Genomic DNA, 55,684 nt, shown 5'->3' on the forward strand with positions numbered 1-55,684 from the left:
AGCGCGCGCCTCACTCCCCGCGCACGCGTCCCATATCCGGCACCGCCGCAATCAGCGCCTGGGTATAGGCATGCGCGGGCGCGGTCAGCACGCGCTCGGCCTGGCCCACTTCGACCAGCCGGCCCTGCTGCATCACGCCCACCGTGTCGCACATGTAGCGCACCACGGCCAGGTTGTGGCTGATCAGCAGATAGGTCAGGCCGAACTCGTCCTGCAAGTCCTTCATCAGATTGAGCACCTGGGCCTGCACCGACACGTCGAGCGATGACGTGGGTTCGTCGCAGACGATGAACTCGGGCCGGCTCACCAGCGCGCGCGCGATCGCGATGCGCTGGCGCTGGCCGCCCGAGAACTGGTGCGGATAGCGGCGCATGTCGTCGGGCGACAGCCGCACGCGGCGCAGCGCCTCCTGCACGCGTTCGGCGGTTTCCTCGGGCCCGCTGCTCAGGCCCAGCACTTCCAGCGGCTCGGCGATCAGCGCACCGACCTTCCAGCGCGGATTGAGGCTCGCATACGGGTCCTGGAAGATCATCTGAAAGCGCCGGCGCAGCGCGACCGCCGATGCGGGGTCGGCCCAGCGGTCCTTGCCGTCGATCACGATGCAGCCCTCGGTCGGCCGCGTGAGCCCGGCAATCATGCGCGCCACGGTGGACTTGCCAGAACCCGACTCGCCGACCAGGCCGAAGCTGCTGCCGCGCACAATCGAGAAGCCCACATCCTGCACAGCATGCAGCACGCGTTTCGGTTGGCGCGCAATGGTGCGCGCGAGCCAGCCGCCCGAAAGATCGAAATCGCGCGACAGGCCGCTGATCTGCACCAGCGGCGGCCCATCGATCACGGCCCTGGCCACGGCGCCGTGCGGCACCGCCTCGGCTGCGGCGGCACCGATCTCGGGAACCGGCAGCCGGTGCGTGGGCGCGCCCAGCGAAGGAATCGCCGCCATCAGCGCGCGCGTATAGGGCGCGGCCGGCGCATCGAGCACCTGGCGCACGGCGCCGGTCTCGAGCACCCGGCCCTGGTACATCACCATCACGCGGTCCGCGGCTTCGGCGATCACGCCCATGTCGTGCGTGATCAACATCGCCGCCGTGCCGCGCTCCTTGCAGACGCGGCGCAGCACGCGTATCACCTGGGCCTGGACCGAGACGTCGAGCGCGGTCGTGGGTTCGTCGGCGATCAGCAGCGCGGGCTCGGCGCTGAGCGCCAGCGCAATCGCCACACGCTGGCGCATGCCACCCGAGAACTGGTGCGGAAACTGGTGGAGCCGGGCCGCGGGCTCGGCGATCTCGACTTCGGCGAGCAGGTCGATCGCGCGCTGGCGCGCCTGGCGCTCGCTCAGCGGCAGATGCTGGCGTATCGTCTCGACCAGATGCTGGCCAATGGTCAGCACCGGGTTGAGGCTGGTCAGCGGGTCCTGGAACACCATCGCGATATGCTTGCCGCGCAGCCGGCGCAGGTCTTCGCCGCGCAGCGTGTCTATGCGTTCGTCGCGCAGGAAGATCTGCCCGCTGCTCATGCGCCCGGGCGGCGCGATCAGGCCGATGACGGCATTGCCGGTCATCGACTTGCCCGCACCCGACTCGCCGACCACGCCCAGGATCTCGCCGGGACGGATCTCGAACGTCACGTCATCGAGCACCGTGACCGGGCCGCGGTGGGTGTCGAAAGTCACTCCCAGGTGCTGCACGCGCAGCACGGGGTCGGACAGCAGATTCTCGGCCGAAGTCTGCAGAAAAGCGTCGCGGGCAGTCATTGCAGTTTGGGATTCAATGCGTCGCGCAGCCAGTCGCCGACCAGGTTGACGGAAAGTGCGAGGGCCAGCAGCACCAGGCCGGGGAACAGCAAAATCCACCACTCACCGGAAAACAGAAAGCCCTGGCCCACGCGTATCAGCGTGCCCAGCGAAGGCTGGGTCGGCGGCAGGCCCACGCCCAGATACGACAGCGTCGACTCGGCAACGATGGCCAGCGCGAAGCTGATGGTCGCGATCACCAGCACCGGCGCGAGCAGATTCGGCAGGATATGGCGCAGCAGGATGCTGGCGCGCGAACGGCCTATGACCTGGGCCGCGAGCACATAGTCCTTGTGCTTCTCGACCAGCACCGCGCCGCGCACGGTGCGCGCGTACTGCACCCACTCCGACAGGCCTATCGCCAGGATGATCACGTACAGCGCCATGTCGTCGCGGTAGCTCTCGGGCAGGATGCCGCGCGCGATGCCGAACACCAGCAGCGCCACCAGCAGCACCGGAAACGTCAGCTGCACGTCGGCAATGCGCATCACCAGCGTGTCGAACCAGCCGCCCGTGTAGCCCGCGATCAGGCCCAGCGGCACGCCGATGGCCAGCGACAGCGCGACCGAGGCGGCGCCGACGAACAGCGACATGCGCAGGCCGTAGAGAATCGCCGAGTAGACATCGCGGCCCTGCTCGTCTGCGCCCAGCGGATAGGTCGCGCCCGAGAGCCCGGCCTGGCCCGGTGCGGTGAACGCGTCGAGCAGTTCCAGCGCTGCCGGGTCGAAAGGGTTCTGCAGCGCCAGCCAGGGCGTGAACAGCGCCGCGCCGCACAGCAGCAGCAGTACGGCCACGGCAGCCTGCACCGTGAGCGAGCGCCCGAGCGCGCGCAGCACGGCGGATTCGCTGCGGCGCAGCTGCCACCAGCGCAGGCGCGCCGGAACAAGGGAAGAGGAGGTTTGAGCCATGGTCTTGAACGGATCTCTCAGCCGCGGCGCAGCCGCGGGTCGACCAGCAGATAGGCGCCGTCGACAAGGAAGTTGATGACGACGTACAGCGCGGCAATCAGCATCAGATAGGCGGCGATCACGGGCACGTCTACGCCCTGGATCGAGTTGATGAACAGCAGTCCCACGCCCGGCCACTGGAATACGGTTTCGGTGACGATGGCAAACGCGATCAGCGAGCCGATCTGCAGGCCGGTGATGGTCACGACCGGAATCAGCGTGTTGCGCAGCGCATGGCCGTAATGGATGCGCTTCTCGGGCAGGCCGCGCGCGCGCGCGAAACGCACATAGTCGGCACGCAGCGCCTCGAGCATCTCGGCGCGCACCAGGCGCATGATCAGCGTCAGCTTGAACATCGCCAGCGTGCACACCGGCAGCACCAGCGAGGCCCAGCCCGAGGCCGTGAGAAAACCCGTGGTCCAGCCGCCGAGCTGCACGGTGTCGCCGCGGCCGAACGACGGCAGCCATTGCAGCTCGACGGCAAACAGGTAGATCAGGCCTATGCCGATCAGGAACGTGGGCAGCGAGACGCCGACCAGCGACAGCGTCATCAGCGCGCGGCTGAGCCAGGTGTCGCGGCGTATCGCGGTGTAGACGCCGAGAATCACCCCGCCCGTGACGGCCAGCAGCGCCGCGATCAGCGCCAGCTCCAGCGTCGCCGGCAGGCGCTCGGCAATGACTTGGACCACCGGCCGCTTGAGCCGGTAGGAGACGCCGAACTCGCCCTGCAGCACATTGCCCATATAGCGCAGATACTGCACGGCCACGGGCTGGTCGAAGCCCAGCTCGGCAATCACCGCCTGGCGGTCGGCGAGCGAAGCGTCCTCGCCCAGCAGGCTGATCGTCGGGTCGCCGATATGGCGAAAGACCAGGAACGAAATGAAGGACACGGCCAGCAGCACCAGCAACGACTGGCCCAGGCGACGCGCAAACAACAGGGGCATGCAGTCTTCTCGTGGAGTATGGAAGAGTACCGGGCCGGGCGGACGCCGGCCTGGTCACCTGATGGCAGGCCTTATTTTTCGGCCAGCTTGAACAGCTTGAAGTACGGTGTGTTCGACGGATTCACGGGAATGTCGAAGCGGCGCTTCATCGCATAGGTCTGGATCTGGTCGTGCAGCGGCAGATAGATCAGCTCCTTCTGCACCGTGGTCCAGATGTTCCGGATCGTCGCATCGCGCTTCTTGCTGTCGCCTTCCGAGGCCAGCGACACGATCTGCCGGTCGACGGCGTCATTGCTGTAGCGCGTGGCATTGGTCGCGCCGCGCGCGTTCTTGCCGCGCGTGTGCACCAGGTAGTCGAAGATATAGGCCGAGTCATAGGTCGGCACGCCCCAGCCGTAGAGGTAGAAGTCGGTGTCCTGGTTGTTGATCGCGGCCGTCTGGATCGCCAGCGGACGCGACACCACGGTGGTCTTGACGCCCGCGCGGCCCAGGAAGCCGGCGACGGCCTGGCAGATCGCCTCGTCGTTGAGATAGCGGTCGTTGGTGCAGTGCAGCGTGATGCCGAAGCCGTTGGGGTAGCCGGCATCGGCCAGCAGCTTTTTCGCCTGTGCCACGTCGGCCTTGCCGACGGCGCCGAACGCCTTGTCGTAGCCGTGCACGAACGGCGGCGCGATGATGTTGGTCGGCACCGATAGCCCGCGCATCACGGCCTTCTGTATCGCCACGCGGTCGATCGCGAGCTGGAAGGCCTGGCGCACGCGCACATCGGCCAGCGGATTCTTGTCCTTGACGTCGGAGTAGGTCAGCGCCGCCGCGCCCACATTCAGGCCCAGGAAGATGGTGCGGTTTTCCGCGGCCTGGTTGACGCGCAGCTTGGCGTCGGCGCGCAGGCGCGCGATGTCCTGGATGGGCAGGTCCTGCACGAAGTCGACTTCACCCGACAGCAGCGCGGCGACGCGCGTCGCGGGCGACTTGATCGGCAGATAGACCAGTTCGTCTATGGGCAGCGGGAACAGGCCCGTGCCCCAGTAGCCGGGAAATTTCCTCAGCACCGTGCGCACATCGGGCTCGCGCGACACCAGCGTGTAGGGCCCCGTGCCGTTGACGTTGCGCGTGGCGTAGGTCTCTTCCTTGGCCGAAGCCTTCTGCGGCGTTTCCACGCCATGCTTCTTCGCCCAGGCGGCGCTCAGGATCTGGATGTTGATCAGGTTGTCGGGCAGCAGCGGCGTCGTGCCGTTGGTCTTGATGTGGATGGTGAACGGATCGATCTTCACCACGTCGGTGATCGCCACCAGCAGCGAGCGCATGTCCGACGAAGGCGAGCGCGCGCGCTCCAGCGAGAACAGCACGTCGTCGGCGGTGAACAGGCTGCCGTCGTGGAACTTCACGCCCTTGCGCAGCTTGAACTCCCAGACCGATGGGTCGCTGGTCAGCGCCCAGGACGTGGCCAGCGTGGGCTGCAGCTTGCCGTCGGCGGTGCGGATGATCAGCGGCTCGTAGACCTGGTGCAGCAGGTTGTGGTTGGGGCCGTTGTTGAGCGCATGCGGGTCCAGCGTGGAGGCGTCCGTGGAGCGCGCCCAGCGCAGCGTTTCGGCCTGTGCCGCGGCCGCGCCCATCAGGGCCGCCAGCAGAACGCAGGCCACGGCGCTGGCGCGCAGCGGGGCAGAAAAACGGGGGGCAAGGAGTCGTTGATTCATGGGACGAAAGCGCTGGACGCGAAGCGGGAAACAGGCGTGCGCGGCACGCGGTGAGCAGCCGATTCTCGGCAGCGCCGCGCCTGCGCACAACGCAGGAATCCGCATAACCAAATGCGCTTATTCGCCCGGGATGCGGCAGGTCAGGGCGCGAAGCGCTCGCTCAGCAGGCTGAACAGCGCGCGCAGGCCCTGGGCTTCGCCGCCCTTGGGCCGGCCCGGGCGGGCCTCGGTATTCCAGGCATACAGGTCCAGATGCAGCCAGGGAACCTGGGGTGCGACGAAGTCCTCGAGAAACAGCGCCGCGGTGATGGCGCCGCCCATGGGCGTGCTGGCCGCATTCATGGTGTCGGCGCTGTCGGACTTGAGCAGCCGGCGGTACGGCGCCCACAGCGGCAGGCGCCACAGCGGATCGTGCGTGCGCCGGGAATGGGCCAGCAGATCGTCGGCCCAGCCGTCGTGGTTGCTGAACAGCGCCGGCAGCTCCGGGCCCAGCGCCGTGCGCGCCGCGCCCGTGAGCGTCGCCAGATCGATGACCAGCGCCGGCGCCCGAGCGGGATCTTCCACGCCCGGCCGCAGCGCGTGGTGCAGCGCATCGGCCAGCACCAGCCGGCCCTCGGCATCGGTGTTCTCGATTTCCACCAGCCGGCCGCTGCCCGCGCGAATGACATCTCCGGGGCGCAGCGCCAGCGGCCCCACGCCGTTCTCCACCGCGGGCACCAGCAGCGTCAGATGCACGGGCAAGCGCGCCTGCATGATCAGCCCGGCCAGCGCCATTGCATGCGCCGCGCCGCCCATGTCCTTTTTCATCCAGCGCATGCCGGCCGCGGGCTTGAGGTCCAGCCCGCCGCTGTCGAAGCACACGCCCTTGCCTATCAGCACGATGCGCGGCGCCGCGGCATCGCCCCATTCCAGCTGGGCCACGCGCGGCGCCTGCGCGCCCGAGCGGCCCACCGCATGCACCAGCGCGAAGCCCGCGTCGGGCAAGGCCTCGCCGACCCACTCGGTGTACTGCGCGCCGTGTTCCGCGGCCAGCGCCTGCACGGCGGCGGCCAGGGCCTGCGGGCCCAGCTCGTTGGCCGGCAGATTGACCAGCCGGCGGACTTCGGCAACCGCTGCGGCCAGACATTCCATGGCCTGCAAGTCGCCGTCTTTCACCCGCAGCTGCACCGCCTGGCGTTCGGGCGCCAGCGCGCCCAGCGCCCAGCCCAGCTGGCGCAAGGCATCGCGTTCGGCATCTGCCGCCTCATCGCCCGCCGCCACGGCATACACGCCTGCGGGCAGCAGCGGCGGCAATGCGGCCAGCTGCCACAGCGGCTCCGACGGATCAATGCCCACCAGCACGCCGGCGAGGGCGCCATCGGCACCGGGCAGCAACAGAACGCGACCCGCAAGCGGCTCGAAGCCCGTGGTCGCTATCCATTGGCGCTGCAGCGGCGGCAGGCTGCCGAGCAGGCCCGGCCATTGCGCCGCCGAACTCAGATGCAAAGGGATTGCCTGCGCCGGCGCGAGCGCAAAGGCGCCGCGCGACCGCTGGAAAGAGTGATTCATGGTCAGGACCGCTTGGAACAAACCAGCCAAGGTAGCTGTTTTGGCGCCGGCGTCCAAGCGCGATTTTCGGCTAAGCATATGCCCAGCCCCGGGAACCCGTGATGCGTTGTGGTTACCAACAGGGCGCAGCTGCGCCCCACAACAGGATGCCCATGAGCACACCCATTCCCTTGACGCCCCACACCCATGTATCGCTGAGCAGTGCGCGCATAGCCAAGCTCATGGACAGCGACGCCGGGCAGGCCGCCAAGCTCAATGTCTTCGATCGTTTCATCGATCTTTTCCGGTCCCACAGCAAGGAAGTGGCGCTGAAAAATCTGCATGCCATGCTGCACGACGGCGGCACCAGCAACTTCGCGCGCTTCAACCTGCTGTCACAGCTGGCCGCGCCCCACAGCCAGTCGCTGTTCACGCTGAACATCGCCGCCCACCCCAGCGCGCCGCAGCACCACACAGTGGAGTACTGCATCAACGGCGAGCCCATCAAGACCGATACCGTCAATGCGCATGAAAAGGAGTTGATCTGCCTGCATCTGGGCAAGCCCCAGGACACGGCCGTGCAGCAACAGCAGGTCACCACCATAGACCGGCACTGCCTCGACACGCGCCGGCAGATGGCCCAGGTGCGGGACGCGGATTTCTCGGGCGGAGGCGTCAACAAGAAATTCCATGCCGCGAGCGGCTTGCTGCGGGCGGAAAACAGGACAGGCACCGAGGATTTCGACCGGGAACTCGCGCTCACCGCCTATGCCGAAGATCGGCCGGAGCTTGCCGGCTATATCTCCACGCAGAAGAAAGTCACCGATACGGCCCAGCTGCACCGCGCGCTGAGCGCACGCCACGCCTATGCCGTGGTCGACATCTATGACCCCGCGCATGTCGCGAGCCATGAAATGGACCGGTGCATCGACAGCCTGTCACGCGATCAGACCAAGAGCCTGCTGGCGCAACTCGTCGACATGGCGCGCGTGCTCTACAAGAACCAGGTGGCGCACCGCGATCTGCACATGCACAACCTGCTCGTGCACGAGATCAAGGACACCGGCAGCGTGCATCTCAAAGCGATCGACTTCGGTCGTGTGGCCATGGCCGAGGACTTCGAGGCCAGGAAGTTCGAGGACATCGACTACCTGTTCGGCAAGCAGGGCGCGACGCTGCTGGAGACCTTTGGCCGCAACCATCTGGCGCGCGCCGGCTCGGAAGTGGAGATGAAGCACTATCCCATCCACAAGCTCTGCGAGAAATTCAACGCCAAGGGCATTGCGCTGGCCCCTGTGCTGTCCCGCATAGGCGCGCACCTCAAGAGCGACCTTCTGCATGCGGGCGCGGACCAGGCCCTGGTGGATGCGGCATTCCATAAGGCATCGCAGTCGCTGCAGCTGTGCTTTGCCCAGCTGCAGCCGCGCACCGAAGGAATCCGCTTTGCCTAGGCTGGCGTGGCTTGCGGGTACGCGGCCACGGCCGAGATCATGCCCCCGCCCAGGCAGACATCGCCGTCATACAGCACGGCCGACTGGCCTGGCGTGACCGCCCATTGCGGCTCGGGGAAGTCAAGGCGGAAGGTCTCGCCCGCGGCCCCGCTGATGACCGCCGGTGAATCGGGCTGGCGATAGCGTGTCTTGGAGCCATAAAGGCCGGGCGCGGGCGGCTCGCCCGCGACCCAGCTCGCGTTGTCGGCGTCGAGCTGCAGCGACAGCAGCCAGGGATGGTCATGGCCTTGGACCACGCGCAGGATGTTCTTGTCGAGCTCCTTGCGCGCGACAAACCAGGGGTGGTGTTCACCGCCGCCGCGCTGCGCGCCTTTTTCCTTGATGCCGCCAATGCCCAGGCCCTGGCGCTGGCCCAGCGTGTAGAACGACAGGCCTTGGTGCCGGCCCAGCTTGCGGTCGCGGTCGTCGAGGATCCAGCCCGGTTCCTTGCTGATGTAGCGGTTGAGGAAGTCGCGGAACGGCCGCTCGCCGATGAAGCAGATTCCGGTCGAGTCCTTCTTCTTCGCGTTGGGCAGGCCGATTTCCTCGGCAATGCGCCGCACTTCGGTCTTGTGCAGCTCGCCCACGGGGAACAGCGTCTTGGACAGCTGGGCCTGGTTCAGGCGGTGCAGGAAATAGCTCTGGTCCTTGGCCGGGTCCAGGCCCTTGAGCAGCTCGAAGCGCTGCGTCTGCAGGTTCTGGCGCACGCGCGCATAGTGGCCGGTGGCGATCTTCTCTGCGCCCAGGCGCATCGCGTGGTCCAGAAACGCCTTGAACTTGATTTCGGCGTTGCACAGCACGTCGGGGTTGGGCGTGCGCCCGGCCTGGTACTCGCGCAGGAACTCGGCGAACACCCGGTCCTTGTACTCGGCCGCGAAGTTCACATGCTCGATCTCGATGCCGATTACGTCGGCCACGGCCGCGGCGTCGACGAAGTCGACGTTCGACGAACAGAATTCGCTGTCGTCGTCATCTTCCCAGTTCTTCATGAAGATGCCGACCACGTCATGGCCTTGCTGCTTGAGCAAATAGGCGGTCACCGCCGAATCCACGCCGCCTGAAAGGCCCACCACCACCCGATGCTTTGTCATAGGTGTGCGATTATCCCAGCGCGCCACCCGCAACGGTGTGGTGGGGACAAATACAGGACAAGCAATGGAATTGCGGCAGCTGCGCTACTTTGTGCGCATCGTGGAAATGGGCTCTATGAGCCGCGCGGCGCGCGAGCTCGACGTCGTGCAGTCGGCGCTGAGCCAGCAGATCACGCGGCTCGAGAGCGAGCTCGCCGTGCGCCTGCTGCAGCGCACGCCGCGCGGCGTCGTGCCCACCGAGGCCGGTGTCGCGTTCTTTCGCGAAGCCCAGCTCGCGCTGCGCCACGCCGACCAGGCCGTGCGCAGCGCCCAGCAGTCGCGGCTGTCTGGGTCGGTGAGCATGGGACTGGCGCCGACCACGGCCACCATCCTCGCGCTGCCGCTGATGCAGGCCATGCGCACGCGCTACCCCGACGTGCGCCTGCACATGGTCGAAAGCATGTCGGGCCATCTGGCCGAAATGCTCAATGCGCGCGCGCTCGACATGGCCGTGCTGTTCGATTCGCGCCTGCACGGCAGCGAGGCCGGCCCGGCCGGGTCGGGCCAGTCGCGCCCGGGCGGCAGGCGCTGGCAGGTGCATCCGCTGATCGAGGAGAGGCTGTTCCTGATACGCTCGCGCCGCCACCCGCAGATCGGCGTTCTGCCCGCGTCCATGGCGCTGGCCGATCTCGCGCTCGAGCCCCTGATTCTGCCCACGGGCCAGCACGGCCTGCGCAGCACGCTCGACACCGCGTTCGCCCAGGCGCGCTTCACGCCGCATGTGGTGCTCGAGGTCGATTCGCTGTCGATGGTGATGGCGGCTGTCGACGCAGGCCTGGGTTCTTCGCTGCAGCCCTGGGCGGCCATGGGTCGTTTCGAGGACGCGGCCCAGCGTTTCGAGTCGGCACTGATCACCGACAAGGACGCGCAGCGCACCAACCTGCTGTGCAGCCTGTCCGAGGACGAGCTGTCGCCGGCCGCGCTGGCGGCGCGCGTGGTGCTGGTCGACTGCGTGCGCGAACTCGTGCAGTCGGGCGCCTGGAGCGGTACCTCGCCCATCCATCACGATAACTGATACCCCCATGCACTGAGCCCCCTGCACCGGGGCCGGGTTGATTCCTACAGTTGAGCTCCCCACGAGAGAGACTGCAAGGAGAATTCCCATGGACACCGATGTTCTGGTCATCGGTGGTGGCAACGCCGCCCTTTGCGCCGCCCTGATGGCGCGCGAAGCAGGTGCGCGCGTGCTGCTGCTGGAGTCCGCACCCCGCGAATGGCGCGGCGGCAACTCCGCCCACACGCGCAACCTGCGCTGCATGCACGACGCGCCGCAGGACGTGCTCGTTGAAGCCTACCCCGAGGAAGAGTTCTGGCAGGACCTGCTCAAGGTCACGGGCGGCATCACCGACGAACACCTCGCGCGCCTGGTGATACGCGCCTCCTCCACCTGCCGCGACTGGATGCGCCGCCATGGCGTGCATTTCCAGCCGCCGCTGTCGGGCGCGCTGCATGTCGCGCGCACCAACGCTTTCTTCATGGGCGGCGGCAAGGCCCTGGTCAACGCCTACTTCCGCAGCGCCGAGGCGCTGGGCGTGGAGATCCGCTACGAGTCGCCCGTGGACCGGCTGGAGATAGACAACGGCCGCTTTGTCGCCGCCTGGTGCAATGGCCAGCGCATCACCGCCAAGAGCTGCGTGCTCGCGGCCGGCGGCTTCGAGTCCAACCGCGAATGGCTGCGCGAGGCCTGGGGCCAGAATGCGCGCGGCGAATGGCCTTCGGACAACTTCCTGATACGCGGCACGGCCTACAACAAGGGCGTGCTGCTGCGCCACCTGCTCGACGAGCACCAGGCCGACCGCATCGGCGACCCTACCCAGGCCCACATGGTGGCGATCGACGCGCGCGCGCCGCTGTATGACGGCGGCATCTGCACGCGCATCGACTGCGTCTCGCTGGGCGTGGTCGTCAACCGCGACGCCGAGCGCTTCTACGACGAAGGCGAGGATTTCTGGCCCAAGCGCTATGCGATCTGGGGCCGGCTCGTCGCCCAGCAGCCGGGCCAGGTCGCGTACTCGATCATCGACGCCAAGGCCATAGGCCGCTTCATGCCGCCGGTGTTCCCAGGCATCACCGCCAACAGCCTGCCCGAACTCGCCGAGAAGCTGGGTCTGGACCCCGCGACCTTCACGCGCACGCTGGACGCATACAACGCGGCCTGCCGCGTCGGCCGGTTCGACCACACGGCGCTCGACGACTGCCACACCGACGGCGTCGCGCCCGCCAAGACCCACTGGGCCAGGCCCATAGACACCGCGCCGTTCTACGGCTACGCGCTGCGCCCGGGCGTGACCTTTACCTACCTGGGGCTCAAGGTCGACGACACCACGGCCGTGCGCTTCGCGGGCCGGCCCAGCAGCAACCTGTTTGTCGCCGGCGAAATGATGGCCGGCAACGTGCTGGGCAAGGGCTACACGGCCGGCGTGGGCATGTCCATAGGCACGGCCTTCGGCCGCATCGCCGGACGCAACGCGGCCCTGGCCGCACAAGGCCAGCCAGCCGTCGCTGGCGCCGTCAAAGATTAGGAATCCGCCCCATGCAAACCCTGCAATCCCTGACCGAGGACGCCAAGGCGCTGGCCAACGGCCTGCCCGTGACCGCCGCCAAGTCGCCCGCCAAGGTCATTCCCATCCAGGTGATCTCCGCCGAAGCAGAAGTCGCGCGCGCGCTGCAGATCTGCAATGCCTGCCGCTACTGCGAAGGCTTTTGCGCGGTGTTTCCGGCGATGACGCGCCGGCTCGAATTCGGCACGGCCGACGTGCACTACCTCGCCAACCTGTGCCACAACTGCGGCGCCTGCCTGCACGCCTGCCAGTACGCGCCGCCGCACGAGTTCGCGGTCAACATCCCCAAGGCCATGGCCGAGGTGCGCGGCAAGACCTATGCCGACTACGCCTGGCCACCCGCGCTGGGCAGCCTCTACCAGCGCAACGGCCTGACGCTGTCGCTGGCCCTGGTCGCGGCGCTGACGCTGTTCCTGGTGCTGGCCGTGGTGCTGCAGGGCAATGGCCTGGCCGCGCTGTGGGGCGCCGATCTGGGCGGCAACTTCTACCGCCTGTTCCCGCACAACCTGCTGGTGGGCATGTTCGCGCCGGTGTTCCTGTTCGTGGTGTTCGCGCTGTTCATGGGCGTGCGCCGCTTCTGGAAAGAGGTCAAGCCCGCGACCGGCGGTGCCGATGTCGGCAGCGCCGCGGCCGCCGAGGCGACCTCGGACGTGCTGCGCCTCAAATACCTCGACGGCGGCCACGGCCAGGGCTGCAACAACGAAGACGACGCCTACACCCAGCAGCGCCGCCGCTGCCACCACCTGACGTTCTACGGCTTCATGCTGTGCTTTGCCGCGACCAGCCTGGCCACGGTCTACCACTATGTGTTCGGCTGGGCCGCGCCCTACGACCTGCCCAGCCTGCCCAAGATCCTGGGCGCGGTCGGCGGCCTGAGCCTGATGCTGGGAACGGCCGGCCTGTGGCGGCTGAACTTCAAGCGCCATCCCCAGCATGGCGATGCTCGGCAAAAACCCATGGACCTGGGCTTCATCGCGCTGCTGTTTGTCGTCAGCGCCAGCGGACTGGCGCTGTGGCTGGGACGCGGCACGCCTGCTCTGGCGCTGCTGCTGTGCCTGCACCTGGGCGCGGTGATGGCGCTGTTCGCCACGCTGCCCTACGGCAAGTTCGCGCACGGCGTGTTCCGCACTGCGGCGCTGCTGCGCCACAACACCGAAAAACGCCAGCCCAACCCCATAGGACTGGGCGCGGACTGAAGGTCCCGGCCCGGCCCTTCCTGTGTATTTCCACAATAACGACTACGAGACTCCCCACATGCAACGTCGCACGCTTCTTCATACCGCCATGCTTGCCTCCTCGGCACTGGCCTTTGGCGGCCTTTCCCAGGCCCAGGACTTCCCGCCCAAGAAGGCCGTCACCCTGGTCGTGGGCTTTGCGGCCGGCGGCGCCGCCGACGCGGCCGCGCGCCTGATCGCCAAGAAGCTCGGCGAGAACATAGGCCAGTCGGTGGTGGTGGAAAACAAGGGCGGCGCGGGCGGCAACATCGCCCATGGCCAGGTCGCGAATGCCGCGGCCGACGGCTCGGTGATCCTGTTCGGCTCGGTCGGCCCGCTGACCATCGCGCCGCACCTGATGAAGCTCAACTACGACCCGTTCAAGGACCTGGCGCCGATTTCGGGCGGCGTGAACTTCCCCAACGTGCTGGTGGTGCACAAGGGCGCGGGCGTGAAGACGCTCAAGGAGTTCGTTGCACTGGCCAGGAAAAGCCCGGGCAGCGTCGACTATGCGTCCTCGGGCGCGGCCTCGGCCTCGCATCTCGCGGGCGAGCTGTTCAACCAGCGCGCGGGCGTCGAAATGGTGCATGTGCCCTACAAGGGCGGCGCGCCCGCGCTGCAGGATCTCCTGGGCGAGCGCGTGACCAGCTACTTTGCGGCCCCGCCCACGGCCCTGCCCCATGTGGAAACCGGCAAGCTGATTCCCCTGGCCACGACCGGGCTCACGCGTCCGGCCTACATGCCCAACATTCCCACCGTGGCCGAAGCCGGCTACCCGGGCTTTGAAGCGCTCAACTGGTATGCGTTTGTCGGCCCGGCAAAGACGCCTACGGCCATCCTGGACCGCTGGAACCGCGAAATCGTCAAGGTGCTGGGCGACGACGAAGTCAAAAAAGCCCTGCAGGCGCACGGCCTCACGCCCCAGCCGACCACGCGCAAGGAACTCGCGGCCTTCATGCAGAAGGAATACGAGCAATGGGGCAAGGTGGTGCGCGAACGCAAGCTCACGATGAACTGAAACCGGGAGCGTCGCCGGCAAGCGCTGTGGATAACTTATCCACAGGCCGCTCTCCAGGCTTCAAAGGCTGGGATCGCCGGGCAACTGGTCCGCGGGCAGCAGGCCCGCGGGGCGCCGGCCGCCGGAGCGCGTGTCGGGGCCGCGGCCGGAGGGGCTGCGGCTGGTCGGCCCCGGCACCTCATAGACGCTGGCGTCCACATGCAGCAGCGACAGGTCGAAGCGCTGGCCCGCGAGATAGTCCTTCACCGACTGCAGCACCACCGGGCTGCGATGCCGCGCCGCGCTCGACTCGAGTTCGGCCAGCGTCATCCAGACCGTGCGCAGCACGCCATCGTCAAGCGGGCGCTCGGGATGGTGGGTGCCGAGCTCGCCGGTGAACGCAAAGCGCACATAGGTGATGTCGGCACCGGTGCGCGTGCGCGTGAAGCGGTTCATGTAGATGCCCACCAGCGCCGTGGGCGTGAAGCTGAAGGCGGTTTCTTCCAACACTTCGCGCGCGCAGGCATCGATGGGGGATTCGGCAGGATCGAGATGCCCCGCAGGGACATTGAGTTTCAGCCCGTCGGCCGTCTCTTCTTCGACCAATAGGAAGCGTCCATCTCTTTCGATGATGGCGGACACGGTGACATTGGGTTTCCAGCGATCAGGCATATCCAGCATTATCGCCAGACTCGCCGTGTACGGACTATGTGTGATCCGCAACAAACACCCGTTGCATATAGACAGCGTCTGCGCCATAGCTTGCCAGCCGCTGCAATTGGCCCTGCTCCTGCAGCGCCTGCGGGCGGTAGCCGTGGCGGCGCCAGTAATCCTGCGTGCCCTGCACCGACACCAGCGACGACTGCCGTATGCCGCGCTCGCGCGCCAGCGCCCACAGCGGCGCCAGCAGACGGTCGGCCAGGCGCTGGCCGGCATGGTCGGGGTGCACCGCCATGTCGTGCAGATACAGCACGTCGGGCGTGGCGCAGCGGTCGAAGTCGCCATGCAGGGGCGTGACCTTGCCAGCCAGCGACCAGTAGGCCGCTAGATAGGCCAGCAACTCCCCGCCGCGCTCGACCACCAGGGAACACTGGGCGGGACTGGCGAGCCGACGCGCATAAACGCTTTCGCTTTCGGCGTAGCCAACGCCGTAGCAGGCGTACTGGATCGCCATCAGCGCACCCAGGTCGCCAGACTGCAGCGGCCGCACCCGGCAAGGCAAAAGTTCGTTCAAAGCCGGCATCGGTTCACAAGCAACTGTATTCAAGGGGCAAAAACCCCGAAAACGGGGCAAATCCCGCCATTATCCGCGCGGCGCCGCAAACCTGCAGTGCCATGCAGATCGATCATGCGGCGTGGCTATGACGCCGTTGCAGGCAATCAATTGGACGACTCAATTGAGAATGAATATCATTTGATTCAATTCATCGCCAAGGAATCCGCATGACCCGTCTTCTCAACCTGTTCCACGCCCACCAACCGACGCTGTTGAAGACCGGCAGCTACTACCTGATCCATATTGCAGTCGCGGCCTGCGTGGCCTATGCGGTCACGCGCAACTTCTGGGCTTCGCTGACGCTGAGCCTGCTCGAGCCCACGGTGCAAGCCGTTGCGTACTTCTTCCACGAAAAGGCCTGGAACCGCGCCCAGGCGCGCAAGGCCTTGCAGCCTGCGCTGGGAGCGGCGCAATGAACGCCAGGCTTGGAACGCGCGCAACCTCATCGGGCTTCGCTGCCTGGGCCACGCAATGTCTCGCGGCCTGGGCGAGCGTCGCCTAGATCACTTCTTGCCGTCGAGCTCGTGCTTGCTGCCGTCGCCGCGCGCGTCGGTGATGCCGCTCGCATAGCCTGCGGCCGGGCTGGAACCGCCATCGGCCTGGCCGTCGTCCTTGGCGCCTTCCGGAGCGATCACCGCGCGCGGCGGCACGGGCACAGCCGCCGGCAGCGATTGCGCGGCGGCGATGCGTACCGGATAGTGCGGCGTGGGCTGGGGATTGGAATCGGCAAGCAGGGGCGCGCGTGGCAGCGGCTGGTCGAACGCGGGCAGCTGCGCCATGGGGTGGCTGGCAGAGGTTGCACCGGACTGCGGGCTGCAACCGACCAGCGCCGCTGCAGCAATGCAGGCGGCAAGAGCAAGGAAATGAGAGCGCATTACAGGTTCCTCCATTGAACAGCGCCTGCGGCGCGTCATCCACCGCCCGCAGGCCAGGCTCCCATCATGTCTGCAAACGGCGGCGCGGTCTGCAGGACAAATGCCCCGGCCGCCGCGCCTGCCGTTCAGTCCAGCGTGATGTTGGCGTTCTTGATCACCGCGCGCCACTTGGCGACTTCGACCTTGAGGAAGTCGGCGGATGCGGCGGGCTTGAGCGCCGACGGCAGCACGCCCATGGCGTCGAGCTTGGCCTTGACCACGGGATCCGGCAGGGCCTTGGCGATCTCGGCGTACAGGCGGTCGACGATGGGCTGGGGCGTTCCAGCGGGCACGGCGGCGAGGAACCAGGCATCGGCCTGGAAGCCCTTGAGGCCTTGTTCGTCCATGGTCGGCACGTCGGGCAACGACGCCAGGCGCTCGTTGTGCGCCACGGCCAGCGCGCGCAGCTTGCCGGCCTTGAGCTGGGAATCGATGGTCACCGCGGTCAGGAAGCCGAAGTCGGTCTCACCCGCGACCAGGGACACCACGGAAGGTGCGCTGCCCTTGTAGGGGATATGGCTGATCTTGACCTTGGCCTGCATCGCATACAGCTCGGCGCCCAGATGGTTGGGGCCGCCCGTGCCCGACGAAGGGTAGTTGAGCTTGCCGGGATTGGCGCGCGCCGCGGCCGTCAGTTCGGCCATGGACTTGAACGGGCTTTGCGCGCCCACGGTCAGCACCAGCGGGCTGCGCGCGACCAGGCTCACGGCCGTGAAGTCCTTCAATGGGTCGTAGGGCAGCTTGGTGTAGAGGCCGGGCGCCATGGCCATGCAGCCCACATCGCCGAGCACGATGGTGTAGCCGTCGGCAGGCGCCTTGGCGACCTGGTCGCAGCCCAGCGTGCCGTTGGCGCCGGGTTTGTTCTCGACCACCACGTTCGCATTCATGTTCTCGCCCATCTTCTGCGCCAGCAGGCGGCCCAGGATGTCGGTGGAGCCGCCCGCCGAGTACGGCACGACCAGGCGTATGGGCTTGGTCGGATAGCCCGTGGGGCTCGCTGCCTGCGCCCAGGTACCGACCAACGCGGCGGCGGTCACGGCACCGCCCAGCACCATGCGCAGGGTCGCGCGGCGGGTGGTGGCGGGAGCGGAAGAAAGGCGGGAAGTGGGCAGCGACATGAATTCCTCTTAATGCGGGTTAGCGTTATTACCGACCAGGAGCATAACGCGGTTTGATCCATACAAAAATGCATGGAGCAGTGCATGTCGCGCATGGTTTTGCCCCAGCTTGGTGCACCCTCTCTGTCCAGTTGCCGACAGTCGGCATTTGACCTTGTGGCGCCGGCCGACCGTGTTCCGTTTTTGATAGCGCTGAGCCTACAATGAGGCATATACGGAGTGATCCATGCAACCGGGCAGGTCGGGCAACTGTTGCCTCAGCGGCCTGTACGCAGGTACGGCAACGCAGGCCCGATGGCGTGGGCCACTCTCATAAAAGCGATCCGTCAGGCCTGCCTAAGCCTGCACTGCGGATTGGATTCACTCTCGAGCTGGAGACGCTTGATGTCCGACAATACGGTCCCCCCTACCCCCATCGACAAACGTGCCCTGCTGCGCCGCGCAGCGCTGGAGTACCACGAGTTTCCCAAGCCCGGCAAAGTGGCCATTGCGGCGACCAAGCCCATGGCCAATCAGCACGATCTTGCCCTGGCCTACTCTCCCGGCGTGGCCGCGCCCTGCGAGGAAATCGTCAAGGACCCGAACGCCGCGTTCAAATACACCAGCCGGGGCAATCTGGTCGGCGTGATCTCCAATGGCACGGCCGTGCTGGGCCTGGGCGACATCGGTGCGCTGGCCTCCAAGCCGGTCATGGAAGGCAAGGGCGTGCTGTTCAAGAAGTTCGCCGGTGTCGATGTCTTCGACATCGAGATCGATGAAAAGGACCCGCAGAAGCTCGTCGAAGTGATCGCCGCGCTCGAACCCACGTTCGGCGCGATCAACCTGGAGGACATCAAGGCCCCCGAGTGCTTCTATGTCGAACGCGAACTGCGCAAGCGCATGAAGATCCCGGTCTTCCATGACGACCAGCACGGCACGGCGATCACCGTGGCCGCGGCCATGATCAATGCGCTCAAGGTCGCCAACAAGAAGATCGAGGAAGTGACGCTGGTCGCCTCGGGCGCGGGCGCCGCGGCGCTCGCCTGCCTGAACCTGCTGCTCAAGGTCGGCCTGCGCCGCGAGAACGTGTTCGTGACCGACCTCGCCGGCGTGGTCTACACGGGCCGCCTCGAACTGATGGACGAAGACAAGGCGCAATTCGCGCGTGATACCGACAAGCGCAAGCTCGCCGAGGTCATGGTCGGCGCGGATGTGTTCCTCGGCCTTTCGGCTGGCGGAGTGCTCAAGCCGGAAATGGTTGCCACCATGGCCACGCGTCCCGTGATCTTTGCGCTGGCCAACCCCAATCCGGAAATCACGCCAGAAGACGTCAAGTCTGTGCGCGATGACGTCATCATGGCCACCGGACGCACCGATTACCCGAACCAGGTCAACAACGTCCTGTGCTTCCCGTACATCTTCCGCGGCGCGCTCGACTGCGGCGCGACGACCATCACGCTCGAAATGGAAATCGCGGCAGTGCACGCGATCGCCGACCTCGCACAGGCTGAACAGAGCGAGGAAGTCGCGGCAGCCTATGCGGGCGAGCCGCTGGTCTTCGGCCCTGAATACCTGATTCCCAAGCCTTTCGACCCGCGCCTGATGATGAAGATCGCGCCGGCCGTGGCCCAGGCCGCGGCCGATTCGGGCGTGGCCCAGCGTCCCATCCAGGACATGGATGCCTACCGCGAGCACCTGCAGACGTTCGTCTATGCGTCGGGCACGACGATGAAGCCGATCTTCACCGCGGCCAAGAATGCCACGCGCAAGCGCGTGGCCTATGCAGAAGGCGAGGAAGAGCGCGTGCTGCGCGCCGCGCAGATCGTGGTCGACGAGCGAGTCGCGCGCCCCACGCTGATCGGCCGTCCGGCCATCATCGCCCAGCGCATCGTGAAATTCGGCCTGCGCCTGGAGCAGGGTCGCGACTACGACGTGGTCAACGTCGAGGACGACCACCGCTACCGCGACTTCTGGCAGACCTACCACCGCATGACCGAGCGCAAGGGCATCACCGCGCCCATCGCCAAGATCGAAATGCGCCGCCGCCTGTCGCTGATCGGCGCCATGCTGCTGCACAAGGGTGAAGTCGACGGCCTGATCTGCGGCACCTGGGGCCAGGTCACGCACCATCTGAACTACATCGATCAGGTGCTGGGCAAGCGCGCCGGCGTGCAGACCTTTGCCTGCATGAACGGCCTGCTGCTGCCCGACCGCCAGGTGTTCCTGGTCGACACCCATGTGAACTACGACCCCACGGCCGAGCAGCTGTGCGAGATCACCATCATGGCCGCCGAGGAAATGATGCGCTTCGGCATCAAGCCCAAGTGCGCGCTGCTGAGCCATTCGAACTTCGGCTCCAGCGACCAGCCCACCGCGCTCAAGATGCGCGCCACGCTGGAGCTGCTGCGCGTACAGGCCCCATGGCTCGAGGTCGACGGCGAAATGCATGGCGACGTCGCGCTCAACGGCAAGGCGCGCGCGGCGCTGATGCCCCACAGCACGTTGGTCGGCGACGCCAACCTGTTGGTGCTGCCCAACATCGACGCGGCCAACATTTCCTACAACCTGCTCAAGACCGCGGCGGGTGGCGGCATCGCCATCGGCCCGGTGCTGCTTGGCGCGGCCCAGCCGGTGCATGTGCTCACGCCAAGCGCCACGGTGCGCCGCCTGGTCAACATGACGGCCCTCACGGTGGCCGACGCCAACGCCGCCCGTTAAGCCATCTTCCAGGTCGGACGCGGCCTGTCGGAAATGTAAGCGCCTGCCCAAAATTTGGGCAGGCGCTTGCTTTTTGGGGGGTGATGCGGCACACTAGCAGGTCGAAATTTCAGGCATAACCTGAGTTTCTGAAAGGTGTTTTTGATGCTGAAGGCTGTCGCCGCCCGTTGTTTGCAGACCGGTTTTGCGATCGTTTTAGGGACAGCCTGTGCCGTTGCGCCACTGATGGCTTCAGCGCGCGGCGCCGAGCCGTCTCCTGACCTGTCCACCATTGCGCTGTCCGAATTGCCTCCACAAGGGCGAGCGACGCATGGGCTGATCCGCGCAGGCGGGCCTTTCCCCCATGCCAAGGACGGCAGCGTCTTTGGCAATCGCGAACGCATCCTGCCCAGCCGCAAAAGGGGCTATTACCGGGAATACACCGTCAAGACGCCGCGCTCGCAAGACCGCGGCGCACGGCGCATCGTCTGCGGCGGTCCGCCCCAGACGCCCGATGCCTGTTATTACACCCGCGACCATTACGCCAGTTTTTACTACATCATCGAATGAAGCCGCAACCGACACCCGCCGCCGTTGGCCGCGAAGGGTGCCTTGATGGCCCCTCTTATTTTTCGCAACCGGGCGACAGCTTGTTTGCCGCCCCTGTGGACAGCCTAGTCAAAGAAAGAACCACGGAGATGGAAACGCCACTTCGTAAGAACCCTGACCTCCCATTGCGCAATGTGCGCCAGAACATCGTGCAGTCCATCCGCGCCTATCGCGTGCAGGACCTGCAGGATGCGGCGAGGGTTCTGGGCAACCATTTCCTGTATGCCAATCTGGCCCATGCCCAGACCAAGCAGGACATTCTGGATCTGATCGCCACCCAGTTCATGTTTCCGGCCCACTTCGGCAAGAACTTCGACGCACTCTACGACTGCCTGACCGACCCACTGCACAAGGCCGGGCCGCAACCCGGCTTCATCCTGGTGCTCGATCAGATTCCGACCACCACCAAGTTCGACAAGGAAGTGCGCGAGCAACTGCTCGACAGCTTCCGCGATGCGGCTGACTACTGGGCCGAGCGCAAGGTCTCGTTCCGCTGCTTCTACTCGTTCCTCTGATCGCGCCAGCGATGCAACCGTGAAAAAGCCCCTCGCGGGGCTTTTGTGTGTTATCCGGCGCGGCCTACGTGCGCGGCCAGCGCCACGTATTCGTCCACGGACACCTCCTCGGCGCGGCGCTTGACGTCGAAGTCGCCCGCATAGGCCTTCTCTTCGAGCCAGCGACCCAGCGTATGGCGCAGCAGCTTGCGGCGCTGACTGAAGGCCACCTGCACCATCTCTTCGAGCAGACGCTTGTTGACCGGCGCGGGCGCGGCGCGCGGCACCATGCGCACCACGGCGCTGTTGACCTTGGGCGGCGGATCGAAGCTCTCGGGCGGCACGAACAGCACTTCCTGCATCTCATAGCGCCATTGCAGCAGCACCGACAGACGGCCGTAGGCCGCGGTCGAAGGCTTGCCCACCATGCGGTCTATGACTTCCTTCTGCAGCATGAAATGCTGGTCCTGGATCAGTTCCACATACTCGAGCAGATGGAACAGGATGGGCGTGGAGATGTTGTAGGGCAGGTTGCCGACCACGCGCAGCTTCTGCGTCTGCAGCTTCTGCGCCACGGCGGCGAAATCGACCTTGAGCACATCGGACTCGATCACATCGAGCTGCTGGTGCAGACGCAGGCGGAACGCCAGGTCGCGGTCCAGCTCGATCACGGTGATGCGGCCCAGGCGCTCGACCAGCGGCTGGGTCAGGGCCATCAGGCCGGGACCGATCTCGACCATGGGATCGCCGGCTTTGGGATCGATCGCGTCGACAATGGCATCGATGATGCCGCCATCGGTCAGGAAATTCTGACCGAAGCGTTTACGGGGAATGTGTTTCAAACCTAAACCTTATTGCGGGGGATCGCGGTACTCGACGTAGGCGCGACCGCGGACTTCCTGGACCCAGGTGGCATAGGCCTTGTCCAGCTTCTGTTCACGCACGATGTTGCGCAGCGCGTCGCGCTGCTCGCGCGGCGTCAGTGTCGCCTGGCGGCGGTCGATCAGCTGGATCAGGTGCACGCCGAAGCGCGACACCACCGGCGCACTGACTTCGCCCGGCTTGAGCTGGTTCAGCACTTCCTCGAATTCAGGCACGAAGGCGCCAGGACCGGCCCAGCCGAGATCGCCGCCTTGCTTGGCGCTGCCATCCTGCGAATATTCGCGCGCCAGATCTTCGAAACGCGCCTGGCCCGCCTGCACGCGGCGGCGGTAATCGGCCAGACGTTCGGCCGCCTGGCCTTCGTTGAGCTGGTCGGATGGGCGCAGCAGAATGTGGCGCGCATGGTTCTGCGTGACCACGGTGGCCATGCCCTGCTGCGAACGGTCTATCACCTTGAGCAAGTGGAAGCCCGCACCCGAGCGCACAGGACCGACCACGGAGTTCTTGGGCGAGGATGCCACGGCGCGCGTGAACAGCTCGGGATAGCGATCCGCGGGGCGCAGGCCCAGCACGCCGCCTTCCTTGGCCTCGGGGGCGTCGGAATATTCGCGCACCACGGCAGCGAAGTCCTGGCCCGCGTTGAGCTTCTCGAGCGCTTCGCGCGCACGCGCCTCGCGCTGGGCGATGACGGCGGGCGAAGCGTTCTCGGGCACGGCAATGAACACATGGCCCAGGTTCAGCGTCATGTTGGAGGTGTCGCCGCTCGCACGCTGCTCCTTCAGATACTGGTCGATGTCGAGTTCGCTCACGCGCACCCGGCCATCGACTTCACGCTCGCGCAGGCGCTGCAGCAGCAGCTGGTTGCGCAATTCCTCGCGAAAACGCTTGGCACTGATGCCGTCGGCCGCGAGCCGCGACATCATCTGTTCGAGCGACAGGCTGTTCTGGCGCGCGACGTTCTGCGCGGCCTGGTCGAGCGCGTAGTCATCGACCTTGATGCCTTGCTCGCGCGCGGTCTGCAGCTGCGCCTTCTCGAGAATCAGGCGCTCGAGCACTTCACGCGCCAGCACGTTCTCGGGCGGCAGCTGCCCACCCTGGGCCGCGATGGACTGGGCCACGCGCGCCATGCGCTCACGCACTTCGGAATTGGTCACGGGCTCGGAATTGACCACGGCCACGATGAAGTCCGCCGAACGCACGCCGGTATTGCCCGGAACGGCGCGGGCGCTGCCGTCCAGCGCCTTTGACAGGGAAGCGGCCGGCCCGCCGGACAGACGCAGGCCCTGGGCCTGCACGCCCACGGCGGCAAAAGTGGCCAGGCACACGAGGCCGATGGCAAAGGTGCGAGGGGTCAAGGAAGAAAGACGCATGAGCTGTGCTTTGTTTAATCGTAATTGCTGAAGCGGCTGGGCGTGGCGGTGGTCTGACGCAAGGCCTGGTAGCGAGGGATATTGTCCTTCAAGCTCTGCAAGGGGTTGGCACCCAGGCTCAAGCGCGAGAAGCCGACGAACTCGACCTGGAACAGCAACCGGGTATTCGAGGTGGTCACACTGCTTTGCAGGCGCTCGAGCACGACCCGGCCGACCCAGCAGCAGCTGTCATATTCGAAGCCCACCACGGTATCGACGAGCTTGCGATCCTGCAGACTGTAATTCAACCGGCCCACAGAGTACCAGCGCCCGCCGTCGCGGCCTTTGTCCTCGGTCGCCCAAGGGTTACGTATGGGCCATTGCCAGCCCACGTCGACCTGCTCGCTGGTGCCGCGCTGCAGGCGGTAGGCCGCGCTGATCGTGCGGTAGTTGCCCGGGCTGTAGCGCGCGCCCACGGTCGTGCGTTCCGAGTGGCCGGTCTCGCGGTTGTATTGCACGGCCGCGTCGAGCGCCCACTGGGGCGTCCAGTTGACGGACGCGCCGAACAGGATGTCGGACAGCCGGTCGGTCGCCGGCACTTCGCCCGGCAGGGTCACGCGCTGGTCGGAAAAGCGCACGCGCTGGGCCACGCCGAAGCGCGCGGACTCGGCGCCGGTGTCGGCATCGATGAAACGCGTGGTCAGACCCAGGGTCAGCAGGTTGTTGTCCGCGAGACGGTCATGTCCGCTGTAGCTGTTGTCGCTGTAGATCGTCGCCAGGTTGAAGTCGTTGAGCGCGGTGTCGTACACCGGCAGCATGTTCTGGGCGCGGTACGGCGTATAGGTATAGAAGGCGCGCGGCTCCAGCGTCTGCAGCAGGCTGCGCCCGAACAATGCGGTCTCGCGCTCGAATATCAGGCCGCTGTCCAGGCTCACCGTGGGCAGGGTACGCCCGGACGATGTCATGCCGTTGCTCAGCGGATTGTCGAACTGGTACTGCGTCGCGTGCAGCTTGAGCTTGGGCGTGAAGAACGCGCCCGGCGAAAGGAACGGACGGCTGAGTTCAGCCATCAGATAACTGCGCTGGGCGTTGACCTGGCGGGTCAGCAGGGGATCGGCTTCGAAGCGCGTGGTATCGGCCTCGACCGTCAGGTCCAGGCCGCCGCCCAGGTTCAGCGGCGTATAGCGCCATTGCAGCTGCGGCATGCGGTCATAGGGCGGCATGATCGGCGAGGCCACGTCCTGCAGCGTCTGCCATTTGAGCGTGCGCAGCATCAGCGACGTGTCCTGTCCGCCCCAGCTCAGGATGGCGTCGCTGGGCAGCAGGCGGGAATTGAGCGTCCGGTCGGTGTCGCGCCGCGTGAAGTCGCGCCAGTAATTGTTGTCGCTCACGCGGTTGAGGTTCAGGTTCAAACCGAGCCCGCCCCAGGGCGAGGCAATCTGGCCCTGGTGCTGCAGCTTATAGGCCCAGCGGTCGCGGTCGCGCAGCCGGTCGCCCGGCATGTAATCGAGGCGCACCTTGCCCTGGTAGGTGGGCTCGAGGTAGCGGAACTCGGCGCCCAGGTTCACACCGCGCTTGGTCATCAGCGTGCTCGACAGCGTCGCGTCGCGGTTGGGCGCGAGATTCCAGTAGTAGGGCTGGGTGTATTCAAAGCCGCTGACGTTGTCCAGACCTATGGTAAGCGGCAGCAGGCCCGACTTGCGCTGGTCCGACAGCGGAAAGCTCACCACCGGAATCGGCAGCACCGTGACGCCCTTGAACTGCAGCTTGGCGCCACGCGCATAGCCGACCTGCTCGCCCTGATCCAGATGGATGGAGTCGGCCTTGAGCATCCAGTCGGGTTGCCAGCTGGCCTCGTTGTCGCGCTGGCAGGTGGTGTAGGTGGCGTTGTAGACGATGGAACGCTCGCGGTCCAGGAACTCCACCTGGGACGCGTCGCCATGCGCCTGCGTGGCCAGGAAACGGTAGTTCGCATCCGTGAAGTTGCCGCGGAAGGCGTCGACTTCCAGATCGAGCCGGTTGCCGTCGAAGACATTGCCCGCACGGTTGATGTGCACCTGGCCTTCGGCCTGCAGCCGGTCATCGGCGACCGTGTATTCCATGCGGTTGGCACGGACAATCGTGTCGCTGCGGCGCAGTTCGGCATGGCCATCGATCACGGCGCGCACGTCGGCCTGGCCCGCAATCGAGTCGCCGCGCACATATACCGGCTGCAACGGCCGCGCGGCTTCGGGAATCCGCTCCTGCAGCATCGGGGTGGAGCGCAGCACCGGCGCGGGCAGCGGGTCTGCAGGGTCGGCCTGGGCCTGGGCCAGCGTGGGCAGGCCGGCCCAGGCCAGGGCCATCCACCACACCAGGGGGCGGACGGCCGGCAGGCCAGACGACAGCTGCCGCCGGGGCAGCGGGCAGGACGTGGGCACGGCTATGGATTGCTGGCGAGAAGGCACGGTGGGCGAAAAGGTGGAAAGCTGAGGGGCCAATGCCTGCACGCGGGCAAGCAGGCGAGTTTGTAGAATCCGATTATCCATGAGCCACCCCATCTCCCCCATTGCCAGCGTTGAATGGCCCAATGCCGAACGCCAAGCCGCTTTTGCGGCCTGGCTCGCCCCTCTTGTCAGTTTGCATCAGCTCCAGCCTGAAAGCCTGCGTCCCGCGTCGGCCGATGCGAGCTTTCGCCGTTATCTGCGACTGGACTGCGCCGGCGGCGCCAGCCTGATCGTGATGGACGCGCCGCCCGACAAGGAAGACTGCGCGCCTTTCGTCAAAGTACAGGCGCTGCTCGCCGACGCCGGTCTCAAGGTGCCCGACATTCTGGCCTGGGACCAGGCCCAGGGCTTCATGCTGCTGAGCGACCTGGGCTCGCAGACCTTGATCGAACGCCTGGACCCGGCCGCGCCGCGCGACGCCGAAGCATGGTACCGCCAGGCCACGGACACGCTGCTGACCTGGCAACTGGCCTCGCGCCCCGGCGTGCTGCCCGTCTATGACGAAGCCCTGCTGCGCCGCGAACTGGCGCTGTTCCCCGACTGGTATCTGGCCAAGCACAAGGGCGTGACACTCGCCGGCAAGCAGCAGGAAACGCTGTCCAAGGCCTTCGACGCCATCGTCGCGCAGAACCTGTCCGTGCCCAGCGTCTACGTGCACCGCGACTTCATGACGCGCAACCTGATGCTGCCGCAAACCGCGGGCGGCCCGCTGGGCGTGCTCGACTTCCAGGACGCGGTCTACGGCCCCGTCACCTATGACATCGCGAGCCTGCTGCGCGACGCGTTCATCAGTTGGGAAGAGGATTTCCTCATCGACATCTGCGTGCGCTACTGGGAAAAGGCGCGCAAGGCCGGCCTCGTGGGCGCGACCAGCGCCACGGGCTGGGGCGATGACTTCGGCGAGTTCTACCGCGCCGTCGAGTGGATGGGCCTGCAGCGCCATTTCAAGGTGGCCGGCATCTTCGCGCGCCTGACGCTGCGCGACGGCAAGCCCAAGTACCTGGCCGACACGCCGCGTTTCATTCATTACATCCGCGCCACCGCCGACCGCTACCGCCAGCTGGGCCCGCTGCTCAAGGTGATCGACGAGATCGAGAACATCCAGGCCGTAGAGGGCTACGCGTACGGAAGGATGTAAGCCGATGGCAGCATTTGCTTGCTGCTATTGCCGTTCCACACATAAAAGCGGGTGCCTGGCGCCCGTTTTTTGCCTGTTTTCCCATTTTTTGATCGCCCATGCCCCGTTTTCACTGCCCTCTTCCGCTGCGCACCGGCGATACGCTTGAGTTGCCCGCGGGTGCCGCGCGCCATGTGCAGGTGCTGCGCCTGCAGCCCGGCGACAGCATCACCCTGTTTGAAGGCCAGGCCGGCGACGGCTTCACGGGCGGAGAATTCGACGCCACCGTGCTGCGCATGGGCCGCAGCGACGTGGAGGTACAGGTCGGTGCGCACCGCGCGCTCGAGCGCGAGACCGCGCGCGAAGTGCATCTGCTGGCCGGCATCACGGCCAACGAGCGCATGGACTGGCTGGTCGAGAAAGCCACCGAGCTCGGCGCCACCAGCATCACGCCGCTGCTTGCCGAGCGCAGCGTGCTCAAGCTCAAGGGCGAGCGCGGCGACAAGAAACGCGCCCATTGGCAGGCCGTGGCCGTCGCTGCCAGCGAGCAATGCGGGCGCAACCGGGTGCTGGTGATTCACCCGGCCACCGACCTAGCGGGCTGGCTGAAAGACACCTCCACCGTGGACGCGCCAGCGCGCCTGCTGCTGTCGCTGGGCGAAGGCACGCAGCCGCTGCGGGCCGCGGCCGAGCAGCATGCGCCGGCGAACAAATCCGTGGTCTTCCTGTCAGGCCCCGAAGGCGGCCTGAGCCCCCAGGAAGAAGCACTGGCGCGCGCCAACGGCTTTGCGCCCGTCACCCTGGGCGCGCGCGTGCTGCGCGCCGAAACCGCGCCCCTGGCGGCGCTGGCGACGTTGACTTTGGATTGAAGCTGGGGCGTTCACACTTCGACAGGCTCAGTGCGAACGGTTCTCGCGCTCTTCTAAACCCGTCGACGAACCATGAACGGCCTGCCCCGACGCAATCTACGCTGACTACCCCGCCGCGGGAAGGCTCGCAATCACCTGCGCCACCGCCGCGGTGATCTTCTTGGCATACGGTACATGCAGGAACTCGTTGGGTCCATGCGCATTGCTCTTGGGGCCCAGCACGCCGCAGACCATCATCTGCGCCTTGGGAAAGCCCTGGCTCAGCATGTTCATCAGCGGAATCGTTCCGCCCTGGCCCACATAGCCGCAGGCCGCGCCGAAATGCGCCTGGCTCGCGCTTTGCAGTGCCTGCTCGAACCAGGGGTCCATGGCCGGAGCGTTCCAGCCGCTGGCCGAGCTCAGGCCTTGCCAGGTCACCTTGGCCTTGTAGGGCGCGTTGTCCTCGAGCAAGGCCTTCATTTCCTGCACGCAGGACGCAGCGTCGACCAGCGGCGGCAGGCGCAGGCTCAGCTTGAACGCGGTGTAGGGGCGCAGCACATTGCCCGCGTTCTGCAACGTGGGAAAACCTTCGGCGCCGGTCACGCTGAGCGTGGGCTCCCAGGTGCGCTTGAGCAGCGACTCGACGGGATCGGACGTGGTCGGCAGCGCGAAGGTGGTTGCACCGCCGCAGTCGTAATGCGCCCAGGGGAAGCGCTTGGTGACTTCCTCGCCCAGGATGGCCGCCGTGGCGCGCGCCTGGGCCAGCCGGTCGGCAGGCACTTCGCAGTGGAAGCTCGCGGGCAGCAGCCGGCCCGTGGCGCTGTCTTCGAGGCGGTCGAGCACCTGGCGCATGATGCGAAACGACGACGGCACGGCGCCCGAGGCATCGCCCGAGTGGATGCCCTCGGTCAGAATCTCGACCTTGAGCGTGCCCGTGGCCATGCCGCGCAGGCTGGTCGTGAGCCACAGCTGGTCGTAGTTGCCCGCGCCGCTGTCCAGGCAGATCACCAGCGCAACTTCGCCCATGCGCGCCCGCAGCGCGTCCACATAGGGCAGCAGGTCGCGCGAGCCGCTTTCCTCGCAGGTCTCGATCAGCCCGCAGATGCGCGGATGCGCCACGTTCTGGCGCTTGAGCTCCTGCACCGCGGCGATGCTGGCGTAGACCGCATAGCCGTCGTCGGCGCCGCCGCGGCCATAGAGCTTGCCGTCCTCATACTTGGGCGTCCACGGGCCCAGATCGCTGCGCCAGCCTTCGAATTCGGGCTGCTTGTCGAGGTGGCCGTACATCAGCACCGTGCCCTGGCCCTGCGACTGCGCCTGGGTCGCCGCGACTTCGAAGAACAGCACGGGCGTGCGGCCCGGCAGGCGCACGATCTCGAGCGTCAGGCCCGCGACCTTCTGCGCCTCGACCCAGACGGCCGCATTGCGCAGCACGGTGTCCAGATAGCCCTGCTGCTCCCAGTCGGGCGCGAACATCGGCGACTTCGCGGGAATCGCGATGTACTCGGACAGCTGCCCGACGATGTCGCGGTCCCACTGGGCGCTGACGCGCTCCAGTGCGAGGGCCGGATCGAGGGCGGTGGCGGGGATGCGTGCATTCATGGCTAAAGCTCCTTCGTCGATGCCACGGAGGGCCGCGGCGATCTTCTATTGTCCTGCAGACTGCGGCTCAAGGCTGGCGCTGCATTGCACTGATGGCGGCGCGGCCAATTGCCGGGTCATCGGTGAACACGCCGTCGATGCCGGTGCGCAGAAAGGCGTCCATGTCGGCGCGCGCATCGCCGCGCTGGGCGGCGTTGGCGGCCGGCGCGCTCTTGAGCTGGGCCGGCAGGAAGGCGTTTTCGGGACGCAGCGTCCAGACATGCACCACCAGGCCTGCGGCATGTGCGTGCTGCACGAACGACGTCGGCTGACCATGGCCGCCATCGACCACGGGAATCACCATGGTCTTGCTCGGACCCACGCCCTGGGCATAGGTCGCGATCTCGGCCAGGCCCGCGGGCGTGGCCATCTTGGCGTAAGTGGTGCGCGGCTGACCCGCGCGCGCCTGGTCGAACGGGCTGCCGTTGGGCGTCAGCAGCTGCACCAGGCGCACGGGCGTGAGCACATGCAGCGCGCGCAGGTTGTCGACTTCGAACGACTGGATGAACACCGGCGCATCGGCGCGGTTCAAATCATGCCTGGCCAGCACTTCGAGCAGCGGCTTTTCCAGCGGCTGGCCTATGGACTGAAAGTAGCTCGGGTGCTTGGTCTCGATGTACAGGCCTATGGTGCGCCCCGTGCGTGCGCTTTGCGTGCGCGCCAGCGCAATCATTTCTTCCAGCGTGGGCACTTCGAACTGGCCATCGTAGGCCGCGCTGGCCGGGCGCAGCTGGGGAATGCGTTCGCGCGCGCGCAGCGTCTTGAGTTCGGCCAGCGTGAAGTCTTCCACGAACCAGCCGGTGATGGCCTTGCCGTCTATGGTCTTGGTCGTGCGGCGCGCGGCAAACTCGGGCCGATCGGCGACATCGGTGGTCGCTTCCTGCAGCGAGCCATCGGTCTTGAGGATGGCGATCGCGTTCTCGTGGCGCGACACCAGCACGCCGTCGCGCGTGATCACCAGATCGGCTTCGATCAGGTCGGCGCCATCATCGATGGCCTTCTGATAGGCCGCCAGCGTGTGCTCGGGGCGCAGCGCCGACGCGCCGCGGTGGGCAATCAGCGCGGGCTGGGGCGGCCAGCTCGCCGCCGTCTGGGCCTGGGCAGCCCCCGCAAGCGCCAGCCACGCCAGCGCAAACACCGTTTTCTTGCTCGACCGCAGCAAATCCATGGATCACCTTTCGTCAGGGCGCGCGAGCACCATGCCTGCGCCGGCCCATGCTACAGGTTTGCGCTCAGCTGTGCTCCAGGCAGAACACGGCCGTGCCGGCGCGCAGATTGGGCAGAAAGCGCACCGTCTCGCCGCCCTGCAGACCGAAAGCGTCGCGCACCTGCAGCCGGTTCTTGTGTGCCAGCACTTCGAAGTCCTTGAACGTGCCGACGCGGATATTGGGCGTGTCGTACCACTGGTACGGCAGGCGGCGCGTGACCGGCATGCGCCCGCGCAGCACCGACAGACGGTTGGGCCAGTGCGCGAAGTTGGGGAAGGCGACTATGCCCAGGCGGCCTATGCGCGCGGTCTCGCGCAGCATGATCTCGGCATTGCGCAGATGCTGCAGCGTGTCGATCTGCAGCACCACGTCGAAGCTGTTGTCGCCGAACATCGCCAGACCGTCCTCGAGGTTGAGCTGCAGCACGTCGACGCCGCGGCGCACGCAGGCCAGCACGTTGGCGTCATCGAGCTCCACGCCGTAGCCGCTGCAGCCGCGCTCGCGCTGCAGATAGGACAGCAAGCCGCCGTCGCCACAGCCCAGATCCAGCACGCGCGCACCTTCGGGCACGAGGCGGGCAATCGCCTCCATGGTCGATTTTTCGGTCATGCGATCTCCTTTGCAATGCTTTCAAAATAAGAGCGCATGACGCCCAGATAGCGCGGGTCATCAAGCAGGAAGGCATCGTGACCATGGGGTGCGTCGATTTCGGCGTAGCTCACGCGGCGCTGGTTCTCGAGCAGCGACTTGACGATTTCGCGGCTGCGCGCGGGCGCGAAGCGCCAGTCGGTGGTGAAGCTCACCAGCAGGTACTTGGCCTGGCTGGCCGCGAGCGCCCGCGTGAGGTTGCCCGCATGGGCGCGCGCCGGGTCGAAGTAGTCGAGCGCGCGCGTGATCAGCAGGTAGGTGTTGGCGTCGAAATAGTCGCTGAACTTGTCGCCCTGGTAGCGCAGATAGCTTTCGATCTCGAACTCGATGTCCTGGGTGCTGTACTTGAGCTCCAGGCCGTCGCGCAGCTGGCGGCCGAACTTCTGGTTCATCACGTCGTCGCTGAGATACGTGATGTGGCCGATCATGCGCGCGATGCGCAGGCCGCGGCGCGGCACCACGCCGTGGTCGTAGAAATTGCCGCCGTGGAAGTCGGGGTCAGTCACGATGGCGCGGCGCGCGACTTCATTGAACGCGATGTTCTCGGCGTTGAGGTTGGGCGCGCTGGCGACCACCACCGCGTGCGCCAGGCGCTCGGGGTAGCGCAGCGACCAGCACAGCGCCTGCATGCCGCCCAGGCTGCCGCCGAGCACGGCCGCGAGCCGCGAAATCCCCAGCCGGTCGAGCAGCCGCGCCTGGGCATCGACCCAGTCCTCCACGGTGACCACGGGAAAATCGGCGCCATAGACGCGGCCGGTGTCGGGGTTCTCGTGCATGGGGCCGGTCGAGCCGAAGCACGAGCCGAGGTTGTTGACGCCGATCACGAAGAAGCGGTTGGTGTCGACCGGCTTGCCCGGGCCTATCATGTTGTCCCACCAGCCTTCGCTCTTGGGCTGGTCGGCATAGACGCCGGCCACATGGTGCGAGGCATTGAGCGCATGGCACACCAGCACCGCGTTCGAGCGCTCGGCGTTGAGCTCGCCGTAGGTTTCGTAGGCGAGGTCGTAATGGTGTATCGAGGCGCCGCCCTGCAGGGGCAGGGCATCCTCGAAATGCATGGACGAAGGAGTGGCGATGAAGGACATGAAAAAACCCGGCATCGCTAAAAACGAGGCCGGGTCGAGATGTCGTCGGACGGGTCTTTAGCTGGATTTATAAAGCGCCCGCAAGCATTGGCAAATCGGCGCGTGAAGCGCCCATTATGCCAAAACGGCTACGCCTGGGGCCCACAAGGCGAGCAAGCCCAGCACCAGGAAAATTCCGGCCGACACCAGATGCACGATGCGCAGCGGCACCAGGCGCGTGATGCGCTCGCCCAGCCAGACCACGGGCGCGTTGGCGAGCATCATGCCCAGCGTCGTTCCCGCAACCACCCACAGGTAGGCGTTGTACTTGGCCGCGAGCACCACGGTGGCGATCTGCGTCTTGTCGCCCATTTCGGCGAGGAAGAACGCGATCAGCGTGGTGCCGAACACGCCCCAGCGAGAAACAGTGGCGGTCTCGTCTTCGTCGAGCTTGTCGGGAATCAGCATCCAGACCGCCATCGCGATGAAGCAGCCGCCCAGCACCCAGCGCAGCACCTGCGGGCCGATCAGCGTCGTGACCCAGGCGCCGACGGCGCCGGCCAGCGCATGGTTGGCGAGTGTGGCGGCGAGGATGCCGAGCACGATGGGCCAGGGCTTGCGAAAACGGGCGGCGAGAACCAGCGCCAGCAGCTGCGTCTTGTCGCCCATTTCGGCGATGGCAACGATGGCGGTAGAGACAAAAAAGGCTTCCATGGGGTTTTTCTAATCAACAGGCCGGACGACGCGAACGCATTGGCTGCGCACCGACTCCGGCCATGTGGATCGGCACCCAGCCAATGGTCTCGCCCAGTCTGAAATCCGCGGAACGGACCCAGCAACCGCATGCACCATAGGTTGTGAGAACCCAAGTTTGTTGATGCATGCCTTCGGTGCGTTGCACACCGAACGGGCTACTCCCCAATGACAGCGGCGATTGTAGACAAGACGGCTGTTTCGCGTGGAATTCCGGGTAAATACCGACCCAAAAAGTGTTGTAGCCACACCGAAATTTCAAATCAGAGCATTTTGTACGGGTATATATAGCTCATAATGTCCAAGCCTTTCCGCAAAGCAATGAGTAGTAGGCAGGTGCGTTTCGGTCTCTAAAGTTGTCAGGTAGTTGACTGCATAGGGCTCCATCGCGTTTTCAAGTGTTTTTTCAGGAGTCCTCCATGGGCAACAAACTTTACGTCGGCAACCTGCCGTACTCTTTCCGTGACGGCGATCTCGAGCAAGCTTTCAGCGAATTCGGCAATGTCAACAGCGCCAAGGTCATGATGGAACGTGACACCGGCCGTTCGAAGGGCTTCGGCTTCGTCGAAATGAGCAACGATGCTGAAGCACAAGCAGCAATCCAAGGCCTGCACGGCCAAAACCAAGGCGGCCGTGACCTCGTGGTCAACGAAGCCCGTCCTATGGAACCCCGCCCTCCCCGTAGCGGTGGCGGCTTCGGCGGCGGCGGCTTCGGCGGCGGCAATGGCGGTGGCGGCTTCGGCGGCGGCCGTAGCGGTGGCGGCGGTGGCGGCTTCGGCGGCGGCCGTGGCGGCTACTAAGCACTGACTCAGGGTTTTCATTAACCCAATGTCAAAAAAGGGCCTCTGGCCCTTTTTTTTCGTCTTTTTCATGCAAATACGTCTTTCGCCGGCTTTTTTTTTGTGTTTCTTTTCCCTCATAATTTGTGATCGGTGTCCCCGATATCAGTGCAGGTGATTTGCAATGCGTGCGCAGGTTTTCTTTCATGGATCGCTGGCAACATGTGAGCACCACAGCAATTGTGTTACTTGAGGAGTTTGAGGAGTCTTTAATGGGCAACAAGCTGTATGTTGGCAATCTCCCTTATGGAGTGCGTGACAACGACCTTGAGCAGGCATTCAGCCAGTATGGTTCAGTGACGAATGCCAAGGTAATGATGGAGCGCGACACGGGTCGCTCCAAGGGGTTTGGGTTCGTGGAAATGGGCAGCGATTCTGAAGCGCAGGCAGCAATCCAGGGCATGAACGGACAAGCACTCGGCGGCCGCAGCATTGTCGTCAATGAAGCGCGCCCGATGGAGCCACGCCCACCGCGCAGCGGTGGCTATGGCGGCGGCGGTGGCGGCTATGGCGGTGGCGGCGGTGGTGGCTACGGCGGCGGTGGCGGCGGTGGTTATGGTGGCGGCCGCGAAGGCGGTGGCGGCTACGGCGGCGGTCGTGACGGTGGCGGCGGCTATGGCGGCGGTGGCCGTGATGGCGGCGGCTACGGCGGTGGTGGCGGCGGCCGTGACGGCGGCGGTTATGCCGGCGGCCGCAATGACGGCGGTTTCCGCAGCCCCTATGGCTCGGGTCCGCGCGGCGGCGGCGGCGGCGGACGTGGCGGCTACGGCAATAACAACGGCGAATAATCCGCACGCAAAACAAAAAGGCTTCACTTGAAGCCTTTTTTTACGTCTGAAGTATGTCGTTTGCGGTGGGTTGCGGGTATTCACCAGTGCAGGTCAAAATGCCGGCATCTGACAACCAGTGGCTGTAAGACAAAATCGTCAGATTCTCTTACTCTGCGGTTTTGTGCCGGTGTTTGGTTTGCCGACCTTGTAACAAACGGTCAAACACGGCATTGGGCAACAGGCGCAACAACTTGGCCACGATACCCATCTGCCAGGGAATCACTGCATAACTGGTTTGCCGCATGATGGCCCGATAAGCACGCGCGGCGAAGTCGTCGGCAGTGAGCAGAAACGGCATTCCATAACGGTTATCGCGCGTCAGCGGCGTGGCGACATAACCGGGCAGCAGGGTCACCACGCGCACGCCGCGCGCGCGCAGTTCGCCGCGCAGGCTCTCGCAATAGCTGACCACGGCGGCCTTGCTGGCGCAGTAGGCGCCGTGTCCGGGCAGGCCGCGGATCGCGGCCACGCTCGCCACGCCGACCAGCGTGCCCGAGCCCCGGGCCTGCATCGCGCGAATGAAGGGGTGAAATGTCGCCGCCATGCCCAGGTTGTTGGTCGCGAACAGCTTGGCCATCACGCCCAGGTCTTCGCGCTCGGCGGAATCTATGCCCCAGCTCACGCCCGCGTTCGCCACCACCACCTGCGGCAGGCCCTGGCGCGCGAGACACTGCATGCCGGCCTCGACAATGCTGGCTTCGACCGACACATCGGCGCCATAGACCGCATAGCGCGCGGGATCCAGCCCTGCCACCGTGGCCCAGTCGTGGATCGCCTGGGTATTGCGCGCCACGAGCGCCAGGTCATGGCCCTGGGCATAGAAGCGTCCCGCGAGGGCCTGGCCTATGCCGCTGGAAGCACCGGTGATGAAGACCAGGGAACGCGCGGGCGCGGTCATGTTCAGCGCCCGGCCGCGGCCGCGGGCTGCAGCACGCCGCGCACCCGACCTTCGAGCTGCAGCACCTGATCGATGTGGTCGTAATTGAGCTGGTTGGCCGTGAAGCGGTCGCTGCCACGCCACAGCACCACGGGCTTGTCGGAAAGCACGCGCTCCTCGTTGGTCCAGGCGTGCAGGAACTCGCCCTCGAAGCGCAGTTCGGGCGTGCGCTTGCCATCGGGCAGCTGCATGGCTTCGCGCGTCACGCGCGCATCGCCGAACAGCTGGACTTCGGAGCCGTCGCCGTTGCTCAGGCCGCGCAGCGCCGTGGCCCGGGTCTTGCGACCGTCGGGCCCGGTTGCCTGGATGCGCACGCCGTCGATCTCGAGCGTGTCGGTGTCGGGGTAATGGCGCGCCATCTGGCCCTGCAGCTGGCGCGTCATGCGGCCCGCGGCGTCGAAGTTCTGCACCGAGAAGTCCTTCATGAAATAGTCGGGCTCATGCACCGGCGCGCGCGCGGCCGCGGACGGCAGCGCGGACGGCGCGTTGCGCACCAGCCACCAGCTGGCCAGCGCCATCAGGCCCATCAGGATCACGGGCAGATAGATCGTGAAGCTTTCCCAGCCGCGACGCCATGGGGGGCGCATCATGCATAGCTTTCGAGCAGGCTGGCGTAACGGCCCGAGGCCACGAGCAGCAGATCGCAGAAGTCGCGCGCCGCGCCCTGGCCGCCCTGGCGCTGGCTCACGTAATCGGCCGCGGCCAGGGCTTCGGCATGGGCATTTGCGGGCGCGCAGGCGATGGCCGCGCGGCGCATCACGGGCAGATCGGGCCAGTCGTCGCCCATGGCCGCGGTCTGGCTCCAGTCGAGTCCCAGCGTCTGCAGGAACTCCTCGGCTGCAGGCTTCTTGTCCTCGGTGCCGAAACGCGCATGCACCACGCCCAGGTTCTTGAGCCGCAGGCGCAGCGGCGCGGAGTCGCGGCCCGTGATCACCACGGGCGTGATGCCGATCTTCTGCAGCAACTTGAGGCCATGGCCGTCGAGCGTGTTGAAGCGCTTGATGACTTCACCTTCCTGGGTGAAATACAGGCCGCCGTCGGTGAGCACGCCGTCGACATCGAAGAACACCACCCGCACCCCCTGGGCCTTGAGCAGCAACTGGGGCGCGAAATCGAGCGCCGGAGCGAGAGCGGAACTTTGCATCAGATCACCTTGGCGCGCATCAGATCGCGAATATGGACCACGCCGACGAGCTGGTCGGCGCCTTCGATCACCAGCACCGACGTGATGCCGTGCTGCTCCATGAGCCGCGCGGCATCGACGGCCAGCGCATCGGCCTGGATGGTATGGGGTTTGGCATGCATGACTTCGCCGGCCGTGGTGCTCAGCAGGTCGGCGCCCTGTTCTATGCGCCGACGCAGGTCGCCATCGGTGAACACGCCGCGCAGCTCGCCCTGGTCGCCGACGATGGCCGAAGCGCCCAGGCCCTTGGCGCTCATTTCGCGCATCAGCAGCAGGAAGGATGTATCGGCGGTCACGCGCGGCACGTCCTGGCCCGAGCGCATCACATCGCTCACATGGGTCAGCAGCTTGCGGCCCAGCGCGCCGCCCGGATGGGAGCGCGCGAAATCCTCGGCCTTGAAACCGCGCGCATCGAGCAGCGCCACCGCGAGCGCGTCGCCCATTGCGAGCTGGGCCGTGGTGCTGGCCGTGGGCGCGAGGTTCAATGGACAGGCTTCGCGTTCGACATAGGTGTCGAGCACCCAGTCGGAGTGGCGCGCCAGCGTGGAGGCGGAGTTGCCGGTCATGCCGACGACGGGCACGCCCTGGCGGCGCAGCGCGGGCAGCAGCGCCGCGATCTCATCGCTCTCGCCGCTGTTGGACAGCGCCAGCACCAGGTCTTTTTCCGTGACCATGCCCAGGTCGCCATGGCTGGCTTCGCCCGGATGCACAAAGAACGACGGCGTGCCGGTCGAGGCCAGCGTCGCGGCGATCTTGCGGCCCACATGGCCGCTCTTGCCCATGCCCATGACCACCACCCGGCCATGGATGGCGAGCACGCGCTCGACAACCTCGGCAAACACGGGCGACAGACGGTCGGACAGGGCCAGAAGGGCCTGGGCCTCGATGCCCAGGGTGTCACGCGCGAGTTGCAGGGCCTGGGGGCCGTCAAAAGGACGCGTCGATGCTGCTGCAGATTTCATGCGTGGATTTTAGGGCCTGGACCCAATTCCGCTGGTCACGACAGGTCGGCCGCGGCAGCGCGGCGCACGGGCTGTATAAACTCCTGCAGCCGCCGGACCACGCCCGGCCTTGTACAGAATATTTCCGCCATGCTCCACACCACCATCAACGATTACCTCCGGCAATACATCCGCACGGTGCCCGACTGGCCCGCGCCGGGCGTGCAGTTCCGCGACATCACGCCGCTGCTGCAGGACCCGAAAGTCTTCCGCGTGCTGATCGACGCGTTCGTGCACCGCTACATGGACCCGGCGCTGCGCCCCGATGTGGTTGCGGGCCTGGATGCGCGCGGTTTCATTCTGGGTGCCGTGGTCGCCTACGAACTCAACGTCGGCTTCGTGCCCATACGCAAGAAAGGCAAGCTGCCCTTCACCACCGTCGAGGAAACCTATGAGCTCGAATACGGCAGCGCCACCGTCGAGCTGCACGCCGATGCCGTCAAGCCCGGCGACCGCGTGCTGCTGATCGACGACCTGATTGCCACCGGCGGCACGATGATGGCCGGCAAGAAGCTGCTGGAGAAACTCGGCGCCCAGGTGATCGAAGGCGCAGCCATCGTCGACCTGCCCGAACTCGGCGGCTCGGACCGGTTGCGCGAAGGCGGGCTGTCGCTTTACACGCTGGTCGACTTCGCCGGGCATTGATCTTGCACCTGTGACACACTCACCGGCCGCATTGCGCGCCGGTTTTCTGCCCCCTCTCCTTCTTTTCCTCCCTGTCGACCCATGCCCCTGCCCCGTGACCATGCCAAACAAGCTGCGCCTCCAGGGCGCGTGTGGGCCGGCGGCGCGCGCGCCCTCGGCGCGCTGCTGGGCCTGGGACTCGCGGCCTTCGGCGCGATCGCGCTGTGGAGCCAGGCGCCGGGCGGCAGGTTTGCGGCCGCGGCGCTGGCCGGCCTGTGGGTGATCTGGGTCGGCGCGTCGTGCCTGCTGGCCAGCGCCGACCCGCGCTCCTGGCGCGCCTGGGGACTGCTGGCCGCGGGCTGCATGCTGCTGGGCCTGTGGTGGGTGTCGATAGCGCCGTCGAACGACCGCGTCTGGGCCGCCGATGTGGCGCGCACGCTGCGCGCCGAACGCCAGGGCTCGCTGGTGCTGCTGCACAACGTGCGCAATTTCGACTGGCGCAGCGACGACGACTTCACCGTGCGCTGGGAGACGCGGCGCTATGACCTCGATCGCCTGCGCTCGGTCGACATGGCGCTGTCGTACTGGATGGGACCGGCGATCGCGCACACGCTGGTGTCCTTCGGCTTCGACGACGGCCGCCAGCTGGTGTTCTCGGTCGAAGTGCGCAAGGAGCGCGGCGAGGAATACTCGGCGCTGGCCGGATTCTTCAAGCGCTATGAGCTCGCGCTGGTCGCCGCCGACGAGCGCGACATCCTGGGCGTGCGTGCCCGCGCACGCGATGAAGATGTCTATCTCTATCGCGTGCACATGTCCCAGACCGCGATGCGCGCGCTGTTCGAGCAATACCTCGACGAGTCGGACGCCCTGCGCGCGACGCCGCGCTTCTACCAGACGCTGACCGCGAACTGCACGACCATCGTCTACGCGATGATGGAGCGCATCGTTCCCGGCCTGCCGCTGGACCCACGCCTGCTGCTGTCGGGCTACCTGCCGTCCTATGTGCAGGAAGTCGGCGGCCTGACGCCGGGCTACTCTCTGCAGGAGCTGCAGGAAAAGGGGCGCATCACCGAGCGCGCACGCCGCCTCGGTCCCAACGCCGACTTTTCCGCCGCCATACGCCAAGGCCTGCCCGTGCAGGCGCGCTGAGGTCCACTTCCATGATTTTTCCCGCTGTGCGCGCCTGGCGCCTGGTTTGCTTGCTGGGTGCCGCCGCGCTGCTGGCAGGCTGCGCCGGAGTGCATGTCAGCTCCCTGCTGCCTTCGGACTACCTGTCGCAGCGGCGCTCCGACATTCTCACGGCAGGAACCCTCAGCGCCGCGACCCAGGAAACGCTGCGCGTCATCGGTCTGGAACGCAAGCGCTGCGAGGAGCTGCCCTCCCAGTGCCGCGACAGCATCGTCAGCACGCCCGCACTGACCGATGACCAGCGCCTGTCCGCGCTCGCAGAACTCTGGACCCAGGCCGCGCTGCAGGCCCAGCGCGCTGCGCCGGGCAGCCACGGCAGCGACGAAATCGACGCCTGGTTCGAAGCCGCGCGCCACGCCTATGCCTACCTGTTCTTTTCCTCGCGCAAGCCCAGCGAGCGCATGTTCGAAGACCGCCAGACCCAGGTGCGCGACTACTACAACCACGCCGTGGAGCAGGCCATCACGGGGCTGTTCCACCACAGCCAGCAACGCCGTCTCACGGCGCTCGAAGCGTCGGTGCTGCCCTGGAACGGCTGGAATCTGCACACCAATCTCAGCGGCATCTGGCTGCCGCAGGACGCGCAGATGCCGCGCGAACTCATTCCGGCCTCGTCGCTGACGTTTTCGGGCCTGCGCAACATCTACCGGCGCGACGGCTTCGGCGCGGAGCTGGTCGCAGTCTTCCCAACCGACGACCCGTTGCATAGGCGCGCATCCGACGAGCCGCTAGACCCCATGCCGCAGCGCGCATCCGAACAGCCGTTCCAGGAAGCGCCCTATCCCGCGCTCACGGCGCTGCTGCGCTTCGAAGGCACGACGCAGGCCGAAGTGCTGGCCACGCGCACCATCCATGTGCAGATGTACGACCCCTACCGCTTCGGCAAGGTGCTGCTCGCCGGGGAACAGGTGCCGCTGGCGGCCAATTTCACTTCGGGCTACGGCCTGTGGCTGGCGCGCTCGGGCTTCTCGGTGCAGGCGCTGCGCTCGCTGCTGGGCCTGGACAACGGCCTGCTGCGCCCGCAGATCTACCTGATGCAGCCCTATGACCCGGGCCGGCGCGTGGTGCTGATGCTGCACGGCCTGGCGAGCAGCCCCGAAGCCTGGATCAACGTCGCCAACGAGGTGCTGGGCGACGAGACGCTGCGCCAGAACTACCAGATATGGCAGGTCTACTACCCGACGAATGCGCCGCTGGCGCTCAACAACCGCGCGATCCGCGACGCGCTGCAGGCGACGTTCGCGCATTTCGATCCGCAGCGACTGTCCGCGGCGTCGCAGCACACCACGGTGATAGGCCACAGCATGGGCGGCGTGCTCGCGCGCCTGCTGGTGTCGTCCACGGGCGGGCAGATCTGGGACCGGCTGCTCGAAGACTATCAATTGCAGCCCGGCCAGCTGGCCGCGCTGCAGCAGCGCATGGCGCCCGTGCTCAACTTCGAGCCCCTGCCCTCGATCACCGACGCGATCTTCATTGCCGCGCCGCACCGCGGCACGGCGTTCGCCAACCACCGGCTCGCGCGCTGGGCCGCGAACCTGATCACGCTGCCCTTCTCCATGCTGGAACAGGTGGGCGACGTGACGCGTGCCCTGGCCCAGCTCAAGCCGCGTCCGGGCAAGCAGGGCCTGCTGCGCATTCCCAACAGCATAGACAACCTCAGCGACACCGACCCGTTCGTGCGCCTGGCGTCCAACCTGCCGCTGGCGCCGCAGCTGCGCTACCACTCGATCATCGGCGACGCCGAGCCCGCGCTGCCGCTGGCCGAATCGAGCGACGGCATCGTTCCCTATGTCAGTGCCCACCTGCCGGGCGCGGCCTCCGAGCTGGTGATCGAGTCGGGCCACAGCGTGCAGGAGCATCCGCAGGCGATCATCGAGATCCGGCGCATCCTGCATGAGCAGTTGCAGAGGACGGGGGCGAGCGCTGGGCGTTGAAGGGGTTTCGGTGGGCGACGCTTTTCCGAGGCCAGGCCGTCCATGGTTCGACAGGCTCACCACGAACGGTTTTACCGTTCGCCCTGAGCCTGCCTCGCCGGCCGCGTCGAAGGGGGAACGGCCTGCCCTCGAAAAATCGCCTCGCCTTATTTCCCCCAGCGCAGCACCAGCGGATCGAGCCGGCGCGCGATGTCGAGCAGCTGGCGGCGCACTTCGGGGTGCATTGCGGGCCAGGGGTGGCGCGGCGCGTCGCAGGCGATCACGCCGCCGGCCTGCATCAGCGCCTTGGCGGCCAGAAAGCCCGCCTGGCGGTTCTCGTGGTTGATCAGCGGCAGCCAGCGCTGGTATTCGTTGAACGCCAGGTCCTTGTCGCCGTTGCGGAAGGCTTCGATGATGGGACGTATGCCGTCGGCGAAACCGCCGCCGGTCATCGAGCCGGTCGCGCCGGCTTCGAGGTCGGCCAGCAGCGTGATCGCCTCCTCGCCGTCCCACGGCCCTTCGATGGCTTCGCCGCCCAGCGCAATCAGCTCGCGCAATTTGCCGGCCGCGCCTGCGGTCTCCATCTTGAAGTAGCGCACCTGCTCGATTTCCTGCGCCATGCGCGCGAGCAACGCCGGTGGCAGCGCCGTGCCCGCCGCGGGTGCGTCCTGGACCATGATGGGAATGTCGATGGCATCGGACACGCCCGCGTAGAAGCGCTGGATCTGCGCGTCGCTGAAGCGGAAGGTCGCGCCGTGGTACGGCGGCATGACCATCACCATCGCCGCGCCCATGTCCTGGGCGCGCCGGCTGCGCGCCGCGCAGATCGCGGTGCTGGTGTGGGTGGTGGTGACGATCACCGGCACGCGGCCGGCCACATGTTCGAGCGCCAGCCGGGTGAGCGTTTCGCGCTCGTCGTCGCCCAGCAGGAACTGCTCGGAGAAGTTGGCCAGGATGCACAGGCCGTCGACGCCCGAGTCGATCATGAAGTCGATGCAGCGCTTCTGGCTGGCCAGATCAAGCGTGCCGTCTTCGTGGAAGGTCGTGGGCACGACCGGGAAGATGCCGCGGTAGCGGGGATTGGAAAGTCCGGGCATGGCGGGCTCCTTATTCGATGATGTCGAACTGGTCGAGGTATTCGGTCTTGAGCGTCAGGCCCAGGCCGGGGACGTCGTCGCGCAGCTGCAGGAAGCCGTTGTCGGCAATCGGCTCGCCGTCGAAGATGTACCAGAACAGCTCGTTGCCGACCTCGACGTCGAAGATCGGGAAGTACTCGGCCATGGGCGAGGCCAGCGTGCTCATCGTCAGGTGGTAGTTGTGCATCTGGCCGGCATGCGGAACCACCGGCACGGAATAGGCTTCGCACAGCGCGTTGATCTTGTGCGCGGCCGTGATGCCGCCCACGCGGTTGGTGTCGTACTGCACCACGCTCACGGCCTTCCTGTCGAGCAGCTGCTTGAAGCCGTAGAGGCTGAACTCATGCTCGCCGCCCGAGATAGGAATGATGTTCATCGCGTTGAGTTCGGCGTAGCCGTCGATGTCGTCGGCAATCACCGGCTCCTCCAGCCAGCGCGGCTCGTATTTCGCGAGCTTGGGCAGCATGCGCTTGGCGTATTCGAGGTTCCAGCCCATGTAGCACTCGAGCATCAGATCGTTGTCGTAGCCGATCACTTCACGTATCGCTTCGACCGACTTGAGGTTTTCCTTGACGCCATGCTGCAGGTGGGCCGGGCCGTAGCCGAAGCGCATCTTGAACGCCGTGAAGCCCTGGTCCATGAACTTCTGCGCCTCGTCCTGCATTTCCTTGAGGTCGCCGCGGTACAGCTTGGAGTAGTAGCAGGGAATCTTCTCCTTGGTGCGCCCGCCCAGCAGCTTGAACACCGGCTTGCCCACGCTCTTGCCCAGGATGTCCCAGATCGCGAGATCGACGGCCGAGATCGCGGCCATGGTCACGCCCTTGCGGCCCCAGGCGTGCGTGGCGCGGTACATGCGCTGCCACAGGTACTCGTAGTCCCAGGGGTCCTGGCCCACGACCAGGGGCGTGAGGTACTGGTCGATGATGGCCTTGGCAATTGCCGGCGCCAGCGCCACGTTGCCTATGCCGACAATGCCGTCATCGGTCTCGATCTCGACCACGGTCCACGAATGGAAGCGGAAGGTGCTCATGCTCTCGGTGTTGGAGTACACCAGGTCCATGGCGTTGGAGCAGAAGTTGCCTTGCGGCGGAACGGTCTTGCCCTTCCATTGGAAAACCCGGGCGCGTACGGACTTGATCTTCATAAAGACCTCTTGAAAAATGAAATGAAACGGGCCGCAGCCCGAGGAATCAGGCGCTGACCGCTGCCCGCGTTGCCATGCGCGCCGCACCCATGCGGCTGGCAATCAGCAAGGCCTGCCAGGTGGCCTCGACGCTGGCGCGCCCCTGGCCCGCGATGTCGTAGGCCGTGCCGTGCGCCGGCGTGGTGATGGGAATCGGCAGGCCGCCCTGCACCGTCACGCCGCGCGAGAAGCCCAGCAGCTTGATCGCGATCTGGCCCTGGTCGTGGTACATGGTGACGATGGCCTGGTACTCGCCCGCCTGGGCCTTGAGAAAGATGGTGTCGGCCGGAAACGGGCCGTGGAACGGCGCCTCGCTTGGCCAGTCGCGTGCCTGCAGCGCGCGCACCGCGGGGGCGATGATGTCGATCTCCTCGCGCCCGCAGGTGCCGCCGTCGCCGTTGTGCGGGTTGAAGCCGGCAATCGCCACCTTGGGCGCGGCCATGCCGCTGGCGCGCAGCGCGTTGTAGAGCAGCTCGGCGGCCTGGGCAATGCGCTGCTCGCTCAGGTAGCTGGCCACGTCCTTGAGCGGCACATGCGAAGAGATGCGCGAAGTCCAGAGATTGCCCAGCGTGTTGAACTCGCAGAAGTAGCCCTGCACGCCCAGGTACTCGGCAAAGTGGTGCAGTTCGTCCTCGTGGCGCAGTCCGCCAAGTTTCATGGCCTGCTTGTTGAGCGGCGCAAAGCAGATGGCGTCAATGGCGCCGGCCAGCGCCGCGTTCATGCACTGGTCGAGCACCTGCAGCACCGAACGCCCGCCCGCCGCGCCCACCTGACCGGTCTGCACATGGGCCGATGCAATGCTGTTGACGGCGACAAAGGCCGGCAGCCGCGTATCGGCGCGTTCGCGCACCTGCGCCAGGCCGGCCAGCGGCGCCGTCGCCACCTGCACGCCGGCGATGCGCTGGCCCTGCTCCCAGAGCCAGGGGTCGCCTACCAGCACCAGGTTGGCCTGCTGCGTGGCTTCGGGTTTGGCCAGCAGCCGGGCGATCAGCTCGGCGCCTATGCCGGCGGGGTCGCCCAGGGTCAGGGCAACGACGGGAAGGGATGCGGTAGCCATGGCTCAGTCCAGTTTGATGTCGTTCTTGCGGATGATCTCGCCAAAGCGCTGGTACTCGGCGAGGTGGAAGGCGCCGAAGTCGGGCTGGCTCATGGGGCGCAGTTCGGCGCCCACGGCTTCCAGACGGCTCTTGGTTTCGGGCATGGCGATCACCTTGTTGACTTCGTCATGCACCTTCTGCTGCACGGCCTTGGGCGTGGCGGCCGGCATGTAGATGCCGTACCAGGCGCTGATCGCCACGCTGGGCAGGCCGGCTTCGGCCATGGTCGGCACCTGGGGCAGCTGCGGGTTGCGCTGGGGCGAGGTCACGGCCAGCGCGCGCAGCTTGCCGGCCTTGATCTGGCCTATCACCGAAGGCATGGTGTCGAAGCTCATCTGCACCTGGCCGCTGACCAGGTCGACCAGCGCGCCCGCGCTGCCCTTGTAGGGCACATGGGTGATCGCGATGCCGGCCGCGTCCTTGAACACTTCGGCGGCGATATGCTGGGTGCTGCCCGTGCCGCTGCTGGCGAAGTTGATCTGGCCCGGCTGCTTCTTGGCCAGTGCCACGAGTTCGGCCACCGTGTTCACCGGCACCGAATTGCCCACCACCAGCACATTGGGCACCGAGCCAACAAAGGCGACGGGCACCAGGTCCTTGTTGTTGTCGTAGCCCAGCTTGAGCAGATGGGGCGCGATCGCGTGCGCCGTGACCACGCCCATCACCATGGTGTGGCCGTCGGTCGACTTGGCGGTCACGTCGACGGCCATGGTGTTGGAGACGCCGGGGCGGTTTTCCACCAGCACCGGCTGCTTGAGCAGCGGCGCGAGCCGGTCGGCAACGGCGCGTGCCATCGCGTCCGTGCCACCGCCGGGCGCCGAGCCCACGAGCATGCGCACCGGCCGCGTCGGCCAGTTCGCCGGGTCCTGCGCCTGGACGGCCGCGGGCAGCAGACATGTGGCCCCGAGCGCGGCGGCGGTCAGCAGATGACGTCTTTGCATCTTTGTCTCCATTTTTATAGTGGTAGCTGCATCGTAGGCAAGGTATTGATAGCCGTATATTCAATGTTTTTGATAGATTGATAACCTGAGGAAATCAGCAAACAGGAAGCGGGCCATGGGATCCATAGACAAACGCGACAGCACGCCGCAGCTGCTCAACCGCCTGCGCATGCGCCAGATCGCGCTGATGCTGGCCATAGAGGAGCGCCAGACACTGCGCGCCGCGGCCACGCAGCTGGGCCTGAGCCAGCCCGCGGCAACCAAGATGCTGCACGAACTCGAGGACGCGCTGGGCCAGCCGCTGTTCGAGCGCGTGGGCCGGCAATTGCGGCGCAATGCCGCGGGCGACCGGGTGTTCGACTATTTCCGCGCCATGCGCGGCAGCATGGAAGCGCTCAACCGCGAACTCGGCGAGCTGCGCCAGGGCAGCGCCGGCCGGCTGGTCGTGGGCAGCATCATGGCGGCCTCACCCGGGCGCCTGACGCGCGCGCTGCTCGACCTCAAGCAGCAGCTGCCGCTGCTGGAAATCGAAGTCGCGGTCGACACCAGCGACCGGCTGCTCGCACAGCTGCACGAAGGCGTGCTTGAAGTCGTGGTCGGGCGCCTGGCGGCGGCCTCGGCCGGCGAGTGCATCTTCCGGCCGATAGACGATGAAAGCCTGGCCTTCATCGTGCGCAACGAGCACCCGCTGCTGGCCCTGCCCAAGGCCCGCTTCGCCGACCTGCAGCACTACGGCTGGGTGCTGCAGCCGCCGGGCAGCCCGATGCGCGCGCTGATCGAGCAGGAGTTTCGCGAACATTGCACGCCGCTGCCGCGCGGGCTGATAGAGACCGGCTCGATTCTCACCACCATCAATCTGGTGCGCAGCTCGGACATGCTGGGCGTGATTCCGCAAACAGTGGGCGCGCTCAACGACGCCTACGGCATGTTGCGCATCGTGCCCTACACGCTGCGCCACAAGCTCGAGTCCTATGGCAGCCTGGTGCGCCGCGACCGGCCGCTGAGCCGACCCGCCGAGCTGTTCCTCGAACTGCTGCACCGCGACTAGCCAGCGCACAGCCGCTGACGCTCAGGCCTGCTGCGCCAGCGGTCGGTCGCGCTTGCCCAGCCGCAACGCGAGCCACAGTCCGATCAAGGAGGCCGCGCCCGTCACCACCCAGGTCAGCTGCCAGCCGCCCGCCTGGGCCGCGACCCAGGCGACCAGCGGCGGGCCCAGGAACTGGCCCGTGGCCGAGCATTGCTGCACCCAGCCCATGGTGGTCGACACCGTCTGCGCGTTGGGCGCCAGGCGCACCACCAGCGAGAACAGCGTGCCCGGCACCATGCCGCCGGCGGCCGAGAACAGCAGCACCGCCGCATAGCGCAGCAGCGGCGCCTCGCCCAGCAGCGGGCTGAAGGTCAGCAACGCCGTCAGCGCCATGCAGCCGAAGCCCGCGAACAGCAGGCGCTGCGCATGCGGGCCGCGCAGCAGCACCCGGCCGGCGGCGACATTGCCGATGATGTTCATCGCGCAGACCAGCGCCGTCAGCGCGCCCGCGGCAACCGCGCTCACGCCGGCCTGGGAATAGACCGACGGCAGGAAGCCGACCACGGCCAGCCACTGGCTGGAATACATGGCAAACGCCAGCGCCACCAGCCAGGGGCCGGGGCTGGCAAGCGTCAGGCGCAGGCGCTGCACCCAGGGCTGGGCGGCGGCCGCCGACGGCGCCACAGGGGCCGCCCCGGCAAGGGCCGCCCCGGCATCCGGCACGCCCAGCACCAGCCAGAGCGCCATCGCCGCCGACAGCGCGCCCAGCAGCCCCCACCAGGCCTGCCAGCCCCAGGCCGCCATGAACAGCGGCCCGCACAGCAGCGCCAGCGCCGCGCCGGCCGGCATGTAGGCGCCCCACAGGCCGAGAAACGACGGCAGCTGGCGCGCGGGCACCAGCTGGCGTATCAGGCTGGGCGCAGCCAGCACCACCAGCAGAAAGCCCAGGCCTTCGACGCCGCGCAGCACCAGCAGATCGACGGGCGCGCGCGCCCAGATGCCCGCGAGGCTTGCGGCGCACAGCGTGAGCTGGCCGATCAGCATGCTGCGGCGCAGCCCCAGGCCGTCGACCGCCACGCCCAGCAGCACGCCCAGCAGCATGCCCGCGAGCTGCACCATGGACAGCAGGAAGCCGGCCTCGACCAGCGTCAGGCCCAGCGCCTGCTGCAGCACCGGAATTGCCGGCGGAATCTTGCCGATGTGCAGCGCCGCGGTGACGCCGGCCAGAATGACGGCAATCGCCGCGGAAGTGGAACGGGCTGGCATCTGCGGTTCAATCCAGCGCCTGCTGCTGGGCCAGCGCCCACAGCGCTTCGGCCTTGTCCGACATCACCGCGCGCTGGCGGTACATGCGTATTTCCACCGGAATGTTCAGCGCCTGGGCGCCCGCGCCCACCAGCGCGCCGCTGGCCAGCTCGGCCTCGATCAGCGACTGCGGCAGCCAGGCGATGCCGCGGCCCTCGAGCGCCATGGTATTGAGCAGCACCGCGTGGTGGGCGGTGAAGACTTCCTGCAGTTCGGCCTGCGTGTTCCTGCGCCCCGCCCTGGCCATGTTGGGCCGCAGCTGGGCGCGCATGATGCGGCCCAGGCCCGAGTCCTCGCCGTAGGCCAGCATGGGCACGGGCGGCGCATTGCCGATCGCGTGCAAGGCCTTGCCGCGCGTGCCGTCGGGATGCGGCACGGACACCGGCAGCAGCGTTTCGCTGCCCAGCCGCAGCATCGGGTACTCCTGCTCGTCGAGCCGTCCCGGCACGTCCTTGTGGCCATGGCACAGAACGAACTGCACGCGCCGCTGGAACATCAGGAATTCGCAGCTGCGCGAGCTGTCCGACATGGTCTGCAGCGCGCCTATGTGCAGCCGCGACTCTATGCCCGTGAGCCAGCGCGGAAAGAAAGTCAGCGACAGCGAGTGCGTGGCCGCGAAGCGCAGCGTCGACTCCTCCTGGTCATGCGCGGCCCTGGCCTTGATGCGCGCCGCCTCGAGGTCGCCGAGCACGCCTTCGAGCAGCGGCAGGAATCGCTGGCCCGCGGCCGTGAGCGTGGCCGGGTGCGCGCTGCGGTCAAACAGATCGACGCCCACCCATTCCTCCAGCCCGCGGATGTGGCGGCTGAACGCCGGCTGGGCAATGGCGCGGGCCTCGGCGGCGCGCGAGAAATTGCCGCTTTCGGCGAGGGCCATGAAGTCTTCGAGCCACTCGAAGTCTAGGTTGCGATTGCCTGGTCCCATGCGCTGCGCCCGGTGTCTTCCACGAAGTGGATAGTTGTATGCGTTTCTAGTATTGGCGCCGTTTTGCGCTCTGGGAAATGATCACTCCGCAGACCCACAAAGCCAACGCCAGGAGACTATACATGCCATCCATCGCCAACTACAAAGGGATCATTCCCGCCATTTCCTGCCCCTTCACGCCCGACCACCGCATCGATGAACCGGCGCTGCGCAAGCTCGCCTCCTGGCTTGCCGGCCACGACGGCGTGGTGGCGATCATGACCAACGGCCACACCGGCGAAGTGTTCTCGCTGACCCCGGCAGAACGCGCCGAAGTCACGCGCATCGTCGCCGACGAACTCAAGGGCCGCATGCCCGTGATCTCGTCCATCGTCTGCGAAGGCCTGGCCGAAGCCGCCGAACATGCGCGCGCCGCCCAGGCCGCGGGCGCCGTGGCGCTCGACGTGATGCCGCCCCACCACTGGCTGCGCTTCGGCTTCACGCCAGGCCACGCGCTGCAGTACTTCGAAGCCATCCACAAAGCCGCGCCCGAGCTGGACCTGGTGTGCCATGTCTACCCCGCCTGGACCCGCGCCTCATACTCGTCCGAGCTGCTGGCCCAGCTCGCCAAGCTGCCCTACCTGCAGGCGTTCAAGGTGGGCCAGCGCGACATGAACAAATATGCGCGCGACATCCAGGCAATCCGCGAAGCCGATCCGACCAAGGCCATATTGACATGCCACGACGAATACCTGCTGGCCTCCATGGTCCAGGGCGTGGACGGCGCGCTGGTCGGCTTTGCGACCTTCATTCCCCAGCTGATCATCGACCTGTGGAACGCCGTCAAGGCCGGCGACCTGAAGAAGGCAATGGAAGTGCAGGCCATCATCACCCCGCTCAAGGACGCGGTCTACGGCGGCGGCGAGCCCACGGGCGAGGCCCATGCGCGCATGAAGGGCGGCATGTATCTGGCCGGCGTGATCGACGCCGCCACCGTGCGCCCGCCCACCGAAGCGCCCAATGAAAAGGAAACCGCCGCCCTGCGCGCCGCCGTGCAGCAGGCCGGGCTGCTCAAGCGCTGAAAGCGATTTCGCTTGCCGTGGCGCATTGCGACGCCACGGCCATGGACTTCCTAAGAGCGGCTAACACAGCCCTTGAGGCGTCGTTGCGTTGCCTTGCCGTGCTCATTGCACTGTCTGCGGCAACGCGCCTAGCCTCAACCGCAAATCTTAGATTTGCTGGGCTGTGTTAGCCGCTCATAAAACAACGACAGGAGACAAGACATGCAACGCAAGAATTTCATCCAGTGCGCCCTAGGCGCGATCACCCTGGCCATCGCCGGCGTCGCCTCGGCCCAGGCCTACCCCGCCAAGGCCGTCAAGGTCGTGATCCCGTTTCCACCGGGAGGCACGCTGGACGTGATCGGCCGCCAGCTCGCGCAAAAGCTCACCGAACAGACCGGCCAGTCGTTCATCGTGGAGAACCGCCCCGGCGGCAACGGCGTGATCGGCGGCGATGTGGTGTCCAAGGCGCCGGCCGACGGCTACACGCTGCTGTTCAACGCCTCGACCTTCACCACCGCGCCCATGACCATGAAGTCCGTGCCCTATGTGGTGAACCGCGACTTCGCTCCCGTGGCCCTGGTCGCCAAGGCGCCGTTGTCGGTGGCGGTGAACAAGAACCTGCCGATCAGCGACATCAAGTCGCTGATCGCCTATGCGCAGACCCACCCCGGCAAGATGACGTTTGCCGTGGGCTCGATAGGCTCGGCCGGCCATCTGTCGACCGAACTGCTCAAGCGCGCCGGCAATCTCAACTATCTGATCGTTCCCTACAAGGGCACGGCGCCGGCGTTCCAGGACCTGATAGGCGGCCAGATCGACGGCTTCATCGATCCCATCCTGGGCTCGCTGCAGTACCACAAGAGCGGCATGCTGCGCGTGGTGGCCGTGACCTCGGCCGAGCGCGCGACCAGCCTGCCCGATGTGCCCACCGTGGGCGAGACCATTCCCGGCTACGAGTTCTACAGCTGGTACGGCCTCTGGGGCCCGGCCAAGCTGCCGGCTGAAGTCATCAAGAAGCTCAACACCGAAGTCAACAAGGCGCTGGCCGGCGACATGAAGGACAAGCTCAAGGAGCTGGGCATTCTGGTCACCACCGGCACGGCCGAGGACTTCGTCAAATTCCAGAAGCAGGACATGGAACGCTCGCAGAAGATCGTCACCGAGGGGAACATCCGTGTCGAATGAGACCAGCCCCCGTCACGCCGTCGTCACCGGCAGCAGCGGCGGCATAGGCCAGGCGATTGCCGAGGACCTGCTGGCCGCGGGCTGGCGCGTCACGGGCGTCGATCTGGCGGCGCCGGCAATCACGCACGCCGCGTTCACGCACCGGCCGCTCGATCTGACCGATGGCGCGCAGACCGACGCGCTGGCCGCGGGTCTCCAGAACATCGATGCACTGGTGCATGCGGCCGGCGTGCTGCGCGTCGCGCCGCTGGGCCGGCTCGATGCCGCCGCGGGCGCGCTGATGTGGCAGCTGCATGTCGATGCCGGCTCGCGCCTGGCCGACGCGCTGGTGCCGGCCATGGCCGAACGCGGCTTCGGCCGCGTGGTCTTCATCGGCAGCCGCGTGGCCCAGGGCCTGCCCGGGCGCGGCCAGTACGCGGCCACCAAAGCGGCCGTGATCGCGCTGGCGCGCAGTTGGGCCGTCGAAGTCGCGCCGCGCGGCGTCACCGTCAACGTGGTCTCGCCGGGCGCGACGGCCACGCCCATGCTCAAGGACCCGGCGCGCGCCGGCAGCGCGCCGCGCATGCCGCCCATGGGCCGGCTGGTCGAGCCGCGCGAAATCGCTTCGCTGGTGGGCTATCTGCTGTCGCCCGCGGCAGCGGCCATCACCGGCCAGAACCTGAACATCTGCGGCGGCTCCTCGCTGTCGCAATAGACCCCTACCGAGAAACGCCAAATGAAAATCGTCAACATCATCGAGTCCACGCGTCCCATCAAATCGGACATCCGCAACGCCTACATCGACTTCTCCAAGATGACGCTGAGTCTCGTGGCGGTGGTGACCGATGTCATCCGCGACGGCAAGCCGGTCATAGGCTACGGCTTCAACTCCAACGGCCGCTACGGCCAGGGCGCGCTGATGCGCGAGCGCTTCATTCCGCGCGTGCTCGAAGCCGATCCCGCGACGCTGGTCGACGCCGGCGGCGAGAACCTCGACCCGCACAAGATCTGGGCCTGCATGATGACCAACGAGAAGCCCGGCGGCCACGGCGAGCGCTCGGTGGCCGTGGGCACCATCGACATGGCGATCTGGGACGCGGTCGCCAAGATCGAAGGCAAGCCGCTGTTCGAGTTGCTGGCCCAGCGCTACGGCAACGGCAAGGCCAATCCGCGCGTCTTTGTCTACGCGGCCGGCGGCTACTACTATCCCGGCAAGGGCCTGGACAAGCTCAGGCAGGAAATGGAAAGCTATCTCGAGCGCGGCTACTCGGTGGTGAAGATGAAGATAGGCGGCGCGAGCATTGCCGAAGACTGCGAACGCATAGAGTCGGTGCTCAAGATCCTGGGCCCGGGCCAGCAGCTGGCCGTCGATGCCAACGGCCGCTTCGATCTGCCGACCGCCGTCGATTACGGCAAGGCGCTGGCGCAATACCCGCTGTTCTGGTACGAGGAAGCCGGCGACCCGCTGGACTATGAACTGCAGGCCAAATTGGGCGAGGTCTACAAGGGCCCGATGGCCACGGGCGAGAACCTGTTCTCCATGCAGGACGCGCGCAACCTGATTCGCCACGGCGGCATGCACCCCGAGCGCGACTACCTGCAGTTCGACTGCGCGCTGAGCTACGGCCTGGTCGAATACCTGCGCACGCTCGACATGCTCAAGGAACACGGCTGGTCGCCCAGCCGCTGCATTCCCCATGGCGGCCACCAGATGTCGCTGGCAATTGCCGCGGGCCTGGGCCTGGGCGGCAATGAAAGCTATCCCGACCTGTTCCAGCCCTATGGCGGCTTCCCGGACGGCGTCAAGGTCGACAACGGCCATGTGACCCTGCCCGCGCTGCCGGGAATCGGCTTTGAAGGCAAGTCGGATCTGATACGGGAAATGCTGGCGCTGACGCGCTGAGCCCGGCGGCTACTTGCCTATGCAGAAGCTCGAGAAGATCACGCCGAGCAAGTCGTCGGACGTGAACTCCCCGGTGATCGCATTGAGCGCGTTCTGCCCCAGGCGCAGTTCCTCGGCCAGCAGGTCGAGATGCGGGCCGGCGGCGCGCAGCTGGGCCATGGCCTGGTCCAGATGCACTCCCACGGCCTGCAGCGCCTCGACATGGCGTGCGCGCGCCAGGTACAGGCCTTCGGGCGCCGACTGCCAGCCCGCGACTTCAAGCAGCCGGCGGCGCAGCGCGTCCAGGCCGTCGCCGGTGCGTGCCGACAGGCTCAGCCCCTCGGCTTGGGCCAGCATCTCGGCGCTGGCCGAATCGGTCTTGTTCCAGACATCGATCACCGGCACCTGGGCCGGCAGGCGTTCGGCCAGCGTCGCGCGAATGGCGTCGTCGCCCGCGCAGTAGTCGGCCTGGTCCTGGCGCGTGAGGTCGTGCAGGAACAGCACGGCGTCGGCCGCGGCAATCTCGTCCCAGGCGCGCGAAATGCCTATGCGCTCGACCGTGTCGTCGCTGTCGCGCAGGCCCGCGGTGTCGATCACATGCAGCGGCACGCCTTCGATCTGTATGGTCTGCTGCACCTTGTCGCGCGTCGTTCCCGCGATCTCGGTGACGATGGCCAGTTCCGCGCCCGCCAGCGCATTGAGCAGCGAGCTCTTGCCCGCATTGGGCTGGCCCGCGATCACCACCTTGATGCCTTCGCGCAGCAGCGCGCCCTGGTGGGCGCGCGCGAGCACACCCGACAGCGACTGCTGCAGGCGCGCTAGCTGGCCGCTGGCATCGGCCTGCTGCAGGAAGTCGATGTCCTCTTCGGGGAAGTCCAGCGTGGCTTCGACCAGCATGCGCAGGCGCACCAGCGCGTCGCGCAGCGTGTGGATCTCCTGCGAGAACGCGCCCGACAGCGAGCGGCTGGCGCTGCGCGCCGCGGCTTCGGTGCTGGCGTCTATCAGGTCGGCAATCGCCTCCGCCTGGGCCAGATCGATCTTGTCGTTGAGAAACGCGCGCTCGGTGAACTCGCCGGGCTGGGCCAGGCGCAGGCCCGGCAGCAAGGCCTGGCCCGCGCCATCGGCTTGCGCCGCGGCTTCGAGGCAGCGCGCCAGCAGCAACTGCAGCACCACGGTGCCGCCATGGGCCTGCAGTTCAAGCACGTCTTCGCCGGTATAGCTGTGCGGGCCGGGAAAGAACAGCGCCAGGCCGTGGTCTATGGGCTGGCCCTTGGCGTCGCGCAGCGGCAGGTAGGTGGCCTCGCGCGGTTTGAGGGCGCGCCCGCACAGCCGCTGCACCAGCGGCGCCAGGCCCTTGCCGGAAACCCGCACTATGCCCACGGCACCTCGACCGGGGGCTGTGGCAATGGCGGCAATGGGTTGGTCGTGGCGGGGGAGCATGGCGAGGAGTCTTTAAAAATGGAAAGGGAGCGCCCTCCCCGTTCGTCCTGAGCTTGTCGAAGGATGAACGGCCTGCGCTCCAGGGATGAGGACAGGCCGTTCATGGTTCGACAAGCTCACCACGAACGGTTAGCGCCAGTGCCAGGCATGATAACGGCACCGGAAAGCTGTGGATAACCAGTGCACAAACAACCACGGCCGCAAAAGCGGCCGTGGCGGTCAGGAGCGTAAGCCGCTCAGGGGGTCACTTGAACTTCGGCAGGTTGAACTGCGGAGGCACGCCCATGCGGGTGTTGATCAGCCATTGCTGGGCAATCGACAGAATGTTGTTCGTCAGCCAGTACATCACCAGGCCGGCGGGGAAGAAGAAGAACATCACGCTGAACATCAGCGGCATGATCCACATCATCTTGGCCTGCATCGGATCCGGCGGCGCGGGGTTGAGCGCGGTCTGCAGCAGCGAGCTCAGCGTCATCAGCACGGGCAGGATGAAGTATGGGTCGGGCGAGGACAGGTCGGTGATCCAGCCAATCCACGGTGCGTTGCGCATTTCAACGCTCGACAGCAGCACCCAGTACAGCGCAATGAACACCGGAATCTGGATGATGATGGGCAGGCAGCCGCCCATGGGGTTGACCTTCTCCTCGC

Annotated in this window: 51 protein-coding genes and 1 riboswitch (1 of these 52 running past the window's edge); of the genes, 21 read left to right on the forward strand and 30 right to left on the reverse strand. The window is 66.6% G+C overall.

Going from position 1 to position 55,684, the window contains the following annotated elements:
- Window positions 1–10: 10 nt before the first annotated feature.
- From ACSVDO_RS20730 to ACSVDO_RS20750, 5 genes are all read right to left on the reverse strand, one after another.
- On the reverse strand, window positions 11–1,753 hold the full coding sequence (locus tag ACSVDO_RS20730; protein WP_489594383.1) for a dipeptide ABC transporter ATP-binding protein: 1,743 nt from the start codon (window positions 1,751–1,753) through the stop codon (window positions 11–13).
- Entirely contained in the window at window positions 1,750–2,700 is a 951-nt protein-coding gene (locus tag ACSVDO_RS20735) for an ABC transporter permease (RefSeq protein WP_489594385.1), read from the reverse strand. Before ACSVDO_RS20735 ends, ACSVDO_RS20730 begins: the two co-directional genes overlap by 4 nt.
- Window positions 2,701–2,717: 17 nt before the next feature.
- A complete protein-coding gene (locus ACSVDO_RS20740; protein ID WP_489594387.1) occupies window positions 2,718–3,683 on the reverse strand; it encodes an ABC transporter permease in 966 nt (321 codons plus the stop codon).
- Window positions 3,684–3,754: 71 nt separating this feature from the next.
- Window positions 3,755–5,380 (reverse strand): ABC transporter substrate-binding protein, encoded by a 1,626-nt coding sequence (locus tag ACSVDO_RS20745; RefSeq protein ID WP_489594389.1) that lies wholly within the window; start codon window positions 5,378–5,380, stop codon window positions 3,755–3,757.
- Window positions 5,381–5,520: 140 nt separating this feature from the next.
- Window positions 5,521–6,927, reverse strand: coding sequence for a leucyl aminopeptidase family protein (locus tag ACSVDO_RS20750; RefSeq protein ID WP_489594390.1), 1,407 nt, complete (start codon window positions 6,925–6,927; stop codon window positions 5,521–5,523).
- A 152-nt stretch (window positions 6,928–7,079) separates the two neighbouring features.
- On the opposite strand from ACSVDO_RS20750, the gene ACSVDO_RS20755 reads away from it, so the two are divergent.
- Window positions 7,080–8,357, forward strand: coding sequence for a hypothetical protein (locus tag ACSVDO_RS20755; protein ID WP_489594392.1), 1,278 nt, complete (start codon window positions 7,080–7,082; stop codon window positions 8,355–8,357).
- On the opposite strand, the gene mnmA is transcribed toward ACSVDO_RS20755, so the two are convergent.
- Window positions 8,354–9,487 (reverse strand): tRNA 2-thiouridine(34) synthase MnmA, encoded by a 1,134-nt coding sequence (gene mnmA, locus ACSVDO_RS20760; RefSeq protein WP_332536430.1) that lies wholly within the window; start codon window positions 9,485–9,487, stop codon window positions 8,354–8,356. The genes ACSVDO_RS20755 and mnmA overlap by 4 nt on opposite strands.
- Before the next feature lie 64 nt (window positions 9,488–9,551).
- On the opposite strand from mnmA, the gene ACSVDO_RS20765 reads away from it, so the two are divergent.
- The 4 genes from ACSVDO_RS20765 to ACSVDO_RS20780 all read left to right on the forward strand — a co-directional run bounded on the left by ACSVDO_RS20765 (window position 9,552) and on the right by ACSVDO_RS20780 (window position 14,319).
- Complete coding sequence (locus ACSVDO_RS20765) at window positions 9,552–10,541, forward strand: LysR family transcriptional regulator (RefSeq protein ID WP_489594394.1); 990 nt, start codon at window positions 9,552–9,554, stop codon at window positions 10,539–10,541.
- 88 nt (window positions 10,542–10,629) lie between these two features.
- On the forward strand, window positions 10,630–12,048 hold the full coding sequence (gene tcuA / locus ACSVDO_RS20770) for an FAD-dependent tricarballylate dehydrogenase TcuA (protein WP_332536427.1): 1,419 nt from the start codon (window positions 10,630–10,632) through the stop codon (window positions 12,046–12,048).
- Window positions 12,049–12,059: 11 nt separating this feature from the next.
- Window positions 12,060–13,283, forward strand: a complete 1,224-nt coding sequence (tcuB, locus tag ACSVDO_RS20775) for a tricarballylate utilization 4Fe-4S protein TcuB (protein ID WP_489594397.1) — start codon at window positions 12,060–12,062, stop codon at window positions 13,281–13,283.
- Between the two features lie 58 nt (window positions 13,284–13,341).
- Window positions 13,342–14,319: a Bug family tripartite tricarboxylate transporter substrate binding protein gene (locus ACSVDO_RS20780; RefSeq protein ID WP_489594398.1), complete on the forward strand. Its 978-nt coding sequence runs from the start codon at window positions 13,342–13,344 to the stop codon at window positions 14,317–14,319.
- Between the two features lie 60 nt (window positions 14,320–14,379).
- Here ACSVDO_RS20780 and ACSVDO_RS20785 read toward each other — a convergent pair whose 3' ends face one another.
- Together ACSVDO_RS20785 and ACSVDO_RS20790 are read right to left on the reverse strand one after the other, a co-directional pair.
- Entirely contained in the window at window positions 14,380–14,970 is a 591-nt protein-coding gene (locus tag ACSVDO_RS20785) for an NUDIX hydrolase (protein WP_332536422.1), read from the reverse strand.
- Window positions 14,971–15,004: 34 nt separating this feature from the next.
- The gene (locus ACSVDO_RS20790; protein WP_489594399.1) at window positions 15,005–15,541 is read right to left on the reverse strand and encodes a GNAT family N-acetyltransferase; all 537 of its coding nucleotides are present in this window, start codon (window positions 15,539–15,541) and stop codon (window positions 15,005–15,007) included.
- Window positions 15,542–15,741: 200 nt separating this feature from the next.
- On the opposite strand from ACSVDO_RS20790, the gene ACSVDO_RS20795 reads away from it, so the two are divergent.
- Window positions 15,742–15,990 carry a DUF2061 domain-containing protein gene (locus ACSVDO_RS20795; protein WP_332536418.1) on the forward strand — a complete coding sequence of 83 codons (249 nt, stop codon included), beginning with the start codon at window positions 15,742–15,744 and terminating at the stop codon, window positions 15,988–15,990.
- Window positions 15,991–16,077: 87 nt separating this feature from the next.
- On the opposite strand, the gene ACSVDO_RS20800 is transcribed toward ACSVDO_RS20795, so the two are convergent.
- Both ACSVDO_RS20800 and ACSVDO_RS20805 read right to left on the reverse strand, forming a co-directional pair.
- Complete coding sequence (locus ACSVDO_RS20800; protein WP_332536416.1) at window positions 16,078–16,449, reverse strand: hypothetical protein; 372 nt, start codon at window positions 16,447–16,449, stop codon at window positions 16,078–16,080.
- Between the two features lie 125 nt (window positions 16,450–16,574).
- Window positions 16,575–17,606, reverse strand: a complete 1,032-nt coding sequence (locus ACSVDO_RS20805) for a Bug family tripartite tricarboxylate transporter substrate binding protein (protein WP_489594402.1) — start codon at window positions 17,604–17,606, stop codon at window positions 16,575–16,577.
- Window positions 17,607–17,990: 384 nt separating this feature from the next.
- Between ACSVDO_RS20805 and ACSVDO_RS20810 the strand changes: the two genes are divergently transcribed.
- The 3 genes from ACSVDO_RS20810 (at window position 17,991) to ACSVDO_RS20820 (ending at window position 21,406) form a co-directional block, all read left to right on the forward strand.
- The gene (locus ACSVDO_RS20810; protein ID WP_489594404.1) at window positions 17,991–20,303 is read left to right on the forward strand and encodes an NADP-dependent malic enzyme; all 2,313 of its coding nucleotides are present in this window, start codon (window positions 17,991–17,993) and stop codon (window positions 20,301–20,303) included.
- Window positions 20,304–20,447: 144 nt separating this feature from the next.
- On the forward strand, window positions 20,448–20,852 hold the full coding sequence (locus tag ACSVDO_RS20815) for a guanyl-specific ribonuclease (RefSeq protein ID WP_489594405.1): 405 nt from the start codon (window positions 20,448–20,450) through the stop codon (window positions 20,850–20,852).
- Window positions 20,853–20,980: 128 nt separating this feature from the next.
- Entirely contained in the window at window positions 20,981–21,406 is a 426-nt protein-coding gene (locus ACSVDO_RS20820) for a barstar family protein (protein ID WP_332539046.1), read from the forward strand.
- Window positions 21,407–21,456: 50 nt separating this feature from the next.
- Here ACSVDO_RS20820 and rsmA read toward each other — a convergent pair whose 3' ends face one another.
- Genes rsmA through ACSVDO_RS20835 form a run of 3 tightly spaced genes read right to left on the reverse strand, consistent with a single transcriptional unit; the run spans window position 21,457 to window position 25,961 of the window.
- Window positions 21,457–22,227: a 16S rRNA (adenine(1518)-N(6)/adenine(1519)-N(6))-dimethyltransferase RsmA gene (gene rsmA, locus ACSVDO_RS20825; RefSeq protein ID WP_489594407.1), complete on the reverse strand. Its 771-nt coding sequence runs from the start codon at window positions 22,225–22,227 to the stop codon at window positions 21,457–21,459.
- A gap of 9 nt (window positions 22,228–22,236) precedes the next feature.
- Window positions 22,237–23,637 (reverse strand): peptidylprolyl isomerase, encoded by a 1,401-nt coding sequence (locus ACSVDO_RS20830; RefSeq protein WP_442881529.1) that lies wholly within the window; start codon window positions 23,635–23,637, stop codon window positions 22,237–22,239.
- A 14-nt stretch (window positions 23,638–23,651) separates the two neighbouring features.
- A complete protein-coding gene (locus tag ACSVDO_RS20835; protein WP_332547552.1) occupies window positions 23,652–25,961 on the reverse strand; it encodes an LPS-assembly protein LptD in 2,310 nt (769 codons plus the stop codon).
- A gap of 181 nt (window positions 25,962–26,142) precedes the next feature.
- On the opposite strand from ACSVDO_RS20835, the gene ACSVDO_RS20840 reads away from it, so the two are divergent.
- Complete coding sequence (locus ACSVDO_RS20840; RefSeq protein ID WP_332539044.1) at window positions 26,143–27,240, forward strand: aminoglycoside phosphotransferase family protein; 1,098 nt, start codon at window positions 26,143–26,145, stop codon at window positions 27,238–27,240.
- Window positions 27,241–27,338: 98 nt separating this feature from the next.
- Window positions 27,339–28,088, forward strand: coding sequence for a 16S rRNA (uracil(1498)-N(3))-methyltransferase (locus ACSVDO_RS20845; RefSeq protein ID WP_489594409.1), 750 nt, complete (start codon window positions 27,339–27,341; stop codon window positions 28,086–28,088).
- Window positions 28,089–28,193: 105 nt separating this feature from the next.
- Here ACSVDO_RS20845 and ACSVDO_RS20850 read toward each other — a convergent pair whose 3' ends face one another.
- From ACSVDO_RS20850 to ACSVDO_RS20870, 5 genes are all read right to left on the reverse strand, one after another.
- Window positions 28,194–29,669, reverse strand: coding sequence for a M20 family metallopeptidase (locus tag ACSVDO_RS20850; RefSeq protein WP_489594411.1), 1,476 nt, complete (start codon window positions 29,667–29,669; stop codon window positions 28,194–28,196).
- Window positions 29,670–29,736: 67 nt separating this feature from the next.
- Window positions 29,737–30,876, reverse strand: coding sequence for a glycerophosphodiester phosphodiesterase (locus ACSVDO_RS20855; RefSeq protein ID WP_332681882.1), 1,140 nt, complete (start codon window positions 30,874–30,876; stop codon window positions 29,737–29,739).
- Between the two features lie 64 nt (window positions 30,877–30,940).
- A complete protein-coding gene (gene metW / locus ACSVDO_RS20860) occupies window positions 30,941–31,525 on the reverse strand; it encodes a methionine biosynthesis protein MetW (RefSeq protein WP_332539038.1) in 585 nt (194 codons plus the stop codon).
- Complete coding sequence (metX, locus tag ACSVDO_RS20865; RefSeq protein WP_332539037.1) at window positions 31,522–32,649, reverse strand: homoserine O-succinyltransferase MetX; 1,128 nt, start codon at window positions 32,647–32,649, stop codon at window positions 31,522–31,524. The genes metW and metX overlap by 4 nt, the downstream gene beginning before the upstream one ends.
- A gap of 114 nt (window positions 32,650–32,763) precedes the next feature.
- On the reverse strand, window positions 32,764–33,342 hold the full coding sequence (locus ACSVDO_RS20870) for a TMEM165/GDT1 family protein (protein WP_332539035.1): 579 nt from the start codon (window positions 33,340–33,342) through the stop codon (window positions 32,764–32,766).
- A 41-nt stretch (window positions 33,343–33,383) separates the two neighbouring features.
- Window positions 33,384–33,560: riboswitch (yybP-ykoY riboswitch) on the reverse strand.
- Between the two features lie 240 nt (window positions 33,561–33,800).
- Between ACSVDO_RS20870 and rbp (ACSVDO_RS20875) the strand changes: the two genes are divergently transcribed.
- Window positions 33,801–34,181 carry an RNA-binding regulator gene (rbp, locus tag ACSVDO_RS20875; RefSeq protein WP_332547545.1) on the forward strand — a complete coding sequence of 127 codons (381 nt, stop codon included), beginning with the start codon at window positions 33,801–33,803 and terminating at the stop codon, window positions 34,179–34,181.
- A 251-nt stretch (window positions 34,182–34,432) separates the two neighbouring features.
- The gene (rbp, locus tag ACSVDO_RS20880; RefSeq protein ID WP_489596456.1) at window positions 34,433–35,008 is read left to right on the forward strand and encodes an RNA-binding regulator; all 576 of its coding nucleotides are present in this window, start codon (window positions 34,433–34,435) and stop codon (window positions 35,006–35,008) included.
- A gap of 148 nt (window positions 35,009–35,156) precedes the next feature.
- Here the strand turns inward: rbp (ACSVDO_RS20880) and ACSVDO_RS20885 are convergent, their stop codons facing one another.
- Genes ACSVDO_RS20885 through ACSVDO_RS20900 form a run of 4 tightly spaced genes read right to left on the reverse strand, consistent with a single transcriptional unit; the run spans window position 35,157 to window position 38,132 of the window.
- A complete protein-coding gene (locus ACSVDO_RS20885) occupies window positions 35,157–35,948 on the reverse strand; it encodes an SDR family oxidoreductase (protein WP_332547546.1) in 792 nt (263 codons plus the stop codon).
- A 2-nt stretch (window positions 35,949–35,950) separates the two neighbouring features.
- Window positions 35,951–36,574: an LPS export ABC transporter periplasmic protein LptC gene (lptC, locus tag ACSVDO_RS20890; RefSeq protein WP_489596458.1), complete on the reverse strand. Its 624-nt coding sequence runs from the start codon at window positions 36,572–36,574 to the stop codon at window positions 35,951–35,953.
- On the reverse strand, window positions 36,574–37,131 hold the full coding sequence (locus ACSVDO_RS20895) for a KdsC family phosphatase (protein ID WP_489594415.1): 558 nt from the start codon (window positions 37,129–37,131) through the stop codon (window positions 36,574–36,576). The genes lptC and ACSVDO_RS20895 overlap by 1 nt, the downstream gene beginning before the upstream one ends.
- Window positions 37,131–38,132 (reverse strand): KpsF/GutQ family sugar-phosphate isomerase, encoded by a 1,002-nt coding sequence (locus ACSVDO_RS20900; RefSeq protein ID WP_332539030.1) that lies wholly within the window; start codon window positions 38,130–38,132, stop codon window positions 37,131–37,133. The genes ACSVDO_RS20895 and ACSVDO_RS20900 overlap by 1 nt, the downstream gene beginning before the upstream one ends.
- Window positions 38,133–38,261: 129 nt before the next feature.
- Between ACSVDO_RS20900 and ACSVDO_RS20905 the strand changes: the two genes are divergently transcribed.
- From ACSVDO_RS20905 to ACSVDO_RS20915, 3 genes are all read left to right on the forward strand, one after another.
- A complete protein-coding gene (locus ACSVDO_RS20905) occupies window positions 38,262–38,816 on the forward strand; it encodes an adenine phosphoribosyltransferase (protein ID WP_213293504.1) in 555 nt (184 codons plus the stop codon).
- A gap of 81 nt (window positions 38,817–38,897) precedes the next feature.
- Entirely contained in the window at window positions 38,898–39,944 is a 1,047-nt protein-coding gene (locus ACSVDO_RS20910; protein ID WP_332539029.1) for an Lnb N-terminal periplasmic domain-containing protein, read from the forward strand.
- 11 nt (window positions 39,945–39,955) lie between these two features.
- Entirely contained in the window at window positions 39,956–41,917 is a 1,962-nt protein-coding gene (locus tag ACSVDO_RS20915; protein WP_489594418.1) for an esterase/lipase family protein, read from the forward strand.
- A gap of 146 nt (window positions 41,918–42,063) precedes the next feature.
- On the opposite strand, the gene ACSVDO_RS20920 is transcribed toward ACSVDO_RS20915, so the two are convergent.
- From ACSVDO_RS20920 to ACSVDO_RS20935, 4 genes are read right to left on the reverse strand one after another with little or no spacing between them, the layout of a single operon-like run.
- Window positions 42,064–42,993, reverse strand: a complete 930-nt coding sequence (locus ACSVDO_RS20920) for a dihydrodipicolinate synthase family protein (RefSeq protein WP_489594420.1) — start codon at window positions 42,991–42,993, stop codon at window positions 42,064–42,066.
- Window positions 42,994–43,003: 10 nt separating this feature from the next.
- Window positions 43,004–44,176, reverse strand: coding sequence for an L-rhamnonate dehydratase (locus ACSVDO_RS20925; RefSeq protein ID WP_489594422.1), 1,173 nt, complete (start codon window positions 44,174–44,176; stop codon window positions 43,004–43,006).
- Between the two features lie 46 nt (window positions 44,177–44,222).
- Window positions 44,223–45,272 carry a 4-hydroxythreonine-4-phosphate dehydrogenase PdxA gene (locus ACSVDO_RS20930; protein WP_489594424.1) on the reverse strand — a complete coding sequence of 350 codons (1,050 nt, stop codon included), beginning with the start codon at window positions 45,270–45,272 and terminating at the stop codon, window positions 44,223–44,225.
- A 3-nt stretch (window positions 45,273–45,275) separates the two neighbouring features.
- Entirely contained in the window at window positions 45,276–46,253 is a 978-nt protein-coding gene (locus ACSVDO_RS20935) for a Bug family tripartite tricarboxylate transporter substrate binding protein (RefSeq protein WP_489594426.1), read from the reverse strand.
- Window positions 46,254–46,368: 115 nt separating this feature from the next.
- Between ACSVDO_RS20935 and ACSVDO_RS20940 the strand changes: the two genes are divergently transcribed.
- Window positions 46,369–47,301: a LysR family transcriptional regulator gene (locus ACSVDO_RS20940; protein WP_489594428.1), complete on the forward strand. Its 933-nt coding sequence runs from the start codon at window positions 46,369–46,371 to the stop codon at window positions 47,299–47,301.
- 21 nt (window positions 47,302–47,322) lie between these two features.
- On the opposite strand, the gene ACSVDO_RS20945 is transcribed toward ACSVDO_RS20940, so the two are convergent.
- Together ACSVDO_RS20945 and ACSVDO_RS20950 are read right to left on the reverse strand one after the other, a co-directional pair.
- A complete protein-coding gene (locus ACSVDO_RS20945; RefSeq protein ID WP_489594430.1) occupies window positions 47,323–48,546 on the reverse strand; it encodes an MFS transporter in 1,224 nt (407 codons plus the stop codon).
- A gap of 7 nt (window positions 48,547–48,553) precedes the next feature.
- On the reverse strand, window positions 48,554–49,507 hold the full coding sequence (locus ACSVDO_RS20950) for a LysR family transcriptional regulator (protein ID WP_489594431.1): 954 nt from the start codon (window positions 49,505–49,507) through the stop codon (window positions 48,554–48,556).
- A 122-nt stretch (window positions 49,508–49,629) separates the two neighbouring features.
- On the opposite strand from ACSVDO_RS20950, the gene ACSVDO_RS20955 reads away from it, so the two are divergent.
- The 4 genes from ACSVDO_RS20955 to ACSVDO_RS20970 all read left to right on the forward strand — a co-directional run bounded on the left by ACSVDO_RS20955 (window position 49,630) and on the right by ACSVDO_RS20970 (window position 53,617).
- On the forward strand, window positions 49,630–50,568 hold the full coding sequence (locus ACSVDO_RS20955) for a dihydrodipicolinate synthase family protein (protein ID WP_489594433.1): 939 nt from the start codon (window positions 49,630–49,632) through the stop codon (window positions 50,566–50,568).
- A gap of 201 nt (window positions 50,569–50,769) precedes the next feature.
- Window positions 50,770–51,735, forward strand: coding sequence for a Bug family tripartite tricarboxylate transporter substrate binding protein (locus ACSVDO_RS20960; protein ID WP_489594435.1), 966 nt, complete (start codon window positions 50,770–50,772; stop codon window positions 51,733–51,735).
- Window positions 51,725–52,429, forward strand: a complete 705-nt coding sequence (locus ACSVDO_RS20965) for an SDR family NAD(P)-dependent oxidoreductase (protein ID WP_489594437.1) — start codon at window positions 51,725–51,727, stop codon at window positions 52,427–52,429. Before ACSVDO_RS20960 ends, ACSVDO_RS20965 begins: the two co-directional genes overlap by 11 nt.
- A 21-nt stretch (window positions 52,430–52,450) precedes the next feature.
- Window positions 52,451–53,617, forward strand: coding sequence for a mandelate racemase/muconate lactonizing enzyme family protein (locus ACSVDO_RS20970; protein WP_332539815.1), 1,167 nt, complete (start codon window positions 52,451–52,453; stop codon window positions 53,615–53,617).
- Window positions 53,618–53,626: 9 nt separating this feature from the next.
- Here ACSVDO_RS20970 and mnmE read toward each other — a convergent pair whose 3' ends face one another.
- Together mnmE and yidC are read right to left on the reverse strand one after the other, a co-directional pair.
- Window positions 53,627–55,036 (reverse strand): tRNA uridine-5-carboxymethylaminomethyl(34) synthesis GTPase MnmE, encoded by a 1,410-nt coding sequence (mnmE, locus tag ACSVDO_RS20975; RefSeq protein ID WP_489594439.1) that lies wholly within the window; start codon window positions 55,034–55,036, stop codon window positions 53,627–53,629.
- A 244-nt stretch (window positions 55,037–55,280) separates the two neighbouring features.
- Window positions 55,281–55,684 carry the end of a membrane protein insertase YidC gene (yidC, locus tag ACSVDO_RS20980; protein ID WP_489594441.1) on the reverse strand. It continues 1,285 nt past the right edge of the window, so only the last 404 of its 1,689 coding nucleotides appear in the window; its start codon lies beyond the right edge, outside the window; the stop codon is at window positions 55,281–55,283.

It is taken from the genome of Comamonas sp. DB36 (assembly GCF_057914905.1).

Coding starts and splice junctions, on each gene's coding strand:
- metW (WP_332539038.1), bottom strand. CDS start 31,525: ATGACCGAAAAATCGACCATGGAGGCGATTGCCCGCCTCGTGCCCGAA.
- ACSVDO_RS20835 (WP_332547552.1), bottom strand. CDS start 25,961: ATGGCCCTGGCCTGGGCCGGCCTGCCCACGCTGGCCCAGGCCCAGGCC.
- ACSVDO_RS20940 (WP_489594428.1), top strand. CDS start 46,369: ATGGGATCCATAGACAAACGCGACAGCACGCCGCAGCTGCTCAACCGC.
- ACSVDO_RS20870 (WP_332539035.1), bottom strand. CDS start 33,342: ATGGAAGCCTTTTTTGTCTCTACCGCCATCGTTGCCATCGCCGAAATG.
- ACSVDO_RS20885 (WP_332547546.1), bottom strand. CDS start 35,948: ATGACCGCGCCCGCGCGTTCCCTGGTCTTCATCACCGGTGCTTCCAGC.
- ACSVDO_RS20840 (WP_332539044.1), top strand. CDS start 26,143: ATGAGCCACCCCATCTCCCCCATTGCCAGCGTTGAATGGCCCAATGCC.
- ACSVDO_RS20935 (WP_489594426.1), bottom strand. CDS start 46,253: ATGCAAAGACGTCATCTGCTGACCGCCGCCGCGCTCGGGGCCACATGT.
- ACSVDO_RS20845 (WP_489594409.1), top strand. CDS start 27,339: ATGCCCCGTTTTCACTGCCCTCTTCCGCTGCGCACCGGCGATACGCTT.
- ACSVDO_RS20900 (WP_332539030.1), bottom strand. CDS start 38,132: ATGAAATCTGCAGCAGCATCGACGCGTCCTTTTGACGGCCCCCAGGCC.
- ACSVDO_RS20730 (WP_489594383.1), bottom strand. CDS start 1,753: ATGACTGCCCGCGACGCTTTTCTGCAGACTTCGGCCGAGAATCTGCTG.
- ACSVDO_RS20780 (WP_489594398.1), top strand. CDS start 13,342: ATGCAACGTCGCACGCTTCTTCATACCGCCATGCTTGCCTCCTCGGCA.
- ACSVDO_RS20810 (WP_489594404.1), top strand. CDS start 17,991: ATGTCCGACAATACGGTCCCCCCTACCCCCATCGACAAACGTGCCCTG.
- ACSVDO_RS20915 (WP_489594418.1), top strand. CDS start 39,956: ATGATTTTTCCCGCTGTGCGCGCCTGGCGCCTGGTTTGCTTGCTGGGT.
- ACSVDO_RS20955 (WP_489594433.1), top strand. CDS start 49,630: ATGCCATCCATCGCCAACTACAAAGGGATCATTCCCGCCATTTCCTGC.
- ACSVDO_RS20785 (WP_332536422.1), bottom strand. CDS start 14,970: ATGCCTGATCGCTGGAAACCCAATGTCACCGTGTCCGCCATCATCGAA.
- tcuA (WP_332536427.1), top strand. CDS start 10,630: ATGGACACCGATGTTCTGGTCATCGGTGGTGGCAACGCCGCCCTTTGC.
- ACSVDO_RS20805 (WP_489594402.1), bottom strand. CDS start 17,606: ATGTCGCTGCCCACTTCCCGCCTTTCTTCCGCTCCCGCCACCACCCGC.
- ACSVDO_RS20740 (WP_489594387.1), bottom strand. CDS start 3,683: ATGCCCCTGTTGTTTGCGCGTCGCCTGGGCCAGTCGTTGCTGGTGCTG.
- tcuB (WP_489594397.1), top strand. CDS start 12,060: ATGCAAACCCTGCAATCCCTGACCGAGGACGCCAAGGCGCTGGCCAAC.
- ACSVDO_RS20905 (WP_213293504.1), top strand. CDS start 38,262: ATGCTCCACACCACCATCAACGATTACCTCCGGCAATACATCCGCACG.
- ACSVDO_RS20850 (WP_489594411.1), bottom strand. CDS start 29,669: ATGAATGCACGCATCCCCGCCACCGCCCTCGATCCGGCCCTCGCACTG.
- ACSVDO_RS20750 (WP_489594390.1), bottom strand. CDS start 6,927: ATGAATCACTCTTTCCAGCGGTCGCGCGGCGCCTTTGCGCTCGCGCCG.
- ACSVDO_RS20920 (WP_489594420.1), bottom strand. CDS start 42,993: ATGCCCGGACTTTCCAATCCCCGCTACCGCGGCATCTTCCCGGTCGTG.
- mnmE (WP_489594439.1), bottom strand. CDS start 55,036: ATGCTCCCCCGCCACGACCAACCCATTGCCGCCATTGCCACAGCCCCC.
- rbp (WP_489596456.1), top strand. CDS start 34,433: ATGGGCAACAAGCTGTATGTTGGCAATCTCCCTTATGGAGTGCGTGAC.
- ACSVDO_RS20960 (WP_489594435.1), top strand. CDS start 50,770: ATGCAACGCAAGAATTTCATCCAGTGCGCCCTAGGCGCGATCACCCTG.
- ACSVDO_RS20970 (WP_332539815.1), top strand. CDS start 52,451: ATGAAAATCGTCAACATCATCGAGTCCACGCGTCCCATCAAATCGGAC.
- ACSVDO_RS20800 (WP_332536416.1), bottom strand. CDS start 16,449: ATGCGCTCTCATTTCCTTGCTCTTGCCGCCTGCATTGCTGCAGCGGCG.
- ACSVDO_RS20945 (WP_489594430.1), bottom strand. CDS start 48,546: ATGCCAGCCCGTTCCACTTCCGCGGCGATTGCCGTCATTCTGGCCGGC.
- ACSVDO_RS20910 (WP_332539029.1), top strand. CDS start 38,898: ATGCCCCTGCCCCGTGACCATGCCAAACAAGCTGCGCCTCCAGGGCGC.
- ACSVDO_RS20735 (WP_489594385.1), bottom strand. CDS start 2,700: ATGGCTCAAACCTCCTCTTCCCTTGTTCCGGCGCGCCTGCGCTGGTGG.
- ACSVDO_RS20855 (WP_332681882.1), bottom strand. CDS start 30,876: ATGGATTTGCTGCGGTCGAGCAAGAAAACGGTGTTTGCGCTGGCGTGG.
- ACSVDO_RS20820 (WP_332539046.1), top strand. CDS start 20,981: ATGGAAACGCCACTTCGTAAGAACCCTGACCTCCCATTGCGCAATGTG.
- ACSVDO_RS20815 (WP_489594405.1), top strand. CDS start 20,448: ATGCTGAAGGCTGTCGCCGCCCGTTGTTTGCAGACCGGTTTTGCGATC.
- ACSVDO_RS20745 (WP_489594389.1), bottom strand. CDS start 5,380: ATGAATCAACGACTCCTTGCCCCCCGTTTTTCTGCCCCGCTGCGCGCC.
- ACSVDO_RS20925 (WP_489594422.1), bottom strand. CDS start 44,176: ATGAAGATCAAGTCCGTACGCGCCCGGGTTTTCCAATGGAAGGGCAAG.
- metX (WP_332539037.1), bottom strand. CDS start 32,649: ATGTCCTTCATCGCCACTCCTTCGTCCATGCATTTCGAGGATGCCCTG.
- ACSVDO_RS20790 (WP_489594399.1), bottom strand. CDS start 15,541: ATGCCGGCTTTGAACGAACTTTTGCCTTGCCGGGTGCGGCCGCTGCAG.
- lptC (WP_489596458.1), bottom strand. CDS start 36,574: ATGCGCCCCCCATGGCGTCGCGGCTGGGAAAGCTTCACGATCTATCTG.
- ACSVDO_RS20765 (WP_489594394.1), top strand. CDS start 9,552: ATGGAATTGCGGCAGCTGCGCTACTTTGTGCGCATCGTGGAAATGGGC.
- mnmA (WP_332536430.1), bottom strand. CDS start 9,487: ATGACAAAGCATCGGGTGGTGGTGGGCCTTTCAGGCGGCGTGGATTCG.
- ACSVDO_RS20795 (WP_332536418.1), top strand. CDS start 15,742: ATGACCCGTCTTCTCAACCTGTTCCACGCCCACCAACCGACGCTGTTG.
- ACSVDO_RS20755 (WP_489594392.1), top strand. CDS start 7,080: ATGAGCACACCCATTCCCTTGACGCCCCACACCCATGTATCGCTGAGC.
- rbp (WP_332547545.1), top strand. CDS start 33,801: ATGGGCAACAAACTTTACGTCGGCAACCTGCCGTACTCTTTCCGTGAC.
- ACSVDO_RS20895 (WP_489594415.1), bottom strand. CDS start 37,131: ATGCAAAGTTCCGCTCTCGCTCCGGCGCTCGATTTCGCGCCCCAGTTG.
- ACSVDO_RS20830 (WP_442881529.1), bottom strand. CDS start 23,637: ATGCGTCTTTCTTCCTTGACCCCTCGCACCTTTGCCATCGGCCTCGTG.
- ACSVDO_RS20930 (WP_489594424.1), bottom strand. CDS start 45,272: ATGGCTACCGCATCCCTTCCCGTCGTTGCCCTGACCCTGGGCGACCCC.
- ACSVDO_RS20950 (WP_489594431.1), bottom strand. CDS start 49,507: ATGGGACCAGGCAATCGCAACCTAGACTTCGAGTGGCTCGAAGACTTC.